The sequence below is a fragment of the Parazoarcus communis SWub3 = DSM 12120 genome, from assembly GCF_003226565.1.
In the GTDB taxonomy this organism is placed as follows: Bacteria; Pseudomonadota; Gammaproteobacteria; order Burkholderiales; family Rhodocyclaceae; genus Parazoarcus; species Parazoarcus communis.
In genome coordinates, this window is sequence record NZ_QKOE01000002.1 from 230,686 (window position 1) to 288,356 (window position 57,671).

Below are 57,671 nucleotides of genomic sequence, written 5' to 3' on the forward strand. Positions count from 1 at the left end.
GCGTGCGTCTGCCGTACCCTGAAACACCACGTTGCTGGCGGTGACCAGGGTGCCGCCGTTCCAGGGCGAGACGTGCTCTTTACGCCAGACCTCCTTCTGAGCAACCGGATCCCACGCGATCAGACGGCCAAAAGGCTGACTGGTGGGGGGCCGGGTATTGACCAGCATTCCGAGGTTCCAGCCGATGCCGGACATCGCCTGCCCGGGCTTGGCTTTGTTGTATGCCCAGCTCTTGTCCTCCTGAAGCACCAGTGGAACGTTTTGCGCCGGGAAGTAGGCCAGGCCTGTCTGCGGGCTGTAGGACATCGAATGCCAGTTGTGTGCGCCGAAGGGCCCGGGCGTCGCGTCGAAGGGCTTGTCTGGATCGCGTGCGGCAGGATTCTCGATGGGGCGGCCATTGGCATCGTATCCAGTCGCCCAGTTCACCGGGACAAAGTTCTGTGCCGAGATGAACTTGCCATTGGTGCGGTCGATGACGAAGAAGAAGCCGTTCTTTGGCGCATGCAGGATGACCTTGCGCGGTTTGCCCTCCAGTTTGATGTCGGCCAGGATCAGGTCCTGTGTAGAGGTGTAGTCCCAGTTGTCTGCAGGCGTTTGCTGATAATGCCAGACGTATTCGCCAGTGTCAGGTTTGAGTGCGACGATGGACGCGGTGTACAGGTTGTCACCACCGGCCGGGCTGCGTTTGCGGTGTGACCATGGCGAAGGGTTGCCGGTGCCGATGTACATCAGATCAAGCTCGGCGTCATACACCATCGAGTTCCACACCGTGCCACCTCCTCCGGCCTCCCAGTACTTGCCCGCTGGGTCCCAGGTCTTGGCCGCCGCCGCCATGGACGCGTCTTCGAAGGGCTGATCCGGATTTCCCGGCACCGTGAACCAGCGCCAGGCCTGCCTGCCGGTGTCGGTGTCGTAGGCGGTGATATAGCCACGTACGCCATACTCCGCGCCGCCGTTGCCGATGATGACTTTGCCCTTGATCACGCGCGGTGCGCCAGTGATGGTGTAAGGTTTGCTGCTGTCGATCAGCGTGTTCTGCTCCCACAGCTTCCTGCCGGTTTTTGCGTCGATTGCGAGCAGCCTGCCGTCCAGCGAACCGACGAAGACCTTGCCGCCATACACCGCCACGCCCCTGTTTACTACGTCACAACACGCGTCCTTACCTTTTTCACGCGGGACTCCCGGGTCGTAGGTCCAGATGTTCCGTCCGCTTCGGACGTCTACTGCATGTACGATGCTCCATGGTGCCGTCACGTACATCACGCCATCGACCACGATAGGCGTGGCTTCAACGCCACGCGTCGACTCGAGGTCGTAAGACCAGACAAGGCCCATCTCCTTGACATTGTCCGGGGTGATCTGGGTAAGCGGGCTGAAGCGTGTACCCGCATCATCATAGCCGTGGCTGGGCCATTCTCCGCCCGCCGCGAACGCGGCGGAACTCAGCATCAGGCAGCCCAGACCAAATGCTGTTTGCTGCAGGCGCTTGCGCGCGGGGGCGATGCCACTGCGCGGCTGCACAAATACCGTCGTCAACATAGTGTCTCCTTTCTTCTCTCTTGTAATGGGGGGGGCGCGACACGCCTGATCCCTTGCCAGCGGACGGCTCCGCTCAGAACACCTTGAGTACGCGCAGGTTCAGGCGATCGTCTTCGCGGAAGCCGTTATGTACCGATATGTCACGACCGTAGCTGGCCAATAGTTGCACGTCTGGCGCAATGAACCAGCCGGTGCCGATACTGACCTTGGTCGTACGCAGACGGTCGCCTTGATTGACTCCGGCGATCTCGGTTTCGCCGCCGAAGGTATGGGAGACTCCTGCGCGCAGATCCCAGGCATCGGATATGTGATACCGCAGATAGCCTTGGAACTGCATTGAGGGCTTCTGCTTCATCGTTACCTTGGCAGCACCGAACTTGTCGTTCTTGCCGTACAAGGTGATATCGCCCGCAAGATCGAGCGAAACCCTGTCCGATAGCTTGGTGATGAACCCCGCTTGCAGAGCGAACTTCCAGCGGTTTTCACCCAGGTTCAAGGCATCATCATTGTCGTAGTTGCCGGTCGGTGCGTAGATGAAGGGGGTGATGCCAAAATAGGTACCTGTTTGCGGGCGGTTTACCAGCCACACCGTTGCTGCCAGGATCAGGTCACCCACCCCACTGGTACTGCCCAGCGCCGACAGGTCGTCCTTGCCTTCCAGCCTGCCGAATGGAAGCAGAAACTGTGGATCGACGATATAGCCGCCGATCTCGGTGAAATGTACGCCGCGCAGGATGCCGACCTGCGAATCCAGTCGCATGTCGCCCGGGGCCTTGTGCCCCTTCGCATAGAGTGCATCGCGGGTGGCATATTGGTAATACAGCATTGCCAGGTTGGTACCGGCGGGCAAGGCCGTGTAATCGCCTGCGTCAACGTCAACCGCGTGTGCTTGCGGTATCGTCAGCGCCATGCACAGCGCCGCTGCGCCCCCAAGACCGCACCAGCTGTTCTGGTACGTCCTCGCTGTCCACTTGAGTGGCTTCATTCCATTGTCTCCATTAGTAGTAATATTCGGCGGCCGCTTTCCAATGTCGTGGAGCTGGCCCTGCGGCTTCTTGCAGAAGCCGTGCCAATGAAAATAACTACAACAAAAACAGTTGGTTAATGGATTATGAGTACGACCCTGAACAATAACGGGGTAGCTGCGCTGTATCGTTTCAAGTCAGGCTGTTCCGGCTGTTGGATCGATACACGCCACCCCCGACACAGGAGGAGACATGAGACCCGTCCGGACGGAATTCGACCGCAAGGTGCTGCACGCACGCCAGTTGCTGCGCGAGGCCCGTGACATTCCCCCCAGCTTGGTGGCAGATGACGTGCAACGCTCGTGGTCACGCTCCATCCGGCATGGCCTGAGCGAACGCGACCGCGTATTGTTCAATCCGGTTTCGGCGGCACAACTGCGCCGAATCAACGAAGTACATCGCACCTTGCTTGGTCACGCCGAACCCGAGATGGAGCGCTTGTTTTCCGCGCTGGACAATGCCCATTGGGTGCTTGCCTGTCTGGAGGTGGGGGGCAACATCATCAAGACTTTGGGCGGACAGAGTGCGGAGTTGCGCGATATCGCCACGGTCTTGCGTCCGGGGTTGAACCTGAGTGAGCGCGTGGCTGGCACCAATGCGCCCGGCTTTGCCCTGGAGGAGAGGCGGGCCATTGCCGTGCGTGGTAGCGAGCATTTTCTCGAAGAGGCCCAAATGTGTGCCTGTGCCGCAGTGCCGATCTTCGAGCCATCCGGTGCATTGGCCGGGGTGCTGAACGCGTCACGCCATCACCGCAGCGCATCCATTGGCATTATGGAGCCGCTTGCACTGGCTGCCCGCGCAGTCGAGAACCGCATGGTTGCCGCTCTGTCCGCGCCCTTGCGCCTGCGCTTGCATTACAGCGCCGAGTTGGTCAACTCGCCGATGTGCGGTCTGCTGGCGGTTTCCCGCGATGGCCAGATTCTTGGCGCGAACCCTTTGGCACGCCAACTGCTTGAGTTGGACACACTGATTGAATCGGATCCGTGCATGGAGACGGTATTCCAGCAGAAGGTTGGCCTGTTGCTCGACACGTTGCGTAGGCACGGTAGCACTCCCACGCCGATTCACTGCCACAACGGCGTGCGCATTCATGCTTGTCTGGCTGACGCTGCGCCCACGCGTGCGGTGTCAGTGGCACCTGCCGCATCGTATGATGTTGCCCGGACCAGCATGTCCCCGATGTTGCTTGATCCGGAACTCGTGCAGCGTGTTCGGCAGGTCGAACGTGCTTTCGCGCGCGATATTCCGGTGCTCATCAATGGTGAAACCGGTACAGGCAAGGAGGTACTCGCACGTCATTTGCACGAGGTGGGCCCGCGTGCCTCGGGTCCCTTCGTCGCCATCAATTGCTCGGCGATCCCGGCCAGCCTGATTGAGTCCGAGCTGTTTGGCTACGATGGCGGTGCCTTTACCGGTGCGCGGCGGGGCGGTATGGCTGGGCGTTTCGAGCAGGCCAATGGCGGCACTTTGTTCCTTGACGAAATCGGCGACATGCCGCTCGAGCTGCAGGCCCGCCTGTTGCGTGTCCTGCAGGAACGTACGTTGACCCGGCTGGGCAGTGCTCGCAGCATTGCGCTCAACTGTTCAGTGATCTGCGCGACCCACCGCGATCTCGTACAACGTGTCGCCAGCGGTGAGTTTCGAGAGGATTTGTACTACCGCATCAATGGCTTGCGTATCACTTTGCCTGCGCTGCGTCAGCGCAGCGATCTCGATGACCTTATCGATCATTTCCTTGCACAGGAAATGGCTTCCGCGGTTCCGCCGCTGACCCTCGCCGCGCGCCACTGTCTGTACCGTCATAACTGGCCGGGCAACATCCGTGAACTTCAGCAGGTACTTCGCCTTGGCGTGGCGCTTGCCGAGGGAGACAGCATTGACCTTATTCACCTGCCAACAGAGCTGACCGCTGCCCCGCCTGCGCTTCCGCCTGACCCAGCCGATATGCAGACCCACTGCCCGGATGGCAAGGCAACGCTGCGTCAGGCTGAGGCGGAAGTGGTCCGGTCTGCCTTTCTGCGAAATGATCGTAATGTTTCTGCCACGGCACGCAATCTCGGCATCGCCCGCGCCACGCTGTATCGAAAGCTACGCAATTATGGTCTGCTGACTGGGGAGGGATGATCAAGGCTCTCCGGTCAGGGATGGCAACTGTGTGCCGAGCTGATTGGCGGGCACTGCGGGTGAAAACAACCCGCCCTGGAAGCGGTCGCAGCCATGGGCGGCCAGTTCCATGCGTTCGCGGACGCGCTCGGTGTAGCTTTCGAGATGGAAGCCAAAGTTGCCACGCTCCTCCCGCTTGATGTGGTGCATCGAACAGGGCCTGCGGCAATGCCCGGTTGACGATGAGCGACAAGCGCCGGGGTACTCACGGGATCGCGGTTGAATTTCCTATCCCCGGCAAGAGGCCCGCCGCTGCACCGGGCAGACGGCGGGCCTCTTGCCGGGGATGCGGGCCGGTGCCTACCGGTCCGCGTCGGCGGCGGCGGCGTCGCCGGTGAAGAAGGACTCGTTCTTGCGGGCGACGACCCGGTAAGTCTCATCCTGGAACAGACCTTGAACGGTGCTCATGGTGCCGGCCTGCAGGTTGTAGATGGTCACGGGCTTGGCCAGGACGGCGGGCACCGCGGGGACGAAGAAGTTGGGCACCACCGAGGTCCGCCACAGCTTGCCTTCCGAGTCGTAGCCATCCACCAGGGTCAGCAGCCAGGTGTCCTCGTCGAAGTAGTAGCGGCGCTTGGGTACGGCGTGCCGCTTGCCCGACACCACGCTGGCCTCCACCTCCCAGACGCGGTGCAGCTCCCAGCGCAGCTTGTCGGCGTTGAGGTGGAACCTGTCGAAGGCCTCGGCCTCCTTCGCCGTCACCAGTTCGTTGTTGTTGTAGGGGATGTACATCTCCCGCTTGCCCACCAGCTTCCACTCGAAGCGGTCGGGGTGGCCCATGAAGCCCATCACTTCGTCGAAGTAGTTGGCGCCGGACGAAACGAAGTCCGGCGTGTCGTAGGCCACCGTCGGCGCCCGCCGCACACGGCGCTGGCCCACCAGGTACTGCCAGGCCTGGCGCGGCACCTTGGCGTTGATGCTGTCACGCAGCACCAGGGATTCCCCTGCCTTGAACGGCGGCGCGGTGGTGTTGAAGCGCTGCAGGAAGTACTCCCCGCTCCAGTCCTGGGCCGAGCCGTCCTTGTAGTAGTAAGGGTGCTGGAAGAAGTTGTCGGTACGCGTGGCCATGGCGCGGGCGCCATTGGAGGTGCCGACGATGTTCTTCGAGCCAAACTCCACCGACTCGGGCTCGATGCGCAGGATGTAGTTCCAGATCACCTCGACGCCGGACTTGGGGATCGGGAAGGGCACCCCACCAAAACAGCCCTCCACCGACAGGCCGGCCTCCACCGTCCTGCAGGCGGTCGCATTGCGGGCGGTGGCGTCGTACACATGCTGGGGAGCAACGGCCGTGCGGTGGGTGGGGAAGACATTGACGCGGAAGGACTCCGGGTATTTCTCCAGGAGGGCCGCCGTGCCTTCGGACAGCTTGTCGGCGTACTGGGCCATGTTGGCCGCGGAGATCTGCACGACAGGCTTTTCACCGGGAAACAGGCTGACCGGAATGTCCCCCACCCTGGCGCCGGCCGCCTTGGTTACCGTGCCGTTCCAGGCCGGGATGCTGCCGTCCTTGTTGCCCGCCCGCTCGCCACCGAGGGGCGTCAGGGCGCTCTTGAGCTGGGCTGCCTCGTCGGCGGAAACCGCGGCGACAGCCGGCTGAAACTGGGCCAGCGCACCGAACACGACCAGATGGATGATAGTCTTGCTCTTCATGTTGGGATTCCTCTTATGGGCGGGTGATCAGAAGCTGCGCTGAATCGACAGCGACACGAAGTCGCGATCCCCGTGGAAGTTCTGGTAGGAATTGAGGCCGGCCGGCGTGGCCACCGACCCTGCTATGCCGATGTAATGGGTGTAGTTGAGACCCACGTGCCAGGCCTTCTGGTACACGACCTTGGCCCCGACGCTGACGCTGCCGCCCTGCTCCGCCGGGAACAGCACACCATTGACCGACGAGCGCCCGAACAGGCCGTAGCTCACGCCGATGGGCAGCTGCAGATCGGTCTCGGGCAGTACCTGGAAGTACTCGGGCGTAAACACAAACTGCACGGCGCCCGCATCCCGGGTGGCGTTGGGGTCCAGCGCCTCGGCGTTGTCGGTTACGCGCAGGCGACGGTTGAAGGCAAACTCGCCGAGAAACGAGGCCCCATCCCACAGGGCGTTGGCCCCCAGCACGCTGATGGCCGACAGGTTGAGGTGCAGGGTGTTGCCCTTGGGAAAGCGCGCGTTGCTGCCCCCGTCGGCGGCCGGGTCGTTGATGGTGAAAATGAAACTGCCCGCCGCCACCAGGGGCTGGTTGCTGCGCACCGATAGCTCCCCCGCCACGTTGGTATCGCCGACCAGCGTGCTGAAGCTGCCGCCCACGGTGCGGATGTTGCGCCCGAAGACCATCACATAATCCTGCGGCACCACGCCAGCGGGGCCGGCGTTGAAGCGGGCATAGAACTGGGGCAGCTTTTCGTGGAAGGTCGCGGCATACAGGCCGTACTCGCTGTCGCTGGCCTTGAAGCGCACCTGGACCCCGCCCTGTCCCGCGTTGCCGGGCTCGATGTCCTTGCCGCGCCGAGCCGGGCCGTAGGGCGTGTACAGCAGCTCCCCGCCGTCATCCACGAAGTCGGCAAAACTGAAGTAGCTGCCCGCCGCCGGCAGGCGCGACTTGCGCCATTCGGGCTGGATGTAGGCGCCCACCAGGAGGTCGGGCGTGATCTGCAGCTGGGCCGATACCTGGCCCACCGGCCGCGCCACCTCCTTGAACTGGGAGTTGGGCACCGACAGGGCCCGGGCCAGGTCCAGGGGCGTCTGGGCACCGGCGATGCCGTTGTTGCCGAAGAACAGGCTCTCGCCGTAAAGCTGGGTGAAGCGGCCCGCCTTGAGGTTGAGATTCATATCCCCCACCGACTGGCGGGTATACGCAAAGGCATCCAGGACCTCGGCATTGCGCCCGTGGGTGATGCGCGTGTGCTTGTTGAAGCGGTCGTAGGGGCCGCTCTGGTTGAGGCCGGGGGCATCGGCGGCGCTACGGTCGTTGCTGCGCTGATAGACGTCGTCGTACCACCCCGCCGCGCTCACCCGAAAGCCGCTGTCACGCTTGTAGCGCACCCCCAGCTCGGTGAGGATGTCGAGGCGGTTGGAGATGAGCCCGCGGCTGAAATTGCGGTCGCCGTCATTGGTATTGACCTGGGGCGTGAGCCCGGCCAGGCCCTCCGGCGCCACGCTGGCGCTCACCCCGCGCACGCGCCAGGCGGTGCTGTACTTGAGGGTAGTGTCCCAGGAGATGGCCAGGTCCGGCGAGTCCGTGTCCACCGTAAAGGACAGGGCCGGCTCAGACAGGACCATGCCCGCACAGGCCCAGGCCACCGCGCTGGCAAGAAGCTTGATCTGCATGCTCGGCCCCCTCAGACGCGCTCGACGGCGCGGGTGTCCGCAGCGTCGGCCTGACTGCCCCGCACTTCCTCGGCGATCACGCTGCGCAGGATGCGCCGGGCCCGCACTGCCCCCACGTCGCTGCTGAGCAGCACCGGGTTCAGGCTCAACAGGTCGGCATTGCCGATGTTGACGTACTGGGCGTCCACATAGGGCCCGTCTTCATCCACGAAGGCGTCGTGCATGCCCTTGATCTTGGCGGCGTTGTAGTCGGCGTCCTCCACCAGGTGATTGCGCCGGGTGGCGAAGAAGTAATGGGTGGTGCCGTCGGTCTCGGGGGTGGTGGTGTGCAGGTCGTACTGGCCCACACAGTCAGCCAAGTCCAGCGCGGCCTGGTCGTCCTGGGTGGCGCCGATCTGCAGCTGCACGGTGGTGGGCGCCATGAACTTCACCTCCACAAAGTGCCGCGCCTCGGCCATGGGCTCGGGCAGAAACTGGTTGAGGATGAAGATGGGTGGCGTCTGCTTCCACTCCCAGCGGGTGGCCACGGTGCTGTCCGTCTCCTTCACCTGGGGCACCTGGGGGGTGAGCTGGCCGCGGGTCGAGATGATCTCGCCATGCAGGTGGTCCACATGGCTCAGGTCCATCACGTTGTCGGTGATGAGCTCGTAGTAGGTCTTGCGGTGCATGTAGGTAAAACCGACCCCGTTGGGGTGGCCTGCGGTCAGCGGGCTGACATCCGGCAGTATCGATTCATCGGCGGGGGCATCGCCCGGCCAGATCCACACAAAGCCGTAGCGCTCCACCAGCGGAAAGGTGCGCACCCGCGCCGCGCGGGGGATATGGCCATTGCCGTGGGGGTTGTGATTGCACACCCCGCTGCAGTCGAACTTGAGGCCGTGGTATTTGCAGACAACGTCATCCCCCGCCCGCATCCCCATGCTGAGCGGCACAAAACGATGGGGGCAGCGATCCAGCATGGCCACCGGGCTCCCGTTCTGCGTTCGGTAGATCAGGACCGGAGTGTTCAACAAGGTGCGTGCGAACAGCCCCTCTGTGCTCACCTCGGACGACAGCGCGGCGACGTACCACGCGTTTCTGAGGTAAGTGACGTTTCTGGATGTCTCCATTTTTCTTCTCCAGGTGTGAATGCCAGGCGAAATGCCTGGTCGGTGAAATGCGGCAACAGCAGGTGCCGCGCTTACAAATCGATGAGCAGTTGGGGCGTGCGGGCGCGGGAGCAGCACGGGGTGAAGCAGCGCTGGCTATCCCGCTCGGCGGCACTGAGGAAGACGTCGCGATGCTCGGGCACGCCCTCCAGCACCGGCAGCACGCAGGCACCGCAGATGCCCTGCTCGCAGGAGAGGTTGATGGGCACGCCCGCCGCCAGCAGGGCCTCGGCCGCCGTCTGGTCGGCCCCCACCGGGATGCGCAGGCCGCGCCGGGCCAGGACCAGCTCGAAACTGCCGTTCCCGTTCGCCGGCGCGGCGGCGGCCGGCGCCGCGAAGTGCTCGAAATGCACGCGGCCCTCACCCCAGCCCGCGCCACGCGCCGCCTCGCAGATGTAGCTGATGAAGCCCGCCGGGCCACACACGTACAGATGAGCATCGCCGTCGAGGGCCGCCAGCACGCCCGCCGCATCCAGGCGGCCCTGCTCCGGGGCGTTGTCGAAATAGAAGCGGACCTGCCGGGCATAGGCCGCCGCCTCCAGGGCTTCCCGGTAGGCTGCCCGCTCGGGGGCGCGGCTGCAGTAATGCAGCTCGAAGGACTCGCCCCGGGCGTGCAGGGTGTCGGCCATCGCCAGGATCGGGGTGATGCCGATGCCGCCGGCAAACAGCACGGAATGCCCCGCCGGCACCAGCGGAAAGAGGTTGCGGGGGCGGCTGATGGCCAGCGTGTCGCCAACCCGGATGTCCCGGTGGGCGCAAGCGGAACCGCCTCGCCCGCCTGGGTCGCGCAGGATCGCCACCTCGTAGGCGCTACCGGCTGGCCCGACCCGGCACAGGGAGTACTGGCGGACCATGCCGTTGGGCAGGGTGATGTCGATGTGGGCTCCGGCAGAACAGGGGGGGAGCGGCGCGCCATCGGCCGACACCAGAACAAGACTCAGGACATCAATTGCAGCGTCGCGCTTTTCGAGCACACGAACAGCGAGCGTGGGTTGAGGACTCAACACAGCCGGGGTCTCCTTTGGGGTGAAAGTGCCTGAGCCACTGCGGGCTCTTCCTCACCTCATCGCAATCCCCATGCCAAGGTCGACAATCACAATAATTTATTGATTTATAAATAATCTTATTGACGTCAAGTTCAAGGCTAGAATTCATGTTTCTGAAAACAGCACTTACGCACTTTCTTAAACCGGTAATTTTGCTTTTTTCAAAACCCGGAGACATCTCCCCATGCCCCACCCCGCCGCCGGCCATCTACACTCCATCCCCCGGGAAATCGACGACCGGGAGCTGTCCAAGTACGTGCGCTTCGACCCCGACAGCGGGCAGATCACCGTGCTGGATCAGCGCATGCTGCTCATCCACGGCTTCACCCTGGCTGCCCTGCGGCGCGAGTTGATCGAGCGCCTGGGGGTGGAGGCCACCCGCCAGCTGTTCACCCGCCTGGGCTACCAGCAGGGCATGGAAGATGCCCGCCGGCTCAATGCGGCCGAGAGCGGAGACCTGAAGCGAACCTTTGCCTACGGCCCGCGCCTGCGAGAGATGCAGGGCTTTGTGCGCAACCAGGCGGTGGACCAGATCCAGTTCAACCAGGAGACCGGGGATTTCTGGGGGGACTACTACTGGGAGTCATCCTGGGAGGCCGACATCCACCGCGCCCAGTTTGGCGTCAGCGGTGCGCCGGCGTGCTGGATGATGGTGGGCTACGCCACCGGTTTCACCACCGCACTGATGGGGCGGCCCATCCTGTGGCGCGAGGTGGAGTGCGTGGCCATGGGCCATGCCCGCTGCCGCGTCGTCGGCCAGCCGCTGGAGGAATGCGACGACGCCGAAGCCCACCTGAGCTTCCTGCAGGTGGAAGACTTCATTGCAACACCCCGGCGCCGGGCCACCCGCCCCGCCCGAGCCACCGGCCAGGAGGAAGCCGCCCGGCAGCTCCCCGACCTGATCGGCGCCTCGAACAGCTTCAACGAGGTGGCCTACCTCATCAAGCGCGTCGCCCCCACCGACGCCACCGTGCTGCTGACCGGCGAAAGCGGCGTGGGTAAGGAGCGCTTCTCGAAAGCCCTGCACGCCCTCGGGCCGCGGGCCGAACGCCCGTTCATCTCCATCAACTGCGCCGCCATCCCCCACGACCTGGTGGAAGCCGAGCTGTTTGGCGTGGAGAAAGGTGCCTTCACCGGTGCCACCGTGTCCCGCCCGGGGCGCTTCGAGCGGGCCAGCGGCGGCACCCTCTTCCTCGACGAGATCAGCAGCCTGCCCCTGCATGCCCAGGGCAAGCTGCTGCGCGTGCTGCAGGAGGGTGAGCTGGAGCGGGTGGGCGACACCCAGGTCCGGTCCATCGACGTGCGCATCATCGCTGCCACCAACCGCGACCTGCGCAGCGAAGTGGAAGCCGGTCGCTTCCGGGAGGATCTGTTCTTCCGGCTCAACGTCTTCCCGGTGAAGATCCCGCCGCTGCGCGAACGCCGCGAAGACATCCCCTTGCTGGTGGACACCTTCGTCAAACGCTACGCCACCCGCTTCGGCAAGAACATTGCCGGCCTCAGCCGCAACGCCAGCGAAAAGCTGTGGGCCTACGACTGGCCGGGCAATATCCGGGAGCTGGAGAACATCATCGAGCGGGCGGTGATCCTGGCCGAGAACGACGGCAGCATCGACGTGGAGCACCTGTTCTCGGGGGGCGAGCAGATCCCCCTTTCCCGTCCCTCTCTCATCCCCACTGACGCCCGCGCCGAAGCACCATTACGCCCGGGCGCAGAAATCCCCGTCCAGCACGCCATCGACCGCCTGCTGGATGCACAGCTGTCACTGGAGGAAGCGGAGAGGCTGATGATCAGCACCGCTTTGCAGCGGACGGAGGGAAACCTCTCCGCCGCCGCCCGGCTGTTGAAGTTGCGGCGGGGGCAACTGCAGTACCGGGTGGACAAACGCGGCGCCGAGGGCAACGAGGGCCGATAGGGCGGGGCATGGGCCGGCACACCGCCGCCAGATCAGCCCCGGGGGCCCGGTGCGCCGGGTCCAGGGCCAGGCGTTGGGCCAGGGCCGATCGGACCCTGCGCTCACCGAACGCGAATTCCGCCGTTACCTCGACTGCGGCACCCTCGCCCACGGCTTTACCCGCGCCCGTTGCGCCGACTGCGGCCACGACTTCATTGCCGCCTACTCCTGAAAGAGCCGCGGCGTCTGCTCGTCCTGCACCACCCGGCGCACGGCCGAAATAGCGGCATATCTCGTCGACAAGGTCTTTCCGCGCCTGCCGGTGCACGAGACGCTGGCCTACCATTGGACGCGCATGATCGAGATGCAGCATGCCGCCGAAGCGGTGCGCGACCCGCTGGATGCCCCGGAGCTGCTGGCACCCGATGGCACGCTGCTTGAATTGCTGCACTCCGATGCCTGGGCGTATGGACCGTATCGACACGGCCGCTGAATGCGCTGTTTCCGATACGCCGGAAAAAGCCGCTTCATCTGCTGGTGATGGCCATCGGCAGCCCCTCGCGGAGCGACGATGCGTTGGGCCCCTTGCTGGCCGGGCGACTGGCGCCCGACCTTCCGGAGTGGGTCGAACTGCTGGTGGACTTCCAGTTGCAGGTGGAGCATGCGCTGGTCCTGGAGCGTGCCGGTCTGGCCCTGTTCATCGATGCGCAAGTGGGGCTGACGGACACTTTCCTCCCCGTGGTCTCGGATTGACGAAGCCGAACGAGCCAGACGGCAAACGAAGCGCGGTAGGTAAGGGGCCGAGAAAATTGTGAAGTCTTACCGGAAATGGCGTTTAACGGCCGAGGGAGGAACCCCTTTGAGGCGGATAAATGCACGCCGCATTCGCTCTACGTCCGTGAAGCCACATTGGCGTGCCACAACCTGTACCGAGCCGTTGCCGCTTTCCAATGCGGCGCTCGCAGCCTCGACCCTTAGCAGCTCAACGGCCCGTGCCGGGGTTGTCCCGATTTCTGAAGAGAAGCATCGGGCGAAATGTCTTGGACTCATGCACGTTTGGTCCGCAAGATCGCAGACCGAGAGCCGTTTTTCCAGATTGCTTCGGATGTAATCGAGTAAGCCAGCGAAGCGACCGTCTCCCATGCCCATGTCCAACAACGCGGAATACTGGGATTGCCCGCCAGGGCGACGGTAATAGACCACAAGCTGGCGGGCAACGTGACGAGCGATCTGCTCTCCAAGATCATCGGCAATCAGTGCTAAGGAAAGATCAATGCCTGCACTGATTCCCGCCGAGGTCCATAGATTACCGTCATTGACATAGATACGGTCCTCATCGAGGGAAACGTCGGGAAACCGACGTTTGAAGTCGGCGCTACGCCGCCAGTGCGTTGTCGCCTTCCGTCCATTGAGCAACCCGGCTGAGGCGAGCAGGTAGGCGCCTGAACACACACTCGCCACTCGCCGCGCCTTCTGCGAAAGATCGCGGATGAAGGTGAGCATCTCTACCGAGGTCGTAGCCTCAATGACACCCTCACCACCGACGGCAATCACGGTATCCGCATCGAACACTTGGGCGAACGACGTGGTGAGCAGCATGGTACCGGCCGAACTTTCCACCGTACTGCCCTCCTGGCTGGCCAACGTCAGTTCATACGTTTTCGGCTTCATCCGGTTAGCCATCTCGAAAGCAGCGATCGGGCCGGCTACATCCAACAATTGAAAATTAGGGAATACGACGAAAACCAGCTTGCGTGCCATGGCAGAAAAGGAGGGGACTATGTCTTTATCAGACTAGCTCATCCATGCAATATGTCAATGGCAAATATTCACAACGCAAGGAGGAAACCATGTGGATGTCCGAACCGCCGTCTGCGCCTGTATCCGCTGCCAACGAGCAGCTTCCAGTAGGGTTGAGTGGAGAGATCATTTCTCGATCCCAAATCGGGCAGGAATTTGTCTGGCCGAAGAGCGATCCTCGTTCGCAGTGGCAGCCACAGCGTACCTACGACCCCAGTGACGATGCACGGATTCGGCGCCTTGGCATCTCACCCCACTTCGACATGGATGCATTCTTGCAGCGAACCAAGACACTCGATCTGCCATCGCGGATCATCAAACTACTGAACCACAACGCTTTTCAAATCAGAAGGGGCTGACGCAATTTTACGAACCGTCAAAGCCCGGCGTATGAACCGCAACATCTTTCTTCTAGCGCTCTCCCAGGCGGCGATGATGACCACGATCAGTCTCGTGCTCTCATCGTCGGCCCTGGTAGGGGCTCAACTCTCTTCGCTGGATTTAGCTACCGTGCCACTGGCTATCCAATACCTAGGGACCATGGTGATGCTCTATCCGGTGGCGAGGCTCATGGAACGCTTTGGGCGCCGCTTGGTTTTCTGTAGCGGTGCTCTGGTTGGTGCGGCGGGCTTGATATGTGCTGCTTTCGGCGTGCAGATCGGAAGTTTTTCTCTGTTCGCAGCAGCGGGGTTCTTGATCGGCGCCTTTGGTGCGGTCGGACAATACTACCGGTTTGCGGCAGTCGATTCGGTGGCCTCGGAAAGAAAAAGCCTGGCTATCTCTTGGACGCTGACAGGCGGACTCCTTGCCGCGGTGGCCGGTCCGATGCTCGCTCGGTGGACGAAGGACGCGCTTGAGCCGGCATTTTATGCCAGTTTTCTTTCATTGACGGGTGTGGCGTTACTGGGCGCCCTTTTCGCGCTGGGTCTCAGCTTGCCCCCGCTGGTAAGAGTGGAAGACAAGCAAGCGAGGCGATCATGGTCGGAGATTGCCCGTCATCCCAAGTTGGCCATGGCTATTTTTGCAGGTGTCGTTGGCTATGCTGTAATGAATCTTCTGATGACCGCCACACCTCTAGCGATGATGTGCGCACAGCTCGACTTCGCTCAGACTGCCTCGGTTATTCAATGGCACGTGCTCGCCATGTTTGCCCCTTCATTTTTCACCGGGTCACTCATTCAGAGAATCGGCACCATGCCGGTCATGCTATTGGGCTGTTTGTTGAACCTTGGGAGTGTCGCAGTCAGTCAGATGGGAGTCGAGTTGGTTCACTTTGAGGCTGCGTTGATTCTGCTGGGGGTTGGCTGGAATTTTCTCTACGTCGGTGCCACGGTCCTGCTGGCCGAAAACTGTCGCAAGGAGGAAGCTGCCCGCGTTCAGGCACTGAACGATACGTTCGTCTTCCTGGGTGTTGCAGCTGCGACCTTACTCTCCGGTACGATGGTCAATGCGCTAGGCTGGCAAACCGTCAATCTGTACGCCGTTTTTCCGATCCTGCTCGTCATGGCGGGGCTCGTTGGGTTGATGAATTGGTCTCGGCTCCCATGGTTGCGCGCGGGGTGATTGATGAAGATCGAGAAGCCGCTCACCGGAGACTTTACAGCCCACCTCTCCTCTCCCAATACGTCGAATGGAGGCATTCCTTTGACCTCCTCGATAAGAGCTCTGATTTTTGATCTGGATGGCACACTGGTAGATACGCTTGGTGGGGTCGTGAACGCGATCAACTGCGCTCTGATGTGCCGTGGTCTTGCACCGCTGACCATTTCAGAGGTTGCAGATCGTGTAGGCGAAGGCGGCACGGCCTTGGTGGAATACGCATTGAAGAACGCCGGACACGAAGGCGACTCGCAAAAAGACACACAATTGCAGGAAAGTTATTTCCAAGCTTACCTTTCTGCGAAATGATCGTAATGTTTCTGCCACGGCACGCAATCTCGGCATCGCCCGCGCCACGCTGTATCGAAAGCTACGCAATTATGGTCTGCTGACTGGGGAGGGATGATCAAGGCTCTCCGGTCAGGGATGGCAACTGTGTGCCGAGCTGGTCGGCGGGCACTGCGGGTGAAAACAACCAGCCCTGGAAGCGGTCGCAGCCATGGGCAGCCAGAAAGCGGTACTGGGCTTCGGTCTCGACACCTTCGGCCACCACGCTTAGCGCCAGGTTGCGGGCCAGCGAGAGGATGGTGCTGCAGATCTTGCGCGCCTCCTCGGCTTCGGCCATGTCCTTGACGAAGGCGCGGTCGATCTTCAGTTCGCTGACCGGCAGGGTACGCAGCTTGACCAATGAGGACTGGCCGGTACCGAAGTCGTCGATCGACAGCGGAAAGCCGGCGGTTTTCAGGGCCTGAACGGTTTCCAGTACGCTGTCGTGCAGTAGCTGGGATTCGGTGATCTCCAGGATGATGTCCTGTGGTTCAGCCTCGTGTGCACGTACGAGGGCCAGTGCCTGGGCCACGAAATCCGCCTCCTGCAACTGGCGTACGGAAACGTTGACCGACAGTTGCAGGCTGTGCCCCATTTCTCGCCAGCGCGCTTGCTGGGCGCAGACCTGATCCAGCACCCATAGGCCGATGGGGACGATCAGCCCGGTCTCCTCGGCCAGTGGGATGAAACGGTCGGGCGGAATGTCACGGTCGTCGAAGCGCCAGCGCAGCAGCGCTTCGGCTCCCACCATGTGGCGCTCCCGGTCCATCTGTGGTTGGTAGTGCAGGATCAGTTCGTCGTTGTCGATGGCGTCGCGCAGGCGGGCGACCAGTTCCATGCGTTCGCGGACGCGCTCGGTGTAGCTTTCGAGATGGAAGCCAAAGTTGCCACGCTCCTCCCGCTTGATGTGGTGCAGGGCGAGATTGGCGTTGCGCATCAGGGCCTTGCCATCGCTGGCGTCGTCGGGCAGCAGGCTGATGCCGATGCTGGCGCCGATGACATTCTTGCCAAGGTCGTGTGCGGTCCACCGGGGGCGCAGGGTCGCCAGGATGTCGGCTGCAAGTTGCGCGGCGGCGTGGCGGGAGGGCAGGTCTTCTACCAGGATGGCAAATTCGTCCGCCGAGAAGCGGCTGAGTGTTGCGGTGTTGCCCAGCAGCTGCCTGATCCGCTCGGTGGCCTCACACAGCAGACGATCACCCACGGCATGGCCGTACAGGTCGTTGATATCCTTGAAGTGATCCAGGTTGACCATCAACATGCCGATCCGGCTGTTGTTGCTGCGTGCCACATCGACGGCATGGTGCAGGCGATCCTCGAACACGCGGCGGTTGGGCAGACCGGTCAGGTTGTCGTAGTGCGCCAGCCGGTGCAGCTTCTCCTCATTGTTGAGTACGGCGCGTTCGGCATTGCGCAGGCGTTCCACCACCCCGACCAGCAGCGACTGACGGATTGCCGCCAGGACCAGCACGATGATGCAGCTTGTCAGCACGACGGTGTGAACCAGGGTTTGCTGGTTGATCACGAACAGCAGGTAAGCCATGACGCTCGCCGCCAGGGTCATGGCCAGCAGCGGCAGCAGCAGCATGACGCGGTCGCAGCGGTGATGGTAGCTGCCGGCAGGGTGTACCTGCACACGCCAGAAGCGCAGCGCCAGCCCCACCATCAGGGCATTCAGGCTGAACAGCGCATTGAGCAGCGTTCCGGCCGTCTGGACCTCGCCCAGTGCGAGGCGGTTCCATTCCATCCAGCACAGGCCGTAGCCGAGGATGCCCGCCGTCAGAAAGCCATGTGTCGGAGTCAGTCGCAGGCGCAATGCGGGCACCAGTAGTGCGGCCATCACCGCCGTGCTCATCAGCGTCACCGGATACAGTACCAGCACGGCCAGTGCCACTGGGGCGGTGCCGTTGGCGCCTGGCAGGTAAAGCGCCAGGGTGATGGTCAGTACGGCAATTGCGCCCCCGGCGATGTCGAGCAGCGCTGGGTATCGCGCCTCGGGTGGGGCCAGTGCGCGCAGCAGGCGGGTCAGGGCAAACGTCCAGGCGGGACCTGCGCACAGGAAGAGCGCATCGGCCGGACCGGGAAACGGATGCCAGCCCGCTGCAATCTGCGCGGCATAGACCAGCTGGCCGGCGGCAATGAAGGCGGCACCCGCAACGAGGCCAAGGCGCACATCACGGTGATCGTCGTGATGTCGCCAGCCTTGCCATGCCAGCAGCGCGGACAAGCCGAACGCGACCGTCCAGTGGATGTTGTCGAGTACGCTTGCCCAGTCTTGGAGTGCAGGGTGAGCACCGGCCATCATGCTCGTGAGCACGATGACGATGCCTGCCAGAAACACAGCCTTCTCCGTGCCTCTCATCCGGCGTTTCCCTTGAATGTCAGGGCGACCGGGCAGTATTACTGCCGATATACGGGCGCGGCGCACAGTGTGCGACTCCTAGGAGGCTGTCGGGCTTGAGGCCGATCTGCTGTGCCAGTGGGAGAAACGGTCCATATCCGCCCGTTTTTTCGTTGCATGGAATGACTATGCGCCTCAAAAACGGCCGAATCTGTCCTCGTTTTCCCCCTCGGCTCGCTACGATCGCTCAAGTCCGACTGCCTCCTAGGCGGCCTGCTGCGGGCTGTCTCCTGGCCCGCAGGGCTTTGGCTCCGGTCGGATCCACGACTAATTTAACTGCTCGTGCGGGCCTTGTGTAGGGGGCGCGATCGCGGTGTGTGAAGTTGGCTACAGGCTCATGGCTTCAACTGGGGTGTGGCTGCCGAGCCGACGGAGTTCGGGCATGCAGGAACCGCAGCCGGTGCCGCAGCCTGTGCGTTGCTGCAGATCGGTCAGGGATTCGCCCGCCGCGAATGCCTTACGAATCGTCGTTTCGCTGACGTTGTAGCAGTTGCAGACCACCTTGGTCGCTGCGCTCAGGCCCGCAGGGGCGTGATTCAGCGGGGCAAACAGGAAGCGGCGCAGCGGGGTGATGTCGGTACCGGACTCCGCCAGGGCTTGCAGCCAGTTTGCCGCGCGCGCTTCGCCGCACAGGCGCACGGCGGTGAGTTGCCCGTTCTCGATCCGGGCGCGCTTGGAGACCTGGTGACGCGCGTCATCGTAGGACAACAGGTGTTCGTCGTCCTGTCCCAGATCCAGCATGGCGTCGATGTCGGCCAACAGCGCCGGGTCGGGCGCGTTCAGGCGGGCCCGCAGCACCACCACGGTCTGATCGCGCCCGGCCAGGGTCAGCGATGCCGCGTCAAGACGACGCAGCAGGGGGCGCAAGGCCTGCAGCAAGGCCTGGCCACCGCCGTCCTCGGCACGGCGCAGGCAGAACAGTTCGGTTGAGCCGGCGAGGGCTTCGACCTGCACCGCGGCATGTTTGAGTTCAGGCTGCTTCGACAGCGGGTCGAAGGCCGCGGTGGTGAGCGCGTTGATGCCCAGCCCGGCCATGGCATTGGCGCCCCAGTGCATGGGCAGGAACACCTGTCCGGGTGGCACGGTGGTGGAGGCGCGGGCACGCACCACTACCTTGCCGCGGGGGTTGTGGACCTGCAGCCAGTCACCGTCGTGCAGCTGGCGGCTGGCGAGGTCCTGCGGATGGATGTGCAGCAAGGGCTCGGACTCGTGGCTGTACAGCCGGGCGACCGTGCCGGTGCGGCTCATGCCGTGCCACTGGTCGCGCAGGCGACCGGTGTTCAGTTGTAGTGGATAGCGTGCGTTGGTCTGTTCAGCGGTGTTCTGCCAGGTGGTGGCGACGAAGCGCGCCCGCCCGCTGGGGGTCGGGAAACGACCGTCGGAATAGAGTCGGGGCAGGCCCTCGCTGTACCCCTCCGGGCAGGGCCATTGACGGGGCGCTGCCTCGAGCAGTGGGTAGCTCAGGCCAGTGATGTCGAGATCGCGACCGCGGGTGGTTTCGCGGTGCTCGTTCCAGATGGTCTCCGGCCGATCATAAGCGAACAGTGCGTCGACATCCTCGCGCCCCAGACGGTGACCGAGGCGGTGGGCGAAGGCAACGCCGATTGCCCAGTCGTGACGGGCCTCGCCCGGCGGTGGCACGGCGGTGCGTACGCGGCTGATGCGGCGTTCGGAGTTGGTGACGGTACCGTCCTTCTCGCCCCAGGTCGTGGCTGGCAGGATCAGGTCGGCATAGGCGGCGGTTTCGGTGTGGCGATAGGCATCCTGCAGCACGACGAACTCCGCCCGTTTCAAGGCGGCGTCGATCAGGCCGAGGTCGGGCATTGACTGTGCCGGGTTGGTGCAGCCGATCCAGACCGCCTTGACGGACCCGTCGGCCAGGGCCTGGAACAGCTCGACGGCCGACTTGCCGGGGGTGGCAGGCAGCGAGGGCACGCCCCACAAGCGGGCAACTTCGGCGCGGTGTTCAGGGTTGGCAACCTCGCGGTGGCCGGGCAGCAGGTTGGACAGACCACCGACCTCGCGCCCGCCCATGGCGTTGGGCTGGCCGGTCAGCGACAGCGGGCCGGCGCCCGGGCGGCCGAGCTGGGCGGTGGCCAGATGCAGGTTGATCAGGGCAGCGTTCTTATGGGCGCCCTGGGTCGATTGGTTCAACCCCTGGCAATACATCGACAGGGTGGCGGGCGAGGTGGCAAACCATTCGGCCGCCTGCTCCAGATCCTGCTCGCGAATGCCGCAGCGTTCGGCCACGTGTGCGGGTGGATAGTCGCGCACGATCTCGCGCATCGCATCGAAGCCTTCGGTATGCGCCGCGATGTAGTCCTCGCGCACCCAGCCCTTTTTCAGTGCCAGGTGCAGCATGCCGTTATACAGGGCGACATCGGTGCCGGGCAGGATGGCCAGGTGCAGGTCGGCCAGTTCGCTGGTGTCGGTGCGGCGCGGGTCGACGACGATGATCTTCTGCCCCGGGCGGCGTTCGCGTGCGGCTTCGACGCGACGGAACAGGATGGGGTGGGCGAAGGCCGGGTTTGCGCCGGTGATGAACAGGCAGTCGGCGTGGTCGATGTCTTCGTAGTTGCAGGGTACCGAATCCATGCCGAAGCTGAGCTTGTAGCCCACCACGGCCGACGACATGCACAGGCGTGAGTTGGTGTCGAAGTTGTTGGTGCCGATCAGGCCCTTGGCCAGCTTGTTGAAGACGTAGTAGTCCTCGGTCAGCAATTGGCCGGCAAAGTAGAAGGCGACAGCGTCGGGGCCGTGACGGCTGATGATGTCGGCAAAGCGTGCGGCGGCGGTGTCCAGCGCCACATCCCAGCTGACGCGCTGTGGCGCCGCGTCACGCGTCGGGCGCAGTGCCGGATACTGGGCACGGGCACTGAGCAGCGCGGGGTCGGCGGTGTGGTGCAGCGTGGTGCCCTTGATGCACAACTTGCCGAAGTTGGCCGGGTGTTCGGGGTCGCCACGGACGCCGGTAATGTGTTTGCCGTCGTGTTCGATCAGTACGCCGCAGCCGACGCCGCAATAGGGACAGGTCGAGCGTGTGGTCTGTGCGGAGGACAACTGGGTGCTGCGGAGCAGGGGCGATTCAGCCATGTCGAGATTCCCGTGGGCGCGCCCGGGAGACAGGCCGGCGCGCGCAATGCGTTGAACACATTGGCCGCCGTTGGCCGACACGGACACCAGAGGCTGGCGCCGGTCACGCAAGCCACAATGCAAAATGCGGGCCATGACGGATGGACCGCCTTGACCACGTCAACGCGTGCGTTTCGAGGAAGAACGGCTGCTGCGATGCACCATCTTATGGCGCAAGCGCCCCGTCATGCACCAGTTTGGCGCGGTCTCCGTCGTGCGGTTTGCACGCAAGCCTTGATCCTGCAGGCGCGGCACGCGGTGCAGTTCGTGGCACGTTACCTGCTTGAAAGCGGAATCGCGTCGGGTCAACGAAGACCCACAAACCTGGTGCCCGCCCTGGGCCTATCGCGTCGAGGCAATGCTGCCCGGCGCCAGATCAAAGAAGATCCTGCCAGCGACGCTTCCACGGTTGGTATTGCCACGCCCTCTCGCGCTCAGAGGGCATTTGATCTGGGACTCTCGATGGACAGGAAATCCTTTCTGCAGGTTGGCCATACGCCGACGCTGCTTGCTGCATTCCTCTATTTCGACCTTGCCTTCATGGTCTGGGTCATGCTCGGCCCGCTGGGCGTTCAGATTGCCGCCGACCTGGGGCTGACGCACGCGCAGAAAGGCATGATGGTGGCAACCCCGGTGCTGGCCGGCGCGCTGCTGCGCTTCGTCATGGGCTTGATGGTTGACCACCTCAAGCCCAAGCTCACCGGCGCGATCGGCCAGGTCATCGTCATCGCCGCGCTGGCGGTGGCGTGGAAGTTCGGCATCCATTCCTACGAACAGACCTTGATCCTGGGGCTGTTCCTGGGGGTGGCAGGTGCGTCGTTTGCGGTGGCCTTGCCGCTGGCCTCGCGCTGGTATCCGCCGGAGCACCAGGGTACCGCGCTCGGCATTGCCGGGGCGGGCAACTCTGGCACCGCGCTGGCGGCCCTGTTCGGCCCGGGTCTGGCGGCGGCCTTTGGTTGGGGCAATGTGTTCGGACTGGCGCTGATTCCGCTGAGCATCGTCTTTGTCGCCTACCTGGTGATGGCCAAGGATGCGCCCGAATGCCCACCACCCAAGCGCATGTCGGAATACCTGGCGGTACTCAAGGACAAGGACGCCTGGTGGTTCATGTTCTTCTACAGCGTCACTTTTGGCGGCTTCGTTGGCCTGGCGTCGTCGCTGACCATCTACTTCAACACCCAGTACGGCCTCAACGCCCAGACTGCAGGCTACTTTACCGCTGCCTGCGTGTTTGCCGGCAGCCTGGTGCGGCCGATTGGCGGCAATCTGGCTGACCGCATTGGCGGGATCAAATCCTTGTCGGTGGTGTATGTGGCAGCGGCCCTGGCGCTGGCGGTGGTCTCCATCGGCTTGCCCACGGCCTGGCTGGCGCTGACCGTGTTCGTGTGTGCAATGCTGGCGCTGGGCATGGGCAATGGCGCGGTGTTTCAGCTGGTGCCGCAGCGTTTCCGCAAGGAAATCGGGGTGATGACCGGGCTGGTGGGCATGGCCGGCGGGGTCGGTGGTTTCTACCTGGCCTCCAGTCTGGGTTACTCCAAGCAGGCCACTGGCTCGTATATGACGGGTTTCCTGATTTTTGCCGTGCTGGCGATTGCTGCACTGGCCGGGCTGACCATGGTGAAGCGGCGCTGGCGCACAACCTGGGGTGCGCCGCACCTGACTTCGGCGCGGATCTGAGGTTCTGTTGAGGGCGTCCGCAGGCCGCTTCCGGCTGCGGGCGCGGGGGGTGGTGCCGGCGTAGCGCATGCGCTGGCGCCACCGTGCCACACTGCAGGTTCACCGTGTTTCCCGAGTCGGCATGAAACAGCTTGAAGTCAGTATTGGTCAGGCCTCGCTCACCGGCCCGCGCCCGCGTAACGAGGACTTCGCCGGGTACGTGACGCCGTCCGCGGCCGAGCGTCAGGACAAAGGCATCCTGGTGGCGGTGGCCGACGGGCTGGGCGGCCACGAGAATGGGCGTGAGGCCGCCGAGGGCACGGTGCGTGGCCTGCTGGCCGACTACTACGCCACACCCGACACCTGGGCGGTCAACACCCGGCTGGAGCGCGTCATCCAGTCGCTGAACCGCTGGGTGCAGGGCCAGGCGGCGCGCCATCGCCACGCCGTGGGCATGGCCACCACGCTGTCCGCACTGGTACTGCGCGGAACCCGCTATTACCTGGCCCATGTCGGCGACACCCGCATCTATCGCCTGCGCGATGGCGAGCTGGATGTGCTGACCACCGACCATGTCTGGGCCCATCCGGAACTCGACAATGTGCTGTCGCGGGCGATCGGGCTCGACGCCCGGCTCAGTATTGATCTGGCTGACGGTAATCTGGCGGCAGGCGACCGCTTTGCGCTGATGAGCGACGGCGTATGGGCGACGCTGGGGGACGAGCGCATTCGTCGCATTCTGGCCCAGACGGCCAGTTCACAGGACGCTGCCAGCGAACTGGCGACCTCCGCGGTCGGTGCAGGTTCGCCGGACAACTGCACCGTGCTGGTTGTGCAGGTCGAGCAGATTCCGCCTTCGCGCCTGCCGGAGTTGTTCGAAGCAGTCGCCAGCCAGCCGTTGCCGCCGGCGCTCGGGCCGGGCGATCGGGTGGACGATCTGGTGGTGGAGGCGGTGCTGCATGATTCGCTGCTGACCCGGCTCTACCGGGTGCGTACGCCACAGGGCCGTCAGGCGGTGCTCAAGACCCTGCGCCCCGGGGCGGGCGATGCTGAAAACTGCCAGGCCCTGGTGTATGAGGAGTGGATCGCTCGGCGGGTCGTGGACAGCCGTTTTCCCGCCGTCATCGACTGGCCGGCACGGCGTCATCTGTACTATCTGATGAGCTGGCATGAGGGCAGCAGTCTGAAGGCCAGGCTGGCGGGCGGGCACCGTTTTGCGGTGGCCGAGGTGGTGGAGCTGGGCTGCGAGATCCTGCGCGGAGTGGCCGCGCTGCATCGGCTGGCCATCGTCCATCGTGACATCAAGCCTGACAACCTGCATGTCGATACACTGGGCCGCCTGCGCATCCTCGACCTTGGCGTGTCGGCATCGGACGGTCAGGATTTTGCCGAGATCAACAATCCCGGCACGCCAAGCTATATGGCGCCGGACCTGCATGCCGGCGAGCGCGCGAGCGAATCCACCGATCTGTACGCGCTGGGTGTGACCCTGTACGAGTTGCTGACCCGGCATTACCCCTATGGCGAGATCGAGCCATTCCAGAAGCCGCGTTTCGGCGAGCCCGTACCCCCAACCCGTTACCGGCCGGATATTCCCGCCTGGCTGGAGGCGGTACTGCTGAAAGCGGTGGCGGTGGATGCAGGCGAGCGCTTCGAGACCGCTGAAGAATTCCTGCTGGCACTGGAGCTGGGCGCCCATCGTCCCCTGCGCATGCCGCGCAAACGCCCGTTGCTGCGCCGCGACCCGGCGCTGGCGCTGAAGCTGCTGGCGGTCGGGTCGCTGGTGCTCAACGCGCTGTTGCTGCTGCTGTTGTTCGCACGTTGAGCACGTCGGGGCGGATCAGTACTTGGCGAAGTTTGCCGCGATACGCTGCTGCAGATAGTCGCCTGCGGAGATGGGCGGGTACTTGGCCGCGGGGCCCTGGATCACCGCATTGCGGTTGGCCTGGCAGAAGAAGGCGATGCTGTAGCGTGCGCCCTGGTACTCGTGCGGCAGCGGGTTGCGCACGCGGTGGAAGTTGGATGGCAGCTGGTCATCGCTCCAGCGCATCAGCATGTCACCGATATTGCAGGTGATGACCTCGCTCGATGGTTCGACACTGGTCCAGGCCTGGCCTTCGACCTCCTTGCCCGGGCACACCTGCAGGCCGCCCTGGCCATCGCGCTGGAACAGCAGGGTCAGGCAATCGAAGTCGGTGTGTGCGCCGGCGCGCCACAGTTCAAGTTTGTCCTTGAATTCGGGCGGAATGGCGTAGTAGTGCAGCAGGCGCAGTGTGCTCTGGTAGTCGTCGGCTGCCGGGTCGTGGGCGTGGGTGAAAAAATCGCGCTCGAAGCCCAGCTTGTCGGCAAAGCAGGACAGCACCCGCATGCCCAGTGCCCAGCATTGGTGTTCGAAATCCAGCATCGCGGCACGGAAACCCGGCAGCTCGTCTTCGCTTGGCCACAACCCGTCCATGCGCGGCAGGGTGATCTGATAGGACTCTTTCTGGTCTGGCGTGCCGGTGGAGGGGCGGACCTGTGCCAGGCTCTCCCAACCGGCGTTGCTGCCCTTTTTCAGTGGATACTGTGCCTTGACTGAGGCTGGCAGCGCGAAGAAGCGTTCGGCGTCGGCAAAGGCGCGCCTGACCCGTGCAAGGTCGATGCCGTGGTGCTCGAGCTGGAAAAAGCCGACGTCCACCGAGGCGCGCCACAATTGTTCCGCGATTTGGGCGCGGCGATGTTCGAAGTCGCTGAGGTCGATGCGGCGGACCTCGCGGTTGGTGGCCTCGGTGCCGATCGCGCCCATGCGCGATTCCAGCTTCAGTTCGTCAAGGGTGTAAGCGGGGCTGTGCTCATTCATGTCGTGCTCCTGTGGCCTGCCAGGCCGTATGGGGATGGATGCACGAGCGCCCCTGCATGAAGTAGGGCCGGTCGGCATCGCATCGCCTCTTGAAGAAAATCCGGTCGCGCAGGCAGGGAGGCCCCGCTACGCACCGGCTCCAAGAGCAATTTCCGACCGGCTGGCACCTGAATCGGCGCAGCGGGTGAACGCTTCTACTCTTGCGATGCATCAAGCAGTTTCCGTTCCAAGGTGTGTCGTGATGGGATTTCCCGTCAATTCAGGCGATTCAACCCGGGTGGTGGCAGGGAGATGCACCAAGGCAGGTTCCGGATGACGTCTGTTGCACCAGATCAAGGCGTGCCCTGGCGCGGATGTGCCGGCTGCTCCGGGGTGGGGAAAGGTGGCGCGATCCCCGTGATGCCGCGGCTTGCACGGCATCACGGGGCGGACGTACCGGACTTGGCACACATGCTGCTATGGGAGGGGCAAGAGTAGAAGCGTTCAGCGTGCCGCCACCCCGGCCGCCCGGAAATTGCTCTTGTAGCCCGGATGCCGCGTCACGGCAGCCGGATTCACAAGTCCATGACTGGAGCGTCCGCCATGAATCGCCGCCATTTTCTCGCCACCCTTCCTGCCTTTGCCACCCTCGCCAGCCTGCCCGGCGTGGCGCGTGCCCAGCACGCTGCCGGGCTGACGCCCTTGCGTTTCTCGCTGGATTTCCGCGTCACCAGCCAGACCTCGCCGTTCTTTCTGGCGCAGAGCAAGGCCTATTACCGTGACGAGGGGCTGGATGTGACCATCGATGTCGGGGCTGGCTCGGTGGCTTCGATCACCCGGATCGCCACCGGCGCCTATGATCTGGCGTTGGGCGATCTGTCGGCACTGATCGAGTTTCAGGCCCAGAATCCTGACAGCAACTCGGTGAAGGCGGTTTATCAGTATTACAACCGTGCCCCCTTTGCCATCATTGGCCGCAAGGACCGCGGCATCACCAACGACTTTGCCAGCCTGGCCGGCAAGAAGGTGGCCGCTGCCGCGGTCGAGTCCACCCGCCGCATGTGGCCGATGCTTGCGCGTCACCTGAATCTCGACGTCAAGCTGTTCGAGTGGGTGACCACCGACTTTGCCGTGCGCGACAACGTGCTGCTGCGTGGCGATGTCGATGCCGCGACCTACTTCCACGATTCCGCGGCGTCGCTGTTTGCACGCATGCCGGAAAAGGAATTCTCGGTGCTCAAGTATGCCGATACCGGGCTCGATCTCTACGGCAACGCCATTCTGGCCAGCCAGAAGCTGATCGCCGAGCGCCCCCAGGTGGTGGCCGCCTTCCTGCGCGCCACCAACCGCGCCTTGCGCGAAACGGTCAGTGATGCTGCGCCTGCACTGGCTGCGATCAAGGCGCGCGAGCCCATCCTCAACATGGAGATGGAAACCGTGCGCTGGCAGATCACCCGTGACTATGTCGCCGCTGCCGATGCGCGTACCGATGGACTGGGTGCGGTGCGCATGGACCTGGTCGAGCGCCAGATTGCTGCCGTGGCCGCCACCTTCGATCTCGCCCGTCCGCCGCGTGCCGAGGCGCTGTACGATTTGTCGCTGTTGCCGGCAGCGGCCGAACGCAAGGTGCTGGCATGAGCGGCGCGGCGCCTGCAGGGCTCCCATCGGAGGCTGCACTGGAAGCGGGCGATGCTCGTTACCTGCGTCGTGCGATTGCGCTTGCCGACGAGGGGCGGACACGTGGCAACCGGCCTTTTGGTGCGGTGGTGGTGGGGGCCGATGGCGAGGTACTGGCCGAAGCCTTCTGCAACACCACCGAGACCGGCGACTGTACCTGCCACGCCGAGACCAATGCGGTGCGCAAGGTCTCACCCCGGTACAGCCGCGAGGTGCTGGCTGGTGCGACCCTGTACTCCTCCGCCGAGCCCTGCGTGATGTGTGCCGGCGCGATCTTCTGGTCCAACATCGGCCGTGTGGTCTATGGCATCGACGCGGTCCGACTGCGCGTGTTCCGCGGCGAACGCCTGGATCAACGCGATGCCGAGTTGTCCTGCCGCGACGTGTTCGAGGCGGCACCCAATGGCATCGCCTGCATCGGCCCGGCGCTGATCGACGAGGCCAGTCGTTCCCACCAGGGGGCCTGGAAGTAGGTGAAGGGCGGGGGACGAGGCATTCATTGGTACGAATACTGCTAATGAATCGCTGCCCGCCCCCGCTAGCCGGCCACCAGCCTGCATTCGCACAAGCTTGATGCACCGGCCTGGGGTGGATCGGTGTGCAGTCGGCAAAGGCTGCGCGATCGTGGTGCCGCAGGCCGGAGGTGTGTGATGCGTTTCGAACTTTTCGAGCAGGTGCAGCGCTGGAAGCAATCGCTGTTTCCCATCATGGAACCTGACCATGTGGGCGATGAGGCGCAACCGGGTGATGCCAATCCGGCGACCGAGTCCACCCGGGACGAGGATCTTGCCTACTGGATGCCGTTGTTCCCGCCGTGTTGACGGTTCAGGGTCCAGGCTTCGACTTGGGACCAGGCTCGCTGTACGTTGTCTGCTGGCATGGCATGCCGGCGAATGGTGAGGCGGCCTGGGCTGAGTCCTGAACGAGCGCCGTTCACCCTATCGCAGGATCTGCGACCCTTTTTGGATGTCCTGTCTGTGGGCATCGTGACCGCACATTGTTGCGGATCAAGCTGGTGCTGGTTTGGGTTGTACCTGGTTGCACCTTGGTGGTCGGATCACTACACTCCGCTGCTTGCCGGTTCCGGTTTGCTTGATGGGGAAGGTAATGAGCACGACAACACTTGGGGTGAAACTGGACGACGCGAGCCGCGAGCGTCTGAAGGCCGCAGCGCGGCGGATCGACCGCACGCCGCACTGGGTGATCAAGCAGGCCATCTTCAATTACCTGGAGCAACTGGAGCGCGGCGAGGGGCCGGTGTCGTCGGTGGTGTCCGAGGGCGCTGAGGGCGAGGGGGGTGCAACCGATGTGCCGCATCAGGTCTTCCTCGACTTTGCCGAGCGGGTGCAACCTCAGTCGGTGCTGCGTGCGGCGATTACCGCAGCCTGGCGCCGTCCGGAGCCCGAGATGGTGCCGATGTTGCTTGATCAGGCGCGCCTGCCCGCCACGATGGCGGCTGCCGCGCATGAGCTGGCGCGGCGTCTGGCGACCGGCTTGCGGACGCAGAAGCACGCCGGCGGGCGTAGCGGTATGGTGCAGAGCTTGTTGCAGGAGTTCTCGCTGTCTTCCCAGGAAGGCGTTGCGCTGATGTGTCTGGCAGAGGCCTTGCTGCGCATTCCCGACAAGCCCACCCGGGATGCGCTGATCCGCGACAAGATCGCCAAAGGCAAATGGCAGACGCACCTTGGTCACAGTCCGTCGATGTTCGTCAATGCGGCCACCTGGGGCTTGCTGCTGACCGGCAAGCTGGTTGCGACCCACAACGAGACGGGCCTGTCGTCGGCGCTCAACCGCATGATCGGCAAGAGCGGCGAGCCGCTGATCCGCAAGGGCGTGGACATGGCGATGCGCTTGATGGGCGAGCAGTTCGTCACCGGAGAGACGATTGCCGCCGCGCTTGCCAATGCTGCTGCCCGTGAGGCCCGCGGCTTCCGCTACTCCTATGACATGCTGGGCGAGGCGGCGCTGACCGCGGCCGATGCGCAGCGCTACCTGGCGGCCTACGAGCAGGCCATCCACGCCATCGGCAAGGCCTCGCATGGCCGCGGCATCTACGAGGGGCCGGGGATTTCGGTCAAGCTGTCTGCGCTGCATCCGCGCTACAGCCGGGCGCAATATGAGCGTGTGATGGACGAGTTGTACCCGCGTCTGCTCGGGTTGATGGTGCTTGCCCGTCAGTACGATATCGGCATCAACATCGATGCGGAGGAGGCCGATCGCCTCGAGCTCTCGCTCGATCTGCTCGAGCGTCTGTGTTTCGAGCCCGCGCTGGCGGGGTGGAATGGCATCGGTTTCGTCATCCAGGCTTATCAGAAGCGTTGTCCCTTCGTCATCGACCATGTCGTCGATCTGGCCCGTCGCAGCCGTCACCGGCTGATGATCCGCCTGGTCAAGGGCGCCTATTGGGACAGCGAAATCAAGCTGGCACAGGTACAGGGTCTGGAGGGCTACCCGGTCTACACGCGCAAGGCCTATACCGATCTCTCCTATCTGGCCTGCGCCCGCCGTTTGCTGGCCGTGCCGGAGGTGATCTATCCGCAGTTCGCCACCCACAACGCGCATACGCTGGCGGCCATCCACCAACTGGCCGGGCAGAACTACTATCCGGGCCAGTACGAGTTCCAGTGCCTGCACGGCATGGGGGAGCCCTTGTATGAACAGGTCGTCGGGCCGCTGGCCGAGGGCAAGCTCGCACGACCGTGCCGCATCTATGCGCCGGTCGGCAGCCACGAAACCTTGCTGGCCTATCTGGTCCGCCGCCTGCTGGAGAACGGCGCCAACACCTCCTTCGTCAATCGGATTGCCGATCCGGCAGTGCCCATCGACGAACTGGTGGCCGATCCGGTCGAGGTGGTCGAGCATCTTGCCCGTACCGAGGGTGGCCTGGGTTTGCCGCATCCTCGCATCCCTTTGCCGCGTGCCTTGTATGGGGCTGTCCGGGTCAATTCGGCAGGTCTGGATCTGGTCAATGAGCATCGTCTGGCTTCGCTGTCGGCGGCCTTGCTCAATAGTGCGGAGAACACCTGGGAGGCCGTCCCCCTGCTTGGCGCAGCACTGGATGCCGGCGGCGACTGGCGTGCTGTGGTGAATCCGGCGGATGCGCGTGATGAGGTGGGCAAGGTACGCGAGGCGACGACGGCCGAGGTCGACCGGGCCGTGCAGTGTGCGGTGGAGGCTGGACCGATGTGGCAGTCGACACCCCCCGCGGGACGGGCCGCGATTCTCGAGGCCGCCGCCGACTGCATGGAGGGCGGAATGCAGCCCTTGATGGGCCTGCTGGTGCGTGAAGCCGGCAAGACCTTTGCCAACGCGGCGGCCGAGGTGCGCGAGGCGGTGGACTTCCTGCGCTACTACGCGGCGCAGGTGCGCCAGCATTTTGCCAACGACAGTCACCGTCCGCTGGGGCCGGTGGTCTGCATCAGCCCGTGGAATTTCCCGCTGGCGATCTTTACCGGGCAGATTGCGGCGGCGCTGGCGGCGGGCAATACCGTGCTGGCCAAGCCCGCCGAGCAGACGCCCCTGATCGCGGCGCAGGCAGTACGCATCCTGCTGCAGGCCGGGGTGCCGGAAGGCGTGGTGCAACTGCTGCCTGGCCAGGGTGAAACCGTGGGTGCGCAGCTGACTGTCGATGCCCGCGTACGTGGCGTCATGTTCACCGGTTCGACCGCGGTGGCCCGTATCCTGCAGCGCACGCTTGCCGGGCGTCTGGATGGACAGGGGCGCCCCCTGCCACTGATTGCCGAGACCGGCGGGCTGAACGCGATGATCGTCGATTCATCGGCCTTGGCCGAGCAGGTTGTCGGTGACGTGATCGTGTCCGCCTTCGACAGCGCCGGCCAGCGTTGTTCGGCGTTACGAGTGTTATGCGTACAGGAAGACATCGCCGACCGGGTGATCGAGATGCTCAAGGGGGCCATGGCGGAATATCGCATCGGCAACCCCGAACGTCTTGCGGTGGATGTCGGCCCGGTCATCGATGCCGAGGCGCGCGACGCGATTGAAGGCCATATCCGGGACATGCGCGATGCCGGCCTGCGCATATTCCAGTGTGCCCGGATCGAGGATCAGGACATCGAACGTGGCACTTACGTGCTGCCGACCTTGATCGAGCTCGACAGTCTCGATCAACTGACGCGCGAGGTCTTCGGGCCGGTGCTGCACGTGTTGCGGTATCCGCGTCAGTCACTGGATGCCGTTGTCGACCAGATCAACGCGGCGGGCTATGGGCTGACGCTGGGCGTGCATACCCGTATCGACGAAACCATTGCCCGTGTGGTGGATCGGGCCCATGTCGGCAATATTTATGTCAATCGCAATATGGTGGGGGCGGTGGTCGGGGTACAGCCTTTCGGTGGTGAAGGCTTGTCGGGAACCGGGCCGAAGGCGGGCGGGCCGCTCTATCTCTACCGCCTGCTGGCAACACGTCCGGCCGCCTCGGTGATGGCGGCGCTTGCCGTCGATACCGTGGAGGACGCGCAAGCATCCTCACGCCGGGAGGCGCTGATGGCACCGCTCGCGGCCTTGTGCGCCTGGGCCGGCGCTGGGCAGCGTTCCCATCTTGCTGCGGTGTGCGAACGCTTTGCTGCAGCGTCGCCGTCCGGACAGGTCCGCACCCTGACCGGGCCGACCGGCGAGCGCAACACCTACATGCTGCTGCCGCGTGAGCGGGTGCTGTGTCTGGCAAGCGACGAAGGCGACCGGCTGGTGCAGTTGGCGGCTGTACTGGCGACGGGCGCTTGCGCGGTGTGGCCGGCCGATGGTGCCGCGCGGGCGCTGCATGCCACGCTGCCGGAGTCGGTGAGGGCACGTGTTGCCCTTGTGGCCGACTGGCTTGAGGAGGGCCTTGCCTTCGATGTGGTGCTGCACCACGGCGATGCTGACCAACTGCATGCGCTCTCGCTGCAGCTCGCCGACCGTCCCGGCGCCATCGTGTCCTTGCACGGGCATGGCCGGGGCGAGGACGCGATGGCGCTCGAGCGCCTGCTGATCGAGCGTGCCGTGAGCCTCAACACCGCGGCGGCGGGCGGCAACGCCAGTCTGATGACGATCGGTTGAGCGCCTGCCGTGTTGATGGCGGGGCGGTTCAGCCGCCTCGCGTCGCCCAGAAGCCGCGCTGCATCGCGACGGTTTCGGCAATGATCTCCTCGACCGGTCCGATCAGCTCGACCGGCTTCTGGCAGTGGTCGAACACATAGCGTGAGGGCACGCTCATGGTCGGATTCTCGGCATGGTTGCCGGTCTCCTGCAGCAGCTGATGCTCGCTCATGCCATACACCACGCGGCCGATATTGGCCCAGTAGGCGGTGCCGGCACACATGCAGCAGGGTTCGACCGCGGTGTACAAGGTGCAGCCCCACAGGAATTCAGCGCTGAAGTTGCTGGCGGCCACCCGGGCCAGCGTGGCTTCGGCATGGTTGACGGTGTCGATATTGCATTGTTCGAGCAGCACCGTCTCCTGGTCCGGGCCGACCAGCACCGCACCGAAAGGATGATGACCCAGGGTGATCGCGCGCCGGGCGACGTCGTTGGAGCGGCGCAGGTGGCGAATCATCTGTTCGCGGGTGGGGGTGAGACCTTGCGGCGGAAGGGCGATTGCGCTCATGTGGGTGTGGACTCGTCGAGGGGGGCCTGGATGGCGGGGTCAAACAGCTGCGCCAGCGTGCGGCGGATGCCGCCATAGCCGGTGCAGCGGCACAGGTTGCCGGCCAGCAGCAGGGCGGCCTCATCGCGCTTGGGACGTGGCTCGAGCCGGTGCAGATGGGTCAGCGTCATGGCCAGGCCGGGGGTGCAATAGCCGCACTGCAAGCCGCCACAGCGGGCAAGTGCGTCACGCACCGGGGCACTTTCGGTGCTGGTGGCCAGGTTCTCATAGCTGCGTACCCGGCGGCCTTCGAGTTGCCAGGCCATCACCAGGCAGGCGTTGACCGGTTGCTCATCGATCCACACCATGCAGGCGCCGCAGCGGCCGATACCACAGCCCGGTTTGGCCGCGGTCAGGTGGAAGGTTTCACGCAGCAGTTCGAGCAGGCGGCGTTCGGGTGGGCAGTCGACGCTGACGGCTTTGCCATTGAGTTCGAATTGGACGGTGATCATGCCTGCCGCTCCAGATGGTCGAGCACGGTGTCGGGTGTCACCGGCAGCCGGGTGACGGTCAGGCCGGTGGCGTGGGCGATGGCGTTGGCCACCGCGGGTACGGCCACGTTGACGCTGATCTCGCCAGCACCGCGGGGTCCGGCGGGATCGTCCGCCATCAGGTTCTCGATGGCGAGCACCTCGATCTCGGGGGCATCGGCCAGTGTGGGGATGAAGTAGCCGTCCAGGTTGCGCGCGGCGTAGCGGCCGCCAGGGCTGGGCAGGTCTTCGATCGTCGCCATGCCCTGGCCCATGACTGCACCACCTTCCATCTGGCCGAGCAGACCCTCGGCGCTGATGACGGGGCCGAGGGCGTTGGCCAGCACCAGCCGCTCAACCTTCACCTGGCCGCTCCAGCTGTCCACCCGTACCTGGGCGAGTGCCGCGCTGGCGCCGAAGACGAGGTGTGCCGCGGGGATGTCGCTGGGGGTTTCTTCGGCGGGCAGGTCGATGACCAGGGTGGGTCGCGTGGTGGCGCACTGTCGGGCGAGGCTGGGGTAGTCCAGCACCGGATGGCCGGCCTCACTGACCAGACCGCCTGCCGCAGTGCGGGCTGCAGACGGAAGTTCGACATCGACGCGCGCCGCATCCACCAAGGCGGCGCGCCAGCGGGGGCCATGGTCGCGCAGGGCGCGATGGATGATCGAGGTCGTGCGCGAGGCTGCGGTCGGACCGCTGTCCGGGGTGAGCGCAGAGTCGCCGAGCACGATGCGCACATCGTCTTCGGCGCAATGCAGATGATCGGCCATCATCCGGGTGGCGGCGCCGATCAGGTTCTGCCCCATTTCGGTAAAGCCCGCGCGCAGTTCCAGCTTGCCATCGGCGGCCAGCGCCAGGACCAGCCGCGCGGCGTTGGGCCCGCCCTTGCCGAAGCCGTCGCTGCGATGGACCAGCGCCAGCCCGGTGCCGTACAGATAGCGGCCGTCGGCATGACGATGGGGGGCCGTCCATAGCGCATGGGTGCGCAGCACGTCGAGTGCGCGGTGCGGGCCGTCGAAGGGCAGCACATGCTGGCCGAGCGGGCCGGGTGCGTCGGGTGCGGCCAGGTTGCGCTGGCGAAAACACAAGGGATCGAAGCCGGCGAGTGCGGCCAGGCGATCGATCTGGCGCTCCAGCGCAAACTGGGTCTGTACCGCGCCAAAACCCCGGAAGGCCCCGGCGATGCCATTGTTGGTGTAGGCCAGGCGGCCGCGCAGGCTGACCGCGTCGTAGGCGTAGGGGCCGACCACGTGCTCGATCGCGGCATCGAGCACTTCCGGTCCGTGGGTGGCGTAGGCGCCGGTATCGGCCAGGATGTCGGCCTCGATGAAGCGCAAGCGGCCGTCGGCGTCGCAACCACTGCGCAGGCGCATCCGCATTGGGTGGCGTTTGACGCCGAGATCGGTGGATTCGCCGCGATTCAGATGCAGGCGTACCGCACGTCCGGTTTTCAGCGCGAGCAGCGCGGCCAGCGGCTGGATGGTGAGTTCGTCCTTGCCGCCATACGAGCCGCCCACCGGCGTGCCGATCACCCGCAGGCGGTCTGGCGGCAGATTGAGGATGCCGGCGATCACCTGACGGTCGCGTTCCGGATTCTGGCAGCCGAAGCGCACCACCAGGCGGCCGTCGTCGTCATGCTCGACGATGCCGCCCTCGGTTTCGAGGTAGGCATGCATCTGGCGCGGGCTGTGGTATTCGTCCTCCACCACATGCTCACAGGCGGCGACGGCAGCCCCCAGATCGCCGTGGGCATGGTGCAGGTGGTGCAACAGATTGCCACCGGCATGCACCGTTTCGGCCTGCGCTTCGAGCGCATGCAAGGGGTCGTCAACCACCGCCAGCAAGGCGTAGTCGACCCGGATGGCGGCCACTGCCGCGTGCGCCTGTTCGGCCGTGTCGGCCGCGACCACTGCGACCGGATCGCCGATGCAGCGCACCTTGTCGGCGCAGAGCACCGGTCGATCCACATGGCGCAAGCCATAGCAGGGGGTGCCGGGGATGTCGGCGGCTGTGAGGACTGCGTGTACCCCGGGCAGCGCACGAGCTGCGCGGGTGTCGATGGCGAGGATGCGCGCATGGGGATGCGGGCTGCCGAGAATGGCACCATGCAGGGCCTGGTCACCGAGGTGGTCGCTGGGAAAAGGCGTGGCTGCGAGCTTGGCTGCGGCGTCCGGCCGTGGCCGGGCCAGGGCGAGCAGCCCGGCATGGTCGATCAGTCGGTGAGGGGTGAGATCGGGGGTGTGGTCAGGGGTGTTCACGCTGCGCGCTCCGGAAGGGCGTGGGTGGCGGGGCGGCGACCCAGCAGTGCCGCGACATGACCGCCGATCAGGCGCGCAGCCAGGCGCGCGCGTGGCGGATCGTCGGGTAGCGCGTTGGCGAGCGTTGCATGCAGGTCGGTGGCGTCGGGGCCGCAATCGGTGGCGCAATGGCCGCGCAGCCAGGTTTCGGCCGCCGGCAGACGACGTCCGTGCAGGCCGGCTCCGCTGAGGCCGATGCGGCAGTCCGCGACCCGGCCGGCGGCATCGGCCTCCAGCGCGATGGCCAGTGCGATCCGCGCCGGACTGAATGCTTCGCGATGGCCGATCTTCTCGTAACGCAGCAGCAGCGGGCGGGTGATGGGTGGCACATGCAGTGCAAGAATCAACGGCAGCCGTGGCTGCCTCAACAGCTCGGCCAGCGCGACCTGCTCACCGCTGGCGAGTTCGGCCAGCGCGTCGTGGGCGATCAGGGCGGCGGTGCAGTCGCCGATGCGCCAACCCACGTTGCCGCCGAGCGTGGCGAGATTGCGTACCGCCAGCGCGCCCAGCTGGGTACATGCCGCCGCCAGCAGGGGCGCGTACCGGCCGACTTCGGGGTGGGTACGCAGGGCTTCGAGCAGGGTCGCGGCGCCAAGCCGCAGCCAGCCGTTGCGACCGGGCCCGATGCCGTGCGCGCCTGGCAGACGGTCGAGTGCGACCAGTGTCTGATTGGGCGCACGCACGCCCAAGCCCAGTTGCAGCACGGTGCCGCCACCAACGATGCTGGCCGATGGCTCGAGCAGGAGGGCTTCGGCTTCTGCCGCCGTCGCCGGGTGGCGTATCTGTAGCGTCACTGGCCGGCCTCCTTGCCCAGACTCCAGGGGCAGAGCAGACGCTGAGCGAGCACGATGACGCCATACAGCAGCAGACTGCACGCCACCAGCAGGGTCAGCGCAGCGAACGCCATCGGCACCTTGAAGGTCGAGGTCGCGAACAGGATCAGATAGCCCAGCCCGACCTCGGCGGCGACGAATTCCGCTACCACCGCGCCGATCACCGCCAGCGTGATCGCGACCTTGAGTGCGCTGAAAATGTGCGGCACGGCGTAGGGCATGCGGATCTGCCAGTATTCGCGTGAGCGGCTGGCGCGTAGCGAACGCGACAGCTCGAGCAGTTCGTCCGGTACCGAGGCCAGCCCGGTGGCGGTGGCGATGACCAGTGGAAAGAAGGCGATCAGCGTGGTGATCACCACCCGTGGCAGCATGCCTGCGCCCAGGGTGACGACGATGATCGGGGCAATCGCGACGATGGGGGTGGACTGGATGATGATCAGCCACGGCAGCAGCGTGCGTGACAGCAGGCGTGAATGGGTGATCATGACGGCCAGTGGCAGGGCCAGCAGGATGGCGACCAGATAGCCGATGAGCGCAATCTGGACGGTCGCCAGCAGATGCTGGACCCAGCGCCCGGCGCCGATTTCGGTGGTGGATGCGATGACTGCACTCGGCGCCGGCAGCACGAAGGCGGGAATGGCGAACAGCCGGCAGGCCGCCTCCCAGGCGAGCAGCACACCGACGAAGGCCAGCAGCGGAGCAAAGCGGTCGGCGTAGTGTTTGAGCGTGCCCATGATTTACTCCGGCTTGCGGGTGAAGACCTTCACCCGGATATCGTTGGCCAGTGCGGTAAACACCGGGTCTGACAGCGTGGCCAGGCTGCGCGGCCGCGGCAGCGGCACGTCGATGATCTCGGCGACCCGGCCGGGGCGGGCACTCATCACCACGATCCGGTCCGACAACAGGATGGCTTCCTGGATCGAGTGGGTCACGAACACCACGGTCTTCGGGCGCTCGCTCCAGATCCGCAGCAACTCGAAGCTCATCTCGTCGCGGGTCAGCGCATCGAGGGCGGAAAAGGGTTCGTCCATCAGCAGGATGTCGGGATCGTGCAGCAGCGACCGTGCAATCGCCACCCGTTGCTGCATGCCGCCGGACAATTCGCCTGGACGCTTGCGGCCGAAGTCGGCAAGGCCGATCGTAGAGAGCAGGGCCTGGGCACGCTCGGTGTCCTTTGCGTCGACGTGGCCGTACTTGTGCCGCATCGGAAAGGTGATGTTGTCGAGCACGTTCAGCCAGGGCAGCAAGGTTGGCTTCTGAAACACCACGCCGATCTCGTCGCGTGGTTCGGTCACTGGACGGTCGAAGATCGATACCGTACCAGCGGTCGGTTTCAGCAGGCCGGCGATCAGTCGCAGGACGGTGGATTTGCCGCAACCGGACGGGCCGATCAGCGATACGAACTCATGCTTGCGCAGGCCGAGATCGACATCCTGCAGTGCGGTCACCGGACTGCCGTCGCTCGACACGAAGGTCTGACACACCCGGGTCAGATCGATCACATTGCCCATGGCGGGATTTCCTGTCGGTGGGGTGGCAGGTGCTGCGCGGCCGCCGGGAGGCCGCGCAGCACCCCGGATGAAGGCGGTTCAGGGCAGGAAACGACGGTCGACCAGGGTTTCCGGATCGAGCTTGTCCACCGGGTAGTTCATCGACTGTGCCACCCATTCCCAGGTGGTCTTCAGCAACACCGGTTCGAACACGCCGATGCCGTCCTTGGCCGAAACCTCGTTCTGGATCAGTGGGATGGAGGAGCGGAATTCGGCTGCAGCCTTCTTGGCGTCAATCTCCGGCACCATGGCCTTCAGGTCGGCGGCGGCGGCGTCGGGGTTGGCGATGGCGTAGTCGAAAGCCTTGCGCATGGCCTTCACCACGCGCTTGAGCACCTCGGGGCGCTCCTGGATCATCTTGTCGGAGGCCATCATGCTCCAGCCGTAGCCATCCAGTCCGTAGTTCGACCACGGCAGGATCTCGAGCGTCTTGCCCGCCTGGGCCAGCACGGCTTCGTAGCCTGGCCCGACGGTGATCCAGTTGATGGTGGCGTCGACCTTGCCCTGCGCCAGCATCGGTGCCAGCGTGGTGGGGTCGACCTTGAGCAGCTTGACCGAATCCGGGTCGATGCCCTGGCGCTTGAGCATGACCGGCCACAGGGCATTGGACGACGAGAAGGTGGCAGTGGCGACGGTCTTGCCTACCACGTCCTTGATGCCCTTGATGCTGCTGCCCTTCACGGTGAACAGCGCGTCCGGTTCCTTGGCGTAGATCGACATGATCGCCTTGACCGGTGCCTTGTTCTCGGCCACGGCGGTCATCAGTGCGGCAATGCCGCCAACGCCCACATCGGCCGAGCCGGAGGCGAGCTTGGTGATCGCATCCGACGAACCGCGGCCGGACTGCAGCGTCACCTCCAGACCTTCAGCCTTGAAGAAGCCCTGGTTGATCGCGGCATAGATGGCCGACTTGTCACCACCGGGTACCCAGTCGAGCTGGAATACCACCTTGTCGGCGGCGTGGACGGACATTGCACCGCAGGCGAGCAGGGCCGCAAGCGTATGCGCAAGGGTTTTCGACATCTTCTTCATTGGCAGGCCTCTTGGTTGGGGGTGATGCGGGGAATCGGTCCGGCGGCCAACTGGTGCTCGAGTGCGGAGCACAGCAGCTCGGTCAGTCTTTCCGGTTGGGCCAGTTGCGGCACATGACCGCAGTCCAGGGTGATGCGGGTGGCGCCGGGGCACAGGGCCTGCATGCGGCGCTGGCACAGGTGGGCGACCGAGCGGTCCTGCAGGGCCTCGACGTAGATGCGCGGCACCCGGCCGTAGCGTTCGGGCGACAGGCTGGGCGTCATCGCGCGGCCGCGTTCGGCCTGCGGGCGGAACAGGCCGACCGCGAAATCGGCGTCGCGGTCCGGGCAGTCGTGCAGGAAGATGCGGCGTGCGGCTTCCGGCGGTACGCTGCTGAAGCGTTGTTCGTCGTCGTACTTCAGGTAGGCGCCGATGCCGCGCAGATCCGCCTCGGGATGCGCTTCGCGACACTGCGAGACGAGCTGGGCAAAGGACAGGCCGGAAGGCAGCATCATGCCGGCGAGATAGACCAGGCAGGCCACCCGTGCCGGACGGGTTTCGGCCACCTGCGAGGCGACAATGCCGCCGCCGCTGTGGCCCAGTACCACCGCCGGACCGTCGAGGGTGTCGATCAGCGCACACACGTGGTCCACATAGGTCTCCAGTGAGGCTGATTCGGGCGGACAGTCATTCCAGCCGTTACCGGGGAGATCCACCGCATGGGTGTGCCAGCCCTGCCGGGCCAGCAGCGGGCGCCATGCGGCGAAGGACCAGCTGCCTTGCCAGGCACCGTGGATCAGGATCAGATGGCGGTTCATCGACGGTTCAGCCATAGGTGCGGCGGTAGCATTCGGCCAGGTGCTGTTCCACCGTGACGGGGGGGTATTGCGGCGACTCGCCGGGGCCCAGGCAGTTGGGCAGGCACTCCACCACCACATCGGGATTGCCGGTGAAGAAGAACGGCACCGAGTAGCGTTCCCGCCCCGACAGATTGATGACCCGGTGCAGGTTGGAGTGGTAACGGCCATTGGTCCAGCGTGCGATCAGGTCGCCGATGTTGACCACGAAAGTGCCGGGAATCGGCGGTGCGTCGATCCATTCACCGCTGTCGGCATCGAGCACCTGCAGTCCGCCTGACTGGTCCTGCAGCAGCAGGGTGATGGCGCCGAAATCGGTGTGCGCCCCGCAACCCTTCTCGCCCGGACTGGGATTGGGGGGCTGCGGTGGATAGTGCAGCAGGCGCAAGGTGGCGGAGGCGTCGTCGACGAAGGGGGCGAAGTGGTCCTCCGGCAGTTCCAGTGACAGCGCCAGCCCTCGCATCACCCGGCCGGCCAGGGCATAGGCGGCCGCGAAGTAGGCGTCCATGGTGTCGCGAAAGCCGGGCAGGCTGGTGGGCCACTGGTTGGGACCGTGATTGAATTTGCCGGCAACCACACGGGGGTCATCTGCGGGCAAGTCCACGCCAATGTAGAAACCCTCCTTCAGGTCAGGTGGTGCGCCGGCCTCCAGGGTTTGCGCACGCAGGGGTTCATAGCCGCGGTTGCAGCCGGACAGGGCCTTGTCCAGCGCCATGCGTTCGCCTTCCGGCAGTGCGAACAGCCGCTCGCTGTCGGCAAACACGCGTTCGATCAGTGTCGTGGGGATGTCGTGATTGCACAGGTAGAAGAAGCCGTGGCGCTCGCCAGCCGCACGCAACTGGTGGCCCACGGCGGTACGCACCAGCGGATCGGGTGAGGACAGGCCGGAGATATCGACCAGCGGGAGGACGGCTTGCAGGCTTGCAGACATGGAGGTTGCCGTGTCGTGATGAACTCGGAACCCATGCTAAGGGTGAGCGGGCTGCTGCCGATAGCGTCAAATTTGTTCAGGGGTGATGCCGAAAAGGCATCGGTGCCGCAATTCAAGCGTGCGGTGTGAAGGCTGGAGACGTGGGAGGGCCTCCGCGACGCTCAGTGCTTTGGGAGGAGGTCGGGTAAGGTGGGTTCTTCCGCCTCGCGACGGGCGATCTCCTCGGCCAGGATGCGGATGAAGGCGTCCAGCGCGGGGGGCAGGGTACGGCCGCTGCGGACATAGACGCCAAGCTCCGAGATCACCGGGCCGGCGCCGATCAGGGGGACGTGGGCAAGGCGGCCGTCGGCCAGTTCGTCCTCGATGCCGATGCGGGTCTGGAAGGCCAGGCCGAGGCCGCGCAGGCACAGCTTCTTGGCCAGTTCGACCGAGGCGCTTTCCATCAGCACCGTCATGGGCTTGCGGTGATGCGCAATCAACGGACGCAACTGGGCGTGGATGGACAGCGGCTCGCGGGCGAGGATCAGCGGGTAGCGTGCGCAGTCGGCAAAGCGCACGGTTGCCTGGCCGGCCAGCGGATGATGCGCGGGCATGATTGCGCCAAGACGGAAGCGACCGACGGCATACTGGCGCAGAGCTTCCTGGCGTTCCACCGAGTATCCGATCGCCAGGTCGGCGTCGCCCGCAACCACTGCGGCGGCGGCCACGGCCGAGCCGGCGGGCTGGATCGAGATGCGCAGCATCGGGTAGCGCGTCATCATGGTTTCCAGCACCGAGGGCAACAGGTCGGCATTCAGACCCTCGACGGCGGCAATGGTCAGTTCGCCGCGGCGGATCCCCTTCAGTGCGTCGAGTTCGCTGACCATGCGGTGCTCGTCCTGCAACACAGTGATCACATGGCGCGAGAAGATCTCGCCGGCGGCGGTCAGGCGCAGGCCGCCGGGCATGCGGTCGAACAGTGGCGAGCCGATGCTTTCCTCCAGCTGCAGCAGCTGGCGATTGACCGCGGATGAGGCCACGTGCAGGCGCCGTGCGGCTTCGCGGATCGAGCCGCTGCGGCGGATCATGTCGAAGTATTTGAGTGCGCGGGCGTGAATGTGCATGGTGGAGTCTGGCATTGGGGGGCTTGATGGTCCCATCCTAGCGCGCTTTCACGATGACTCAGGAGTCGGTGATAATCCGCCTGTTGAAGACTCCTGCGGCGCTGGCCGGAACACTGTGGCTGTTCGTATCCTGATCGTCGATGACGAGCCGGCCATCGCCGACATGGTGATGTATGCCCTAAGTACCGAGGGGTACGCGCCGGAGTGGGTCGGGCTGGCTCGTGATGCGCTCAACCGCCTTGCCGCCGCCGACGGCGCCGAGTTTGCCCTTGTCGTGCTGGATGTCGGTTTGCCGGATGGCAGTGGATTCGACGTCTGTCGTGAATTACGACGTCATTCTGATGTGCCGGTGATCTTCCTGACTGCACGCGCCGATGAGGTGGACCGTATCGTTGGCCTGGAGCTGGGGGCCGATGACTACGTGGCCAAGCCGTTCAGCCCGCGCGAGCTCGCTTCGAGGGTGCGCGCCATCCTGCGTCGGGCGCGTCCTGCGCCCGCGCCGGCAGGCGTTGTGGCATTGGAGCCGGCGCGCTTCCGGCACGATCCTGACGGCGCCAGAGTCGCCTACCATGGCGTGTGGCTGAGCCTGACCCGATATGAGTATCGCCTGCTTGCGACCCTGGTCGATCGACCCGGCAGGGTGTTCAGCCGTGCCCAGCTGATGGAACAGGTCTGGCACGATGCCGAGGAGAGCCTCGAGCGCACCGTCGATGCGCATGTCAAGACCTTGCGCGCCAAGCTGCGCGCGGTGTCGGATTGCGACGATCCGATCGAGACCCACCGTGGACTGGGCTACAGCCTGCGGACATGAACATCGCGATCCGTTTCTTCATTGGCTATTTCCTGATCGTCGGTCTTGCTGCCTGGTTCGTGGTCAACATCTTTGCCCGTGAGGTGGAGCCCGGGGTGCGTCAGGCTACCGAGGACACCCTGGTCGACAGCGCCAACCTGCTGGCCGAGCTGGCGGCCGAGGAGCTGGCAGCAGGCCGGATCGGGGACGGTCGTTTTGCTGCCGCGGTCGAGGCTGCGCGGGCACGCGTGCCGAAGGCGCGGATCTACGAGGTGGACAAGGCCTCGGTCGATTTTCGTGTGTATCTGACCGACGCCACTGGCCGGGTGGTGTTCGATTCCGAGGGGCAGGCGGTGGGGGCGGATTACAGCCGCTGGCGCGACGTCGCGCTGGCCTTGCGAGGCGAATATGGCGCACGCAGCAGTCGCGATGATCCGGACGATCCGAATACCTCGGTGATGTATGTGGCGGCACCCGTGCTCGGCGAGCAGGGCCTGCTCGGGGTGCTTTCGCTGGCCAAGCCGGCAAGTTCGGTGGATCCTTACGCGGAGCAGGCGCGCGACCGGGTGCGCCGTGCGGGCATGGTGCTGCTTGGGGTGTCGGCGCTGATTGGTCTGGCCTTCACCTTGTGGCTGACATGGTCGCTGGACCGTTTGCGCAACTACGCCCGTGCGGTGGCCGATGGTGCCCGAGTGCTTGCGCCAACGGGCGGGGGACGGCAGTTGTCGGAACTGGCCCAAGCCCTGGCCTACATGCGCGAGCGTCTGGATGGCAAGCAGTATGTCGAGCGTTATGTACAGAGCCTGGCCCATGAGTTGAAGAGCCCCTTGACGGCAGTGAGCGGGGCTGCGGAACTGTTGCGCGAGCATCCGTCTGCGGCTGACCGGGAGCGCTTCATCGGCCACATCGGTGAGCAGGCCGAACGCATGCAGCGCATCATTGACCGCATGCTGGCGCTCGCCCGCGTCGAGCAACTGCAGGCACCGGAGGCCGTGGCCTCCATGGGGGCGGCCGAGCTGCTGGGTCTGGTGGTCGAAAGCCGTGCGGCACAGCTTCAGGCACGTGACATCGACATTCACCTCGATGGCGGGCCGGCGCCCGATGTCCATGGGGATCTGTTCCTGTTGCAGCAGGCCATCGGCAATCTGCTCGACAACGCGATCGACTTCTCGCCGCTAGGCGGGCGGATCGTACTGGGCGCCATTCACGCGCCAGGCCGCATCCTGCTGACCGTGCGTGACCACGGGCCGGGGGTGCCGGACTATGCGCTGGACCACCTGTTCGAGCGCTTCTATTCGCTGCCGCGACCCGCCACGGGTCGCAAAAGCTCGGGGCTGGGCCTGGCCTTCGTGCGTGAGGTGGCACGTATCCACGGTGGCGATGCCGAACTCCTCAATGCCGTCGACGGTGGCGCAGTGGCGCGCATGTGGCTGCCCATACGCAGCTGAAGCGGGGGTTCTTTCTCCGGCCTGCGCGCTTCACACACACTTCACGGTCGCTTCACCGCTCGTCGCCACACTCCCGTCCGTCATCGAGACGAGGAGAACGAGATGCAAAGAAGGCTGTTCCTGAAGGTGGCTGCGATTGGCCTGTTGTCGATGTTGCTGCTGATCCCGCTGTGGATGATCGAGGCTCAGATTGCCGCGCGGGGTGCGCGCCAGGCCGATGTGGTGCGCGATATTGCCGAATCGGCTGCGGCCGAACAAACCCTGATCGGACCGGTGCTGGTGGTGCGCTACCGTGAGCGGGTCAAGGTCCGTGACAAGGAGGTTTCTGGACGGGAGGCAGAGCGCCATGAGGTGCTGACGCGCTCGCTGGTGCTGCCGCCGCAAGTCCTCGGGATCGACGGCGATGCCCGGGTCGAGACCCGCAGCCGAGGTCTATACCGGGCCAGCCTGTACCACCTTGCGCTGGATCTGCGTGGGCGGGTCTCGGTGCCGGCGCGGCTGGGCCTTGGCGACGAGCGCGAGATCCTGTCCGCGCAGGCGATTCTGGTGCTGGGCGTGTCCGATCTGCGTGGCGTGGCCAATGACCCCGAGGTGACGGTCAATGGCCGCAGCCTGCGCTTTACGACGGGTAATGCCGGTGCATTTGCCGGACCGGGGCTGCAACTGGCCCTTGGAGACATCGATCCGGCGGGGGGCGCAGCGTTCGAGTTCGCCCTGCCGCTAAGCCTGACCGGGTCGGCGCGTCTGGCGATCGCACCGGTCGGTGAGTCCACCACGGTCGCGTTGCGCTCGGCCTGGCCGCATCCGAGTTTTCAGGGGCGCTTCCTGCCAGTCGAGCGCAAGGTGGGCGCCGACGGCTTTGAAGCGCGCTGGCAGGTGTCTCACCTGGCGCGTGATTTCGGTCGTGCACTGGCGGCCAGCGATGCGCAGCCGCGGCCGGAAACCCTGGCGGTGAGTTTCATCGAGCCGGTCAATGTGTATCTGCAGGCAGAGCGTGCAGTGAAGTACGGGGTCTTGTTCGTGGTCCTGACTTTTGCCGCCTTCTTCATCGTCGAAGTCCTGCGTCGGCGGCCGATACATCCGCTTCAATACCTGCTGGTCGGGCTCGCCCTGGCGGTGTTCTTCCTGTTGCTGGTGGCCTTGTCGGAGCATCTGTCCTTCGCGCTGGCCTATGCGATTTCGGCAACCGCCTGCGTGTTGCTGATTGGTGGCTATCTTGCTGCGGCGCTGGGAGCCCGTCGCCACGGGCTGGCATTTGGAGCCGGACTTGCGGTGCTCTACGGTGTGCTCTACGGCGTGCTGTTGTCCGAGGACAATGCGCTTTTGATGGGCAGTTTGCTGCTGTTTGGCGCCCTGGGCGTCACCATGCTGACGACCCGCCGCATCGATTGGTATCGCCTGGGTGGAACCGGTGGGGAGGATGCGGACGAAGGGTATGAGGTGATGCGGTGAGGGCCAGGCAAGGCGGGCGTGCCCGGGGCGGGCTGGTGGTGCGCTGGATGCTGGCGCTACTGTTGCTGGCGCTGGCCTATGATCCGCGCACACCTTATCTGCTGGCGGTACGCGAGGTGCTGACCGCTGGTTTGCTGGTGGCCGCGACGCTGGGGGTGGCCGCGGTGTGCATGGGGTTCGCACGTGACCGGCTTGGCCGGTTCGAGGCTGCGGCCCTGGGCACCTGCTGCGCGTTGGCCGGCCTGCTGACCCTGGGCGACATGCTGGTGGCGCGGGCGCAGCGTGAGGCGGTGCTTGCGCCGGATGTCGAGGCAAGCCGGCTCGGCCATCACTTCATCGTCGGGTATCACGACTTTGACGAAGTGGCCCGCCTGGCCGAGCGCGGCCTGATCGGTGGCATCTACCTTGCCCGTCGCAATGTGCGCGGTCGCGATCTGGCTACGGTGCGGGCCGAGGTCGACGCACTGCAGGCGCGGCGTGCGGCCGCCGGCTGGCCGCCACTGCTGGTGCTGGCCGATCAGGAGGGGGGCCGGGTGGCACACATGAGCCCGCCGCTGTCGGCCATGCCCGCGCTGTCGGCGCTGGTTGCGGCGTCGTCTGGCGATGGGTTCGATACCCTGCTCGAAAGGGCGCGTGCCTATGGCGCCCGGCAGGGCCGGGAGTTGGCGTCGCTGGGGGTCAATCTGAACCTGGGCCCCGTGGTGGACCTCCGTCCCGAGCGGCAGACCACGATGCTCGATACCCATACCCTGATCGGACAGCGCGCCATCGCGGCCGATCCGGTGGTCGTCGCACGGGTGGCTGCGGCCTATGCCGAAGGCCTGGCGGAGCGGGGCGTGGGGGCGACCCTCAAGCATTTTCCGGGGCTGGGGGGCGTCCACACGGATACCCATCATTTCAGCGCACGGCTGGAGACGCCTCCCACGCATCTGGAAACGCACGACTGGCTACCTTTCAGGCTCGCTGCGCGCAGCGATGGTGCCATCATGCTGGGTCATGTGGTCGTGCCGGGGATCGATCCGCAGCGTCCGGCCTCCCTGTCGAAAGCGGTCGTGGAAATGTTGCGGCAGACCTGGGGGTTCGATGGCCTGTTGCTTACCGATGATCTCAACATGGGGGCGGTGTATCGCCGCGGTCTGTGTCGTGCAGCGGTGGATGCGCTGAGGGCCGGGGTCGATCTGCTGCTGATTTCCTATGATCCGCAGCAGTATTACCGCGCGATGCACTGCGCCGTCGCGGCCGAACGTGCCGGTTTGCTGGACGATGCGTGGCGGGCGAGCAGCCGGCGGCGGATCGGGATCGCCGCGGCGCGCGCGCCGGTGGTCCAGCCCTTGCCCGAGACTGCCCGACTGGACGATACGCTTGCCCTGCGGGCTGGCGTGAGGCCTGCTGCGGCAGCCGAGGTGGCGCTTCGGGCGACACGGTGATGGAGGGCTTGACTCTGGGCTACTGCGCCCTGTTGCCCGATACCGGCTGTCTGCTACGTGGGCGCGGCGAGGTCGTCTGGCAGATCGACATCGCGCAGGATCGAAGGCGAGGTGCAGTCAATGCGGATGAGTGTGCGCCTGCGGAGCAGGTCGCGCGCGCCGCTGTCACCCTGCAGTCCGCAAAGCGTCTGCAGCCAGGCGGGACCGAAGGCGACCGGGTGGCCGCGCTGCGCTGCGTGGAAGGGGGCCGCGATGGCGTCCGGTGCGTCGATTGCGGCGGCGATGCGCCGGATCAGGTCGGGCGGGATCCAGGGCATGTCGCCAAGTGCCACGACCCAGCCGCTGGCCTCCGTGCTGGCCTGTACCGCGGCGGCAAGCGCGGCGCCCATGCCGGCACAGGCAGATGCGGCTTCCAGCACCCGGCATCCGGCTGCTTCCAGCACCCGGCGGCGCACGTCCTGACCGGGCCGGATGACGGCCAGGGGCGCGGGTAGTGCGCTGGCCAGGTGGTGGGCGCTGTGCCATAACAGCGGACGGCCATCGGCGAGGGTTTGCAGCAGCTTGTCCTGGCGCCCGCTTGGGTCGAAACGGCTGCCCAGGCCTGCGGCGAGCAGGATGCCCTGTGGAACAGGACGGGCGGAGGGGAAGGCGGCGGTGTCGTCCATGGCCTGGGCGGGGTGCAAAGGCTCGAGTGTACACGGCGTGCGGGCCCATCGACCGGGTGGCGATGAGCCCGCACGCGTGGGCGGGCGGGTTCCGGACGGATGCCTGACCGTGCCCTTATGCGACCGGCCTGAGCCGGCTGTGTTCAGGCGGCGCGCGCAGCCGGCTCGGCCACTGCTGACACCAGGCGGTTGACCGCGCTGACAATGGCACGGATCGACGCGGTGACGATGTTGCCGTCGATGCCGACACCGTAGCCGTCGTTACCGCCGTCGGCCGGAATCAGTTCGAGGAAGGCGCAGGCACGGGCGTTGCCACCGTCCTCACTGGGCGTGATCGAGCGTTCTTCAAAGCTGCGGACCTGCATGTCGATACCGACCGTGCGCAGGGCATGGATGGCGGCGTCGATCGGGCCATTCCCTTCGCCGACGAGCAGATGGCGGGTGCCGCCGATCTCGACTACCAGGCGGATGCCCTGTGCCGAGCCGTGTTCGAAGAGATGGTGTTCCACATAACGTACCGGCGCCACGGTATCGAGGTAGGTCTGGTTGAACAAGCCCCAGATGGCGGCTGCGCTCATCTCGCCACCGGTGGCGTCGGTGACTTTCTGGACCTCGCGCGAGAACTCCACCTGAAGGCGGCGCGGCATCACCACGCCGTACTCGGTCTCGAGCAGGTAGGCGATACCCCCCTTGCCGGACTGGCTGTTGACCCGGATCACCGAATCGTAGCTGCGGCCGACGTCGGCCGGGTCGATCGGGAGATAGGGTACGCTCCACGGGGCGCCAGCCTCTTGAGCGGCGAAACCCTTCTTGATGGCATCCTGGTGGGAGCCGGAGAAGGCCGTGAACACGAGATCCCCCACATAGGGGTGGCGTGGGTGGATGGGCAACTGGTTGCAGTACTCGACGGTGCGGGCGACGGCGTTGATGTCCGAGAAGTCCAGACCCGGGGCGACGCCCTGGGTGTAGAGGTTGAGCGCGAGGGTGACGATGTCCACATTGCCGGTACGCTCGCCATTGCCGAACAGGCAGCCCTCGACGCGATCGGCACCGGCCATGATGCCAAGCTCGGCCGCTGCGACCCCCGTGCCGCGGTCGTTATGCGGATGGAGCGAGAGGATGACGCTGTCGCGGCGGGCAAGATTGCGGTGCATCCACTCGATCTGGTCGGCATAGACGTTGGGGGTGGCCACCTCGACCGTGGCGGGGAGGTTGAGGATGACCTTGTTGTCCGGCGTGGCGCCCCATTCGGCGGTGACCGCGTCGCACACTTCCCGGGCGAATTCGAGTTCGGTGGCGGAGAAAGTCTCCGGGCTGTACTGCAGGCGGATTTCGGTTTCCGGCTGGGTGGCGGCGATCTCCTTGATCAGGCGCACGGCCGAGACCGCGAGCGCCTTCACTTCAGGCTGGCTCATGCCGAACACCACGTCGCGGAAGGTTGGCGAGGTGGCGTTATAGACGTGCACGATGGCGCGCCGGGCGCCGCGTACCGAGTCCATGGTGCGGCGGATGAGATCTTCGCGCGCCTGGGTGAGCACCTCGATGGTGACGTCGTCCGGAATGTGCCCGCCGTCGATGAGATGACGCACGAAGTCGAAGTCGGTCTGCGAGGCGGACGGGAAGCCCACTTCGATCTCCTTGAAGCCGATGTCGCAGACGGTGCGGAACATGCGCATCTTGCGCTCGACGTTCATGGGCTCGAACAGCGCCTGGTTGCCGTCGCGCAGGTCGGTACTCATCCAGATCGGTGCTTTCTCGATGACCTTGCCGGGCCACTGGCGGTCGGCGAGCGCGATCGGCGCGAAGGGACGGTACTTGGTGGCGGGGTTCGACAACATCATGGCGTGATCCTCGGGTCAGTGCAGCGTTTCAATGGACGAAATCTTACGGCACTGATGCTGGCAGATGATTGCAAATCGATGGTCTGTTTGATGTTTATTGAACGAAAATTGCATGAATGACGGGCAGTGTGCAATAGTTGCTCAAATCAGTCTTTCCGGGAGCAGATCATGCAACTCGACCGCTACGACCGCCAGATTCTCGAACTGCTGCAGCAGGACGGACGCATCAGCAATCAGGATCTGGCCGATCGGGTCAGTCTGTCGCCATCGTCCTGCCTGCGCCGGGTGCGCGCACTGGAAGAGTCCGGGCTGATTACCGGTTATCGCGCCGTGCTGGATGCGCGCAAGCTGGGTCTGTCACTGATGGCGCTGATCCACATTTCGATGGATCGGCACACGCCAGAGCGTTTTGCGCACTTCGAGGCCGAGGTCGCGGCCATTCCGCAGGTGCTCGAATGTCTGCTGATCACTGGCCAGGATGCCGACTATCAGTTGAAAGTGGTGGTGGCCGACATGGATGGCTACCAGGAGTTGCTGTTGCACCGGATCACGCGCATTCCGGGGGTGACCGGGGTGCACTCCAGCTTTGTGCTGCGGCGTGTGATCGAGGCCACGGGTTTGCCCGTCAATCACGTTTCCAGGCCGTGAGCGGCGGGGGTAGAATGCTGACAAAAACACGCCGTCATCGATGCCGCCCGGCGTCGCAACGGATCCCCGCAGCAGTCTGATCGGCATTGAGGGTGATCATGCTCAGGAATCCTGTTGTTGTCGTTATCGGCCTGATGTTGCTTGCCGCACTGGCGCTGGTCGGCTCCATGGGGTATCGAGCCGGTCCTGCCGCCGATGCGCCGGCGCCGACAGTCGAACCCGGTGCGCGCATCCTGCGCTTTGGCTACAACATCCCGGAAGACAGCGCGCTGCACCTGGCGTCGGTACGCTTTGCCGAAGAGGTTGCCACGCGCAGCAAGGGGCGGGTTCAGGTTCAGGTCTTTCCCGCCCAGCAACTGGGTACCGACGACCAGATGCTGGAGATGGCGCGGCGTGGCGAACTCGACATCGTGCTGATCCCCACCGCCAAGGTCAGTGTGGCCGAGCCGGCAATGCAGTATGCCGACCTGCCGTTCTACTTTCCGACCCGTGAAGCGCTTTACTGGATGCTGGACGGTGAGCCCGGTCAGATGCTGCTCGACAAGCTGCGTGCAATCGATCTGGTTGGGGTCACGTTCTGGGAAAACGGTTTCAAGCACTTCACCGGCAATCGTCCTCTGCGCAGCCCGGAAGACTTTGCCGGCCTGGATGTTCGCATCATGAAAAGCCGCATGCTGATGGAACAGTTCCAGGCCTTCGGTGCACATGCGATCCCGATCGATTTTCATGCGACCCGGCAGGCACTTCTCGACGGTGCGGTCGATGCGCAGGAAAACCCGCTGGTGGCGATTGTCAGCATGGGCTTGCACGAGGTGCAGACCCATTTGACCCTGAGCAGTCACGGTTACCTGGGGTATGTGTTCATGATCAGCAGCAAGGTGTTCGACGGTCTGCCCGCCGACGTTCAGGACCTGCTGCTCAATACCGCACGCGAACTGACCCCCTGGGAGCGGGATGAGACGCACCGCCGCGAACAGACCTTGCTCGACACCATACGCCGTGCCGGCGTCACCGTGGATGAGTTGAACGCAGACGAACGTGCGCGTTTTGCCACCGCGACGGCCCATATTCCTGAACGTTTCGAGGACGTCATTGGGGCCGATATCCTGGCGCGAACCGAAGAACTGCTCGATGCCGCCAAGACCGGGGGGGAGCGCATCGTGATCGGACTTGATGCAGACCTGTCGCGGGAGTGCGTCGCTGCCGGGCTAGGCTTCCGGCGTGGGGCCCGACTGGCAATCGACGAGATCAATGCGGCTGGCGGCGTGCTGGGCAAGCCCTTGAAACTGATCACGCGCAATCACCATGCGCAGCCTACCGCGGGGGCTGCAAACTTTGATCACTTTGCTTCACGACCGGATGTGGCTGCGGTGATCACCGGTGTGCAGTCGGGTGTCGTCATGGCCCAGGCTGAAGTCGCCCGCCGTACCGGTTTGCCCTTGCTGGCGGCCTGGTCGGCAGAGGCCCTGCTGATGGCCGAGGCGCCAGCAGGGGATCCGGTGTTCCGGGTTTCGGCCAATGACACGCTGGTTGCGCCCTATCTGGCCGATCATCTGCTGAGCAAGGGACCACGACCGGCCATCGTGTTCGAGAACTCGGTCTGGGGGCGCGGCAATCTCGATGCGATGCGCGGTTTGCTGCGCGCGCGCGGGCTGGACTTTCAGCTTGCACTGGCGATCAATCGCGGCGACGAGAACTTTACCGCGATCGTCCAGCAGCTTGCTGCGACTGGCGTGGATAGCGTGCTGTTTGTGGCCACGCCGCATGCGGGCGGTCATTTCGTGCGGGCACTGGCTGCCCAGGGGCTGGCCTTGCCCGTGGTGTCGCACTGGGGCATCAGCTGCGATGATTTCTGGAAGCAGCATCGTGAGGCGCTGGCCAAGGTCGATCTGAGTTTCTTCCAGACCTTCTCCTTCATCGATAACCCGCGTCTGCCTGCCCGTCGCCTGGCGGGCGCCTATATGGCGCGTTACGGGGTTGACAACGTGCGTGCCATCCCGGTGCCGCAGGCCGTGGCACACGCTTACGACTTGGTGCATCTGCTGGCCTTGGCGATCGAGCGGGCAGGCAGCACCGAGCGTGTCGCGCTGCGTCAGGCGCTCGAACAACTGCCGCCCCATGAGGGGGCGGTGCGTCACTATGCGCCCGCTTTCAGCCCCGAGCGGCATGACGCGCTCGATACCCGTGATTTTCGCATTGCCCAATTTGCCGACGATGGTGCGATCGTCGAGTTGCCACGTCCAAAGGCTGCGCCGTGACTCAGTCGATCAAGCCCACCGCACCCGTCGAACTCCGCCCGGGGCGCAGCCTGAAGCGCCGGCTGGTGCTGCAGTTCTCTGCCTTCGTGGCGGCCATCATGGTGCTGGCGACCGCCTTGGTTGCGGTGCTGATGGACAGCTATCTCAACCAGCAGATGCATGGCACCCTGCGCGATGTCGGGCGTGCCTCGCAACTGCTGCTCGAGCAGCGCATCGCTTATCTGGTCGAGAATACCGAACGGATGGCAGAAAATCCGCTGGTCAAGAATGGCCTGGTCGACGCCCAGGGGCGCGCCACCTATTTGCCGACCCTGGCCGCGAACTTTGCCGAGGGGCGTGATGTGGCGGCGTTCTCGCTGGTCGACTTCGATGGCCGGGCGGTGTATCAGAACCATGAAGAGGTCCTGGGCTACAACACGGCCCCGGAGTTGCGCAGCGCCCTGGCCATGGGACGGCGGGCCTTGTTCGTACGTACGGCCACCAACCGCCTGGTCGTGGCGATGCCGATCGTCGTCTACAACACGGTGCAGGGCGCGGTGGTGGTCGAGTTCGATCTCGAGGCCATCAGCCAGCGTAGCCGCTTTGAGCAGGCGCAAGCCTATTACCGCTTGTATGCGGGTGAGCGCATGCTGCTCAGCCGCAACCATGACGACGAACTGCGCTATATCAGCAGTCAGTTGTCACCTGGGCCGGGCCTGCCCTTGCTGGGCACACTGGATCTGCGGCTGGAGATCGGTGTGCCAGAGTCGGTGCACCGCAGTGCGGTGTGGGCCGTCGTGCAGCGCTTCCTGCTACTGGTTGCGGTGCTGACCCTGATTGCGGTGTTCATTTCCGGCTGGATCGGCAATTCCATCGCCACGCCCATTCTCGCGCTTTACCGCAGGGTGAGCAGCAACCAGCCGCCCGAGGTACTCGGTGCGCCGCTGGGTACGGGGGATGAACTGGAGGCGCTGGCGCGCAGCTTTGCCGGGCGTACTGCCGAACTGCGGGCGATTCAGGACGAGCTGGAGTTACGGGTTCAGCAGCGGACGGCCGAGTTGCAGCATGCCCGGACCGAGGCGGATGCCGCCAATCAGGCGAAGTCGGATTTCCTCGCCAACATGAGTCACGAGATCCGGACGCCGCTCAACGTCATCATCGGCATGGTGGATCTGGCGCTCGGCACCGAGTTGTCCGATCGCCAGCGCAACTACCTGGTCAAGGTGCACCGGTCGGCCGAATCCTTGCTGATGCTGATCAACGACATCCTCGACTTCTCCAAGATCGAGGCCGGCAAGCTGACACTCGAAAGTGTCAGCTTCAACCTGCAGGATGTGCTCGGCGACTTTGCCAATGTGGTCGGGCTGAAGGCGGAAGAGAAGGGGCTCGAGCTCCTGCTCGATCTGCCACCAGGCCTGCCGATGGTCTATGTGGGCGATCCCTTGAGACTGGGTCAGGTGCTGACCAATCTTGGCTACAACGCGGTCAAGTTCACCGCCCGCGGCGAGGTGGTGGTCAGGGTTCGGGTCGCATCCGGCATCCAGCACCCCGCGGATGCGCCGTTGCCGCCCCCTGGACCCTTGGTGCTGCATTTCATTGTCCGTGACACAGGCATCGGCATCAGTCCGGAGCAGCAGGCCAGGTTGTTCAGCCATTTCACCCAGGCAGACAGTTCGACCACCCGCCGCTATGGCGGCACCGGGCTGGGCCTGGCGATTTCCCGCCGCCTGGTCGAACTGATGGGGGGACGGATCTGGGTCGATAGCGAACTGGGCCGTGGCAGCGCCTTTCAGTTCACCCTGCCGACGGCTTATCGCGAAGAGGATCAGCAGGCCACGGCCTGGCCGGAAACCGGGCTTGAAGGGATGCGGGTGCTCGTTGTCGATGACAACGACAGCGCGCGCGAGGTCATCGGCACCATGCTCCAGGCGCTGCGTTTCGAGGTGTCGACGGTGGACGGCGGCCATGCAGCCCTGGTCGAGCTCGATGCGGCCCTGCAGGCAGGCAAGCCCTACGGCATGGTGCTGATGGACTGGATGATGCCGGAAATGGATGGCCTGACCTGCATTGTGCGACTACGCGAGCAATTGCCGCAGTCGGCTCATCCACGCGTGATCATGGTGACGGCGCGCGACCCTGCCGATCTGCCGGTCGATGCCTGCGTCGATGCCGTGCTGCCCAAACCGGTCACGCCCTCGGCGCTGCTCAATGTCATGCTGAAGGTGCAGGGCTATCCGGTACCGGTACGGACCCACCGGTCCCAGCGTTCAGATGCCTTGCGCGCGGTACTTGCCCAGCTGCGCGGTGCCCACGTCCTGCTGGTGGAAGACAACGAACTCAACCAGGAGCTGGCGATCGATCTGCTGGCCAATGCCGGCATCAGCGCACGGGTCGCAGGTAATGGGCGCGAGGCGCTCGAGTGGCTGGAGCGCGAGGCCTTCGACGGGGTGCTGATGGACCTGCAGATGCCGGTCATGGATGGTTACGAGGCCAGCCGCGCGATTCGCGCAGATTCGCGCTGGCCGGGTATGCCGGTGATCGCGATGACCGCCAATGTGATGGCCGGTGACCGCGAAAAGGCCCTCGCCGCCGGCATGAACGACCAGATTGGCAAGCCTATCGAGGTCGGGCAGATGTTCACCACGATGGCGGCGTGGATCCAGCCCCGGGTACGCAAGTTCGCCGCGTTGCCACCGGCAGCAGGGGCCGGCGAGGCCGTGGAACTGCCTGCCCGCCTGCCGGGTATCGATCTCGCAGCGGGTCTTGCAGCGGCCAATGGCAACCGTGCGCTGTATCTCAAGCTGTTGCGTCTGTTTGCCAAGGGGCAGCGCGATTTCGGCACGGCCTTTCGCCAGGCCCTGTCCGCCGGGGACATGGCGACCGCCACCCGGTTGGCACATACGCTGAAAGGGGTCGCTGGCAGCATCGGGGCGCTGGGCCTGGCGCAGGCGGCAAAGGAGCTGGAGCTGGCGTGCCGCAATACCGAACACGCCGTGGTGATCGAACGTCAGTGTGCGGCCGTGATTCCCCGCCTCGCCAGCGTCATCGATGGGCTCGATGCCTTGCCGTCCGTGGCCTTGTCTGCAAGCGCCTCCTCCCCTTCCGTCGCTGACGCAGCGCGCGTCGGCGCCAGCCTGGTGCGCCTGCGCCAGCTGCTCGTCAGCAGCAATACCGATGCGGTCGAGGAGGTCGAGGCACTGCGGCTGCAGTTGGGCGAGCAGGCGGCACCGCTGGAGGCGCTCGAGCAATGTGTCGCCCACTTCGATTTCGATGGTGCACTTGCGGTGCTTGACGGCTTGCAGGCAAGCTTGCGGGCGAATGCAGGGTTTGATCCGTCCTCTACTCTCCAGACCGACAACAAGACCAATGAATAGCGAAGACAGGCAGCGGGTGCTGGTGATCGACGATACGGCGCCGAACATCGAGGTGCTGAGGCAGTTGCTGCGTGCCGATTACATCGTGCAGGCGGCGATCTGTGGCGAGAAGGGGCTGGATATTGCGCGTGCCGAGCCGCAGCCGGACATCATCCTGCTCGACATCATGATGCCGGGCATGGACGGCTACGAGGTCTGCCGCCAGCTCAAGGCCGACGCCGTGACCGCGCATATCCCGGTGGTGTTCATCAGTGCCCTGGATCAGTCCGGTGACGAAACCCGCGGGCTGGAGCTGGGTGCGGTGGATTACATCCGCAAGCCTTTCGAGCCACTGGTGGTCAAGGCGCGGGTGCGCAATCATCTGGCGCTGAAACGCTACGAGCAGCAGCTGGAAGGACTGGTCGCGGCGCGGACGGCCGAACTTGCGCTGACCCAGCAGGTTACCATCGAGGCGCTGGCCAATCTGGCGGAGTACCGTGATACGGAGACCGGTGGCCATATCAAGCGTACCCAGCGCTATGTGCATGTGCTGGCGCAGTATCTGGCTGCGGGTGGCCCGTACGCAGATCAACTCGATGCCGAGACCATCGATCTGCTTTACCGTTGCGCGCCGTTGCACGACATCGGCAAGGTGGCGGTACGCGACGTGATCCTGCTCAAGCCGGGCAAGCTGACCACGGAAGAGTTCGAGGAGATGAAGCAGCATGTCATCTACGGGGCGAAGGCGCTGGAGGGCGCCGAGTCCGGGGTGGGCGACAGTGATTTCCTCGGCCTGGCGCGGGAGCTGATCCTGGGCCACCACGAACGCTGGAACGGTAGCGGCTACCCCTACGGGCTCAAGGGTGAGCAGATTCCGCTGGCGGGCCGCCTGATGGCGGTGGCCGATGTCTATGATGCGCTGATCAGCAAGCGCGTGTACAAACCGGCCTTTCCGCACAGCCAGGCCATCAACATGATGCTGGAAGGGCGTGGCGAGCATTTCGACCCCGTCATCATCGATGCACTGATTGCGGTGGAGGACGCCTTCCTGCAGATCGCATGCGCCTATGCGGACGAGGCGCTAGCGCAGGATTGAAGCGCCCGCGGTCTGCGCCGTGTCGGACGTGTGGCGGCTGCACGGGAGATGTCGGTTTTCCTCCCCTGGGTGATGGCGCTGCCCGTGTCCGCGGACCTTGCGCCCTGGCCTGTTTGCAGGGCGTTGCGCCGCCGTTGCGTGGGTCTTTCGGTGGGCATGGAGCATGCTTGCCCCGATCTTTTGTCCATTTGCCTGAATCGGAGAAGATCGATGCCAGAATCCACCGCCTGCCGCTATTTCAACACTTACAGCGGGGTCAAGTTGCCGTTTCGCCTGACTGGGGAGCTGGGCGAGGACGAGATTCAGAACCGCAACACCTATTTTCGCGGGCATTTCAACGCCGCGGGCACGCTGCTGGCCTTCGAGAAGCTGGTCTACGGTGAGGTCGAGGTGGCCCATCGCTACACCTATGACGAGGGTGGCGCACTGCTCGAAGCCGAGATCACCGATGCGGACGGTGAAGTCACTGTGGTGG

Annotated in this window: 46 protein-coding genes and 1 pseudogene (2 of these 47 only partly in view); 24 read left to right on the plus strand and 23 right to left on the minus strand. The window is 64.8% G+C overall.

Annotated elements, in window-relative coordinates:
• Both DNK49_RS04675 and DNK49_RS04680 read right to left on the minus strand, forming a co-directional pair.
• Nucleotides 1-1,539: the 5' portion of a PQQ-dependent dehydrogenase, methanol/ethanol family gene (locus tag DNK49_RS04675; protein WP_110523165.1), read on the minus strand. The gene continues 537 nt to the left of window position 1, outside the view; the window shows 1,539 of its 2,076 coding nt (coding positions 1-1,539); it begins with the start codon at nt 1,537-1,539; the stop codon falls past the left edge of the window.
• Between the two features lie 73 nt (nt 1,540-1,612).
• Nucleotides 1,613-2,524: a transporter gene (locus DNK49_RS04680; protein ID WP_110523166.1), complete on the minus strand. Its 912-nt coding sequence runs from the start codon at nt 2,522-2,524 to the stop codon at nt 1,613-1,615.
• Nucleotides 2,525-2,756: 232 nt separating this feature from the next.
• Here DNK49_RS04680 and DNK49_RS04685 point away from each other — a divergent pair, with 232 nt between their 5' ends.
• Nucleotides 2,757-4,688: a sigma-54-dependent Fis family transcriptional regulator gene (locus tag DNK49_RS04685; RefSeq protein ID WP_110523167.1), complete on the plus strand. Its 1,932-nt coding sequence runs from the start codon at nt 2,757-2,759 to the stop codon at nt 4,686-4,688.
• Here DNK49_RS04685 and DNK49_RS04690 read toward each other — a convergent pair whose 3' ends face one another.
• The 5 genes from DNK49_RS04690 to DNK49_RS04710 form a co-directional block, all read right to left on the minus strand.
• Complete coding sequence (locus DNK49_RS04690; RefSeq protein WP_110523168.1) at nt 4,689-4,877, minus strand: hypothetical protein; 189 nt, start codon at nt 4,875-4,877, stop codon at nt 4,689-4,691.
• Between the two features lie 150 nt (nt 4,878-5,027).
• Entirely contained in the window at nt 5,028-6,380 is a 1,353-nt protein-coding gene (locus tag DNK49_RS04695) for a DUF1329 domain-containing protein (RefSeq protein ID WP_110523169.1), read from the minus strand.
• 27 nt (nt 6,381-6,407) lie between these two features.
• Complete coding sequence (locus DNK49_RS04700; protein WP_110523170.1) at nt 6,408-8,051, minus strand: DUF1302 domain-containing protein; 1,644 nt, start codon at nt 8,049-8,051, stop codon at nt 6,408-6,410.
• 11 nt (nt 8,052-8,062) lie between these two features.
• Nucleotides 8,063-9,160: an aromatic ring-hydroxylating oxygenase subunit alpha gene (locus DNK49_RS04705; RefSeq protein ID WP_110523171.1), complete on the minus strand. Its 1,098-nt coding sequence runs from the start codon at nt 9,158-9,160 to the stop codon at nt 8,063-8,065.
• Between the two features lie 71 nt (nt 9,161-9,231).
• A complete protein-coding gene (locus DNK49_RS04710; RefSeq protein WP_110523306.1) occupies nt 9,232-10,203 on the minus strand; it encodes a PDR/VanB family oxidoreductase in 972 nt (323 codons plus the stop codon).
• 226 nt (nt 10,204-10,429) lie between these two features.
• Between DNK49_RS04710 and DNK49_RS04715 the strand changes: the two genes are divergently transcribed.
• From DNK49_RS04715 to DNK49_RS04725, 4 genes and pseudogenes are all read left to right on the plus strand, one after another.
• Nucleotides 10,430-12,160 (plus strand): sigma-54-dependent Fis family transcriptional regulator, encoded by a 1,731-nt coding sequence (locus DNK49_RS04715; protein WP_110523172.1) that lies wholly within the window; start codon nt 10,430-10,432, stop codon nt 12,158-12,160.
• Between the two features lie 64 nt (nt 12,161-12,224).
• Nucleotides 12,225-12,470: pseudogene (locus tag DNK49_RS25305) on the plus strand (transposase zinc-binding domain-containing protein); the annotation flags it as partial.
• A 24-nt stretch (nt 12,471-12,494) separates the two neighbouring features.
• A complete protein-coding gene (locus tag DNK49_RS24065; RefSeq protein WP_207806886.1) occupies nt 12,495-12,632 on the plus strand; it encodes a hypothetical protein in 138 nt (45 codons plus the stop codon).
• Between the two features lie 47 nt (nt 12,633-12,679).
• Nucleotides 12,680-12,892: a hypothetical protein gene (locus DNK49_RS04725; protein ID WP_133255086.1), complete on the plus strand. Its 213-nt coding sequence runs from the start codon at nt 12,680-12,682 to the stop codon at nt 12,890-12,892.
• 66 nt (nt 12,893-12,958) lie between these two features.
• Here the strand turns inward: DNK49_RS04725 and DNK49_RS04730 are convergent, their stop codons facing one another.
• Nucleotides 12,959-13,900, minus strand: coding sequence for a GlxA family transcriptional regulator (locus tag DNK49_RS04730; RefSeq protein WP_110523174.1), 942 nt, complete (start codon nt 13,898-13,900; stop codon nt 12,959-12,961).
• 89 nt (nt 13,901-13,989) lie between these two features.
• Here DNK49_RS04730 and DNK49_RS04735 point away from each other — a divergent pair, with 89 nt between their 5' ends.
• From DNK49_RS04735 to DNK49_RS25140, 4 genes are read left to right on the plus strand one after another with little or no spacing between them, the layout of a single operon-like run.
• On the plus strand, nt 13,990-14,298 hold the full coding sequence (locus DNK49_RS04735; protein ID WP_133255087.1) for a hypothetical protein: 309 nt from the start codon (nt 13,990-13,992) through the stop codon (nt 14,296-14,298).
• Nucleotides 14,299-14,329: 31 nt separating this feature from the next.
• Complete coding sequence (locus tag DNK49_RS04740; RefSeq protein WP_110523176.1) at nt 14,330-15,502, plus strand: MFS transporter; 1,173 nt, start codon at nt 14,330-14,332, stop codon at nt 15,500-15,502.
• A gap of 3 nt (nt 15,503-15,505) precedes the next feature.
• On the plus strand, nt 15,506-15,847 hold the full coding sequence (locus tag DNK49_RS04745; protein ID WP_133255088.1) for an HAD hydrolase-like protein: 342 nt from the start codon (nt 15,506-15,508) through the stop codon (nt 15,845-15,847).
• Nucleotides 15,837-15,944, plus strand: a complete 108-nt coding sequence (locus DNK49_RS25140) for a helix-turn-helix domain-containing protein (RefSeq protein WP_211170803.1) — start codon at nt 15,837-15,839, stop codon at nt 15,942-15,944. The genes DNK49_RS04745 and DNK49_RS25140 overlap by 11 nt, the downstream gene beginning before the upstream one ends.
• Here DNK49_RS25140 and DNK49_RS04755 read toward each other — a convergent pair whose 3' ends face one another.
• Nucleotides 15,945-18,224: a putative bifunctional diguanylate cyclase/phosphodiesterase gene (locus tag DNK49_RS04755; RefSeq protein ID WP_110523178.1), complete on the minus strand. Its 2,280-nt coding sequence runs from the start codon at nt 18,222-18,224 to the stop codon at nt 15,945-15,947.
• 366 nt (nt 18,225-18,590) lie between these two features.
• On the minus strand, nt 18,591-21,356 hold the full coding sequence (locus DNK49_RS04760) for a nitrate reductase (protein WP_110523308.1): 2,766 nt from the start codon (nt 21,354-21,356) through the stop codon (nt 18,591-18,593).
• Between the two features lie 501 nt (nt 21,357-21,857).
• On the opposite strand from DNK49_RS04760, the gene DNK49_RS04765 reads away from it, so the two are divergent.
• Both DNK49_RS04765 and DNK49_RS04770 read left to right on the plus strand, forming a co-directional pair.
• Nucleotides 21,858-23,072, plus strand: a complete 1,215-nt coding sequence (locus DNK49_RS04765) for a nitrate/nitrite transporter (protein WP_110523309.1) — start codon at nt 21,858-21,860, stop codon at nt 23,070-23,072.
• Between the two features lie 121 nt (nt 23,073-23,193).
• On the plus strand, nt 23,194-24,876 hold the full coding sequence (locus DNK49_RS04770; protein ID WP_110523310.1) for a bifunctional protein-serine/threonine kinase/phosphatase: 1,683 nt from the start codon (nt 23,194-23,196) through the stop codon (nt 24,874-24,876).
• 15 nt (nt 24,877-24,891) lie between these two features.
• Here the strand turns inward: DNK49_RS04770 and DNK49_RS04775 are convergent, their stop codons facing one another.
• The gene (locus DNK49_RS04775) at nt 24,892-25,890 is read right to left on the minus strand and encodes an isopenicillin N synthase family dioxygenase (protein ID WP_110523179.1); all 999 of its coding nucleotides are present in this window, start codon (nt 25,888-25,890) and stop codon (nt 24,892-24,894) included.
• 582 nt (nt 25,891-26,472) lie between these two features.
• Here DNK49_RS04775 and DNK49_RS04780 point away from each other — a divergent pair.
• The 4 genes from DNK49_RS04780 to putA all read left to right on the plus strand — a co-directional run bounded on the left by DNK49_RS04780 (nt 26,473) and on the right by putA (nt 32,601).
• Nucleotides 26,473-27,507, plus strand: coding sequence for an ABC transporter substrate-binding protein (locus DNK49_RS04780; RefSeq protein WP_110523180.1), 1,035 nt, complete (start codon nt 26,473-26,475; stop codon nt 27,505-27,507).
• Nucleotides 27,504-28,019 carry a nucleoside deaminase gene (locus DNK49_RS04785; RefSeq protein ID WP_110523181.1) on the plus strand — a complete coding sequence of 172 codons (516 nt, stop codon included), beginning with the start codon at nt 27,504-27,506 and terminating at the stop codon, nt 28,017-28,019. The genes DNK49_RS04780 and DNK49_RS04785 overlap by 4 nt, the downstream gene beginning before the upstream one ends.
• A gap of 177 nt (nt 28,020-28,196) precedes the next feature.
• Complete coding sequence (locus DNK49_RS24070; protein ID WP_165843268.1) at nt 28,197-28,367, plus strand: hypothetical protein; 171 nt, start codon at nt 28,197-28,199, stop codon at nt 28,365-28,367.
• Between the two features lie 286 nt (nt 28,368-28,653).
• Nucleotides 28,654-32,601: a trifunctional transcriptional regulator/proline dehydrogenase/L-glutamate gamma-semialdehyde dehydrogenase gene (gene putA, locus DNK49_RS04790; protein WP_110523182.1), complete on the plus strand. Its 3,948-nt coding sequence runs from the start codon at nt 28,654-28,656 to the stop codon at nt 32,599-32,601.
• A 28-nt stretch (nt 32,602-32,629) separates the two neighbouring features.
• Here putA and DNK49_RS04795 read toward each other — a convergent pair whose 3' ends face one another.
• From DNK49_RS04795 to DNK49_RS04840, 10 genes are all read right to left on the minus strand, one after another.
• Nucleotides 32,630-33,148: a nucleoside deaminase gene (locus DNK49_RS04795; RefSeq protein WP_110523183.1), complete on the minus strand. Its 519-nt coding sequence runs from the start codon at nt 33,146-33,148 to the stop codon at nt 32,630-32,632.
• The gene (locus DNK49_RS04800; RefSeq protein WP_110523184.1) at nt 33,145-33,639 is read right to left on the minus strand and encodes a (2Fe-2S)-binding protein; all 495 of its coding nucleotides are present in this window, start codon (nt 33,637-33,639) and stop codon (nt 33,145-33,147) included. Before DNK49_RS04800 ends, DNK49_RS04795 begins: the two co-directional genes overlap by 4 nt.
• Nucleotides 33,636-35,915 (minus strand): xanthine dehydrogenase family protein molybdopterin-binding subunit, encoded by a 2,280-nt coding sequence (locus tag DNK49_RS04805; protein ID WP_207806887.1) that lies wholly within the window; start codon nt 35,913-35,915, stop codon nt 33,636-33,638. Before DNK49_RS04805 ends, DNK49_RS04800 begins: the two co-directional genes overlap by 4 nt.
• Nucleotides 35,912-36,748: an FAD binding domain-containing protein gene (locus DNK49_RS04810; RefSeq protein WP_165843269.1), complete on the minus strand. Its 837-nt coding sequence runs from the start codon at nt 36,746-36,748 to the stop codon at nt 35,912-35,914. Before DNK49_RS04810 ends, DNK49_RS04805 begins: the two co-directional genes overlap by 4 nt.
• Nucleotides 36,745-37,521: an ABC transporter permease gene (locus DNK49_RS04815; protein WP_110523186.1), complete on the minus strand. Its 777-nt coding sequence runs from the start codon at nt 37,519-37,521 to the stop codon at nt 36,745-36,747. Before DNK49_RS04815 ends, DNK49_RS04810 begins: the two co-directional genes overlap by 4 nt.
• Before the next feature lie 3 nt (nt 37,522-37,524).
• Nucleotides 37,525-38,298: an ABC transporter ATP-binding protein gene (locus DNK49_RS04820; RefSeq protein WP_110523187.1), complete on the minus strand. Its 774-nt coding sequence runs from the start codon at nt 38,296-38,298 to the stop codon at nt 37,525-37,527.
• Nucleotides 38,299-38,376: 78 nt separating this feature from the next.
• Nucleotides 38,377-39,369, minus strand: coding sequence for an ABC transporter substrate-binding protein (locus DNK49_RS04825; RefSeq protein WP_110523188.1), 993 nt, complete (start codon nt 39,367-39,369; stop codon nt 38,377-38,379).
• Nucleotides 39,366-40,166: an alpha/beta fold hydrolase gene (locus tag DNK49_RS04830; RefSeq protein WP_207806888.1), complete on the minus strand. Its 801-nt coding sequence runs from the start codon at nt 40,164-40,166 to the stop codon at nt 39,366-39,368. The genes DNK49_RS04825 and DNK49_RS04830 overlap by 4 nt, the downstream gene beginning before the upstream one ends.
• Nucleotides 40,167-40,173: 7 nt before the next feature.
• On the minus strand, nt 40,174-41,136 hold the full coding sequence (locus DNK49_RS04835) for an isopenicillin N synthase family dioxygenase (protein ID WP_110523190.1): 963 nt from the start codon (nt 41,134-41,136) through the stop codon (nt 40,174-40,176).
• Nucleotides 41,137-41,297: 161 nt separating this feature from the next.
• Nucleotides 41,298-42,239, minus strand: coding sequence for a LysR family transcriptional regulator (locus DNK49_RS04840; RefSeq protein ID WP_110523191.1), 942 nt, complete (start codon nt 42,237-42,239; stop codon nt 41,298-41,300).
• 115 nt (nt 42,240-42,354) lie between these two features.
• Between DNK49_RS04840 and creB the strand changes: the two genes are divergently transcribed.
• From creB to DNK49_RS04860, 4 genes are all read left to right on the plus strand, one after another.
• Nucleotides 42,355-43,050 (plus strand): two-component system response regulator CreB, encoded by a 696-nt coding sequence (gene creB, locus DNK49_RS04845; protein ID WP_243632238.1) that lies wholly within the window; start codon nt 42,355-42,357, stop codon nt 43,048-43,050.
• Nucleotides 43,047-44,477 (plus strand): two-component system sensor histidine kinase CreC, encoded by a 1,431-nt coding sequence (gene creC / locus DNK49_RS04850; RefSeq protein WP_110523193.1) that lies wholly within the window; start codon nt 43,047-43,049, stop codon nt 44,475-44,477. Before creB ends, creC begins: the two co-directional genes overlap by 4 nt.
• Nucleotides 44,478-44,579: 102 nt before the next feature.
• On the plus strand, nt 44,580-45,929 hold the full coding sequence (creD, locus tag DNK49_RS04855; RefSeq protein WP_110523194.1) for a cell envelope integrity protein CreD: 1,350 nt from the start codon (nt 44,580-44,582) through the stop codon (nt 45,927-45,929).
• The gene (locus tag DNK49_RS04860) at nt 45,926-47,356 is read left to right on the plus strand and encodes a glycoside hydrolase family 3 N-terminal domain-containing protein (protein WP_110523195.1); all 1,431 of its coding nucleotides are present in this window, start codon (nt 45,926-45,928) and stop codon (nt 47,354-47,356) included. Before creD ends, DNK49_RS04860 begins: the two co-directional genes overlap by 4 nt.
• Nucleotides 47,357-47,409: 53 nt before the next feature.
• Here the strand turns inward: DNK49_RS04860 and DNK49_RS04865 are convergent, their stop codons facing one another.
• A complete protein-coding gene (locus DNK49_RS04865) occupies nt 47,410-48,021 on the minus strand; it encodes a nucleotidyltransferase family protein (protein WP_110523196.1) in 612 nt (203 codons plus the stop codon).
• A 143-nt stretch (nt 48,022-48,164) separates the two neighbouring features.
• Nucleotides 48,165-49,862, minus strand: coding sequence for a 2-isopropylmalate synthase (gene leuA / locus DNK49_RS04870; protein ID WP_110523197.1), 1,698 nt, complete (start codon nt 49,860-49,862; stop codon nt 48,165-48,167).
• A gap of 168 nt (nt 49,863-50,030) precedes the next feature.
• Between leuA and DNK49_RS04875 the strand changes: the two genes are divergently transcribed.
• From DNK49_RS04875 to DNK49_RS04895, 5 genes are all read left to right on the plus strand, one after another.
• Nucleotides 50,031-50,510 carry an Lrp/AsnC family transcriptional regulator gene (locus DNK49_RS04875; RefSeq protein WP_110523198.1) on the plus strand — a complete coding sequence of 160 codons (480 nt, stop codon included), beginning with the start codon at nt 50,031-50,033 and terminating at the stop codon, nt 50,508-50,510.
• 98 nt (nt 50,511-50,608) lie between these two features.
• Nucleotides 50,609-52,768: a DctP family TRAP transporter solute-binding subunit gene (locus DNK49_RS04880; RefSeq protein WP_110523199.1), complete on the plus strand. Its 2,160-nt coding sequence runs from the start codon at nt 50,609-50,611 to the stop codon at nt 52,766-52,768.
• Nucleotides 52,765-56,121: a hybrid sensor histidine kinase/response regulator gene (locus tag DNK49_RS04885; protein WP_110523200.1), complete on the plus strand. Its 3,357-nt coding sequence runs from the start codon at nt 52,765-52,767 to the stop codon at nt 56,119-56,121. The genes DNK49_RS04880 and DNK49_RS04885 overlap by 4 nt, the downstream gene beginning before the upstream one ends.
• Entirely contained in the window at nt 56,114-57,196 is a 1,083-nt protein-coding gene (locus DNK49_RS04890) for a response regulator (RefSeq protein ID WP_110523201.1), read from the plus strand. Before DNK49_RS04885 ends, DNK49_RS04890 begins: the two co-directional genes overlap by 8 nt.
• 210 nt (nt 57,197-57,406) lie before the next feature.
• Nucleotides 57,407-57,671 carry the 5' portion of a DUF6156 family protein gene (locus tag DNK49_RS04895; protein ID WP_110523202.1) on the plus strand. 14 nt of this gene lie beyond the right edge of the window, so only the first 265 of its 279 coding nucleotides appear in the window; the start codon lies at nt 57,407-57,409; its stop codon lies beyond the right edge, outside the window.

Excerpts from the sequence above, each read along its gene's own strand:
- DNK49_RS24070 (WP_165843268.1), top strand. The coding sequence starts at position 28,197 with ATGCGTTTCGAACTTTTCGAGCAGGTGCAGCGCTGGAAGCAATCGCTG.
- DNK49_RS04715 (WP_110523172.1), top strand. The coding sequence starts at position 10,430 with ATGCCCCACCCCGCCGCCGGCCATCTACACTCCATCCCCCGGGAAATC.
- DNK49_RS04770 (WP_110523310.1), top strand. The coding sequence starts at position 23,194 with ATGAAACAGCTTGAAGTCAGTATTGGTCAGGCCTCGCTCACCGGCCCG.
- DNK49_RS04875 (WP_110523198.1), top strand. The coding sequence starts at position 50,031 with ATGCAACTCGACCGCTACGACCGCCAGATTCTCGAACTGCTGCAGCAG.
- creD (WP_110523194.1), top strand. The coding sequence starts at position 44,580 with ATGCAAAGAAGGCTGTTCCTGAAGGTGGCTGCGATTGGCCTGTTGTCG.
- DNK49_RS04690 (WP_110523168.1), bottom strand. The coding sequence starts at position 4,877 with ATGCACCACATCAAGCGGGAGGAGCGTGGCAACTTTGGCTTCCATCTC.
- DNK49_RS04795 (WP_110523183.1), bottom strand. The coding sequence starts at position 33,148 with ATGAGCGCAATCGCCCTTCCGCCGCAAGGTCTCACCCCCACCCGCGAA.
- DNK49_RS04835 (WP_110523190.1), bottom strand. The coding sequence starts at position 41,136 with ATGTCTGCAAGCCTGCAAGCCGTCCTCCCGCTGGTCGATATCTCCGGC.
- DNK49_RS04780 (WP_110523180.1), top strand. The coding sequence starts at position 26,473 with ATGAATCGCCGCCATTTTCTCGCCACCCTTCCTGCCTTTGCCACCCTC.
- DNK49_RS04730 (WP_110523174.1), bottom strand. The coding sequence starts at position 13,900 with ATGGCACGCAAGCTGGTTTTCGTCGTATTCCCTAATTTTCAATTGTTG.
- DNK49_RS04765 (WP_110523309.1), top strand. The coding sequence starts at position 21,858 with ATGGACAGGAAATCCTTTCTGCAGGTTGGCCATACGCCGACGCTGCTT.
- DNK49_RS04680 (WP_110523166.1), bottom strand. The coding sequence starts at position 2,524 with ATGAAGCCACTCAAGTGGACAGCGAGGACGTACCAGAACAGCTGGTGC.
- DNK49_RS04815 (WP_110523186.1), bottom strand. The coding sequence starts at position 37,521 with ATGGGCACGCTCAAACACTACGCCGACCGCTTTGCTCCGCTGCTGGCC.
- DNK49_RS04735 (WP_133255087.1), top strand. The coding sequence starts at position 13,990 with ATGTGGATGTCCGAACCGCCGTCTGCGCCTGTATCCGCTGCCAACGAG.
- DNK49_RS04775 (WP_110523179.1), bottom strand. The coding sequence starts at position 25,890 with ATGAATGAGCACAGCCCCGCTTACACCCTTGACGAACTGAAGCTGGAA.
- DNK49_RS04825 (WP_110523188.1), bottom strand. The coding sequence starts at position 39,369 with ATGAAGAAGATGTCGAAAACCCTTGCGCATACGCTTGCGGCCCTGCTC.
- DNK49_RS04685 (WP_110523167.1), top strand. The coding sequence starts at position 2,757 with ATGAGACCCGTCCGGACGGAATTCGACCGCAAGGTGCTGCACGCACGC.
- DNK49_RS04830 (WP_207806888.1), bottom strand. The coding sequence starts at position 40,166 with ATGAACCGCCATCTGATCCTGATCCACGGTGCCTGGCAAGGCAGCTGG.
- DNK49_RS04880 (WP_110523199.1), top strand. The coding sequence starts at position 50,609 with ATGCTCAGGAATCCTGTTGTTGTCGTTATCGGCCTGATGTTGCTTGCC.
- putA (WP_110523182.1), top strand. The coding sequence starts at position 28,654 with ATGAGCACGACAACACTTGGGGTGAAACTGGACGACGCGAGCCGCGAG.
- DNK49_RS04840 (WP_110523191.1), bottom strand. The coding sequence starts at position 42,239 with ATGCACATTCACGCCCGCGCACTCAAATACTTCGACATGATCCGCCGC.
- DNK49_RS04785 (WP_110523181.1), top strand. The coding sequence starts at position 27,504 with ATGAGCGGCGCGGCGCCTGCAGGGCTCCCATCGGAGGCTGCACTGGAA.
- DNK49_RS04740 (WP_110523176.1), top strand. The coding sequence starts at position 14,330 with ATGAACCGCAACATCTTTCTTCTAGCGCTCTCCCAGGCGGCGATGATG.
- DNK49_RS04890 (WP_110523201.1), top strand. The coding sequence starts at position 56,114 with ATGAATAGCGAAGACAGGCAGCGGGTGCTGGTGATCGACGATACGGCG.
- DNK49_RS04865 (WP_110523196.1), bottom strand. The coding sequence starts at position 48,021 with ATGGACGACACCGCCGCCTTCCCCTCCGCCCGTCCTGTTCCACAGGGC.
- leuA (WP_110523197.1), bottom strand. The coding sequence starts at position 49,862 with ATGATGTTGTCGAACCCCGCCACCAAGTACCGTCCCTTCGCGCCGATC.
- DNK49_RS04820 (WP_110523187.1), bottom strand. The coding sequence starts at position 38,298 with ATGGGCAATGTGATCGATCTGACCCGGGTGTGTCAGACCTTCGTGTCG.
- DNK49_RS04705 (WP_110523171.1), bottom strand. The coding sequence starts at position 9,160 with ATGGAGACATCCAGAAACGTCACTTACCTCAGAAACGCGTGGTACGTC.
- DNK49_RS04745 (WP_133255088.1), top strand. The coding sequence starts at position 15,506 with ATGAAGATCGAGAAGCCGCTCACCGGAGACTTTACAGCCCACCTCTCC.
- creC (WP_110523193.1), top strand. The coding sequence starts at position 43,047 with ATGAACATCGCGATCCGTTTCTTCATTGGCTATTTCCTGATCGTCGGT.
- DNK49_RS24065 (WP_207806886.1), top strand. The coding sequence starts at position 12,495 with ATGATCGAGATGCAGCATGCCGCCGAAGCGGTGCGCGACCCGCTGGAT.
- DNK49_RS04755 (WP_110523178.1), bottom strand. The coding sequence starts at position 18,224 with ATGAGAGGCACGGAGAAGGCTGTGTTTCTGGCAGGCATCGTCATCGTG.
- DNK49_RS04725 (WP_133255086.1), top strand. The coding sequence starts at position 12,680 with ATGGCCATCGGCAGCCCCTCGCGGAGCGACGATGCGTTGGGCCCCTTG.
- DNK49_RS04800 (WP_110523184.1), bottom strand. The coding sequence starts at position 33,639 with ATGATCACCGTCCAATTCGAACTCAATGGCAAAGCCGTCAGCGTCGAC.
- DNK49_RS04700 (WP_110523170.1), bottom strand. The coding sequence starts at position 8,051 with ATGCAGATCAAGCTTCTTGCCAGCGCGGTGGCCTGGGCCTGTGCGGGC.
- DNK49_RS04695 (WP_110523169.1), bottom strand. The coding sequence starts at position 6,380 with ATGAAGAGCAAGACTATCATCCATCTGGTCGTGTTCGGTGCGCTGGCC.
- DNK49_RS04760 (WP_110523308.1), bottom strand. The coding sequence starts at position 21,356 with ATGGCTGAATCGCCCCTGCTCCGCAGCACCCAGTTGTCCTCCGCACAG.